At 63.1% G+C, this 47268-nt stretch carries 41 protein-coding genes and 1 riboswitch (1 of these 42 running past the window's edge); of the genes, 27 read left to right on the forward strand and 14 right to left on the reverse strand.

Annotated features, from left to right (window positions below):
• Positions 1-166, reverse strand: partial view of a Gfo/Idh/MocA family protein gene (locus tag NKJ67_RS14415; RefSeq protein WP_128307382.1) — the beginning only. It extends 983 nt beyond the left edge of the window; the window shows 166 of its 1149 coding nt (coding positions 1-166); its start codon is at positions 164-166; the stop codon falls past the left edge of the window.
• A 259-nt stretch (positions 167-425) separates the two neighbouring features.
• Positions 426-1187, reverse strand: coding sequence for a DeoR/GlpR family DNA-binding transcription regulator (locus NKJ67_RS14420; RefSeq protein WP_127319228.1), 762 nt, complete (start codon positions 1185-1187; stop codon positions 426-428).
• A 162-nt stretch (positions 1188-1349) separates the two neighbouring features.
• Between NKJ67_RS14420 and NKJ67_RS14425 the strand changes: the two genes are divergently transcribed.
• From NKJ67_RS14425 to NKJ67_RS14480, 12 genes are all read left to right on the forward strand, one after another.
• Positions 1350-2150, forward strand: coding sequence for a beta/alpha barrel domain-containing protein (locus NKJ67_RS14425; RefSeq protein ID WP_127255183.1), 801 nt, complete (start codon positions 1350-1352; stop codon positions 2148-2150).
• Between the two features lie 3 nt (positions 2151-2153).
• Positions 2154-3104, forward strand: coding sequence for a PfkB family carbohydrate kinase (locus NKJ67_RS14430; protein WP_352581736.1), 951 nt, complete (start codon positions 2154-2156; stop codon positions 3102-3104).
• Positions 3105-3191: 87 nt separating this feature from the next.
• Complete coding sequence (locus NKJ67_RS14435; RefSeq protein ID WP_352581737.1) at positions 3192-4337, forward strand: ABC transporter ATP-binding protein; 1146 nt, start codon at positions 3192-3194, stop codon at positions 4335-4337.
• A gap of 108 nt (positions 4338-4445) precedes the next feature.
• Positions 4446-5693 carry an ABC transporter substrate-binding protein gene (locus tag NKJ67_RS14440; protein ID WP_127266568.1) on the forward strand — a complete coding sequence of 416 codons (1248 nt, stop codon included), beginning with the start codon at positions 4446-4448 and terminating at the stop codon, positions 5691-5693.
• Positions 5694-5829: 136 nt separating this feature from the next.
• Positions 5830-6726, forward strand: coding sequence for a carbohydrate ABC transporter permease (locus NKJ67_RS14445; protein WP_352581738.1), 897 nt, complete (start codon positions 5830-5832; stop codon positions 6724-6726).
• Positions 6727-6731: 5 nt separating this feature from the next.
• Entirely contained in the window at positions 6732-7574 is an 843-nt protein-coding gene (locus tag NKJ67_RS14450) for a carbohydrate ABC transporter permease (RefSeq protein WP_023808790.1), read from the forward strand.
• Positions 7575-7685: 111 nt separating this feature from the next.
• On the forward strand, positions 7686-8459 hold the full coding sequence (locus NKJ67_RS14455; protein WP_352581766.1) for a sugar phosphate isomerase/epimerase family protein: 774 nt from the start codon (positions 7686-7688) through the stop codon (positions 8457-8459).
• A gap of 11 nt (positions 8460-8470) precedes the next feature.
• Positions 8471-9547, forward strand: coding sequence for a Gfo/Idh/MocA family protein (locus tag NKJ67_RS14460; protein WP_127319216.1), 1077 nt, complete (start codon positions 8471-8473; stop codon positions 9545-9547).
• The gene (locus NKJ67_RS14465; RefSeq protein ID WP_127319214.1) at positions 9547-10365 is read left to right on the forward strand and encodes a sugar phosphate isomerase/epimerase family protein; all 819 of its coding nucleotides are present in this window, start codon (positions 9547-9549) and stop codon (positions 10363-10365) included. Before NKJ67_RS14460 ends, NKJ67_RS14465 begins: the two co-directional genes overlap by 1 nt.
• On the forward strand, positions 10365-11198 hold the full coding sequence (locus NKJ67_RS14470; protein WP_352581739.1) for an alpha/beta fold hydrolase: 834 nt from the start codon (positions 10365-10367) through the stop codon (positions 11196-11198). Before NKJ67_RS14465 ends, NKJ67_RS14470 begins: the two co-directional genes overlap by 1 nt.
• The gene (locus tag NKJ67_RS14475; RefSeq protein WP_128289613.1) at positions 11195-11917 is read left to right on the forward strand and encodes a ribulose-phosphate 3-epimerase; all 723 of its coding nucleotides are present in this window, start codon (positions 11195-11197) and stop codon (positions 11915-11917) included. Before NKJ67_RS14470 ends, NKJ67_RS14475 begins: the two co-directional genes overlap by 4 nt.
• Positions 11914-12942 (forward strand): ROK family protein, encoded by a 1029-nt coding sequence (locus NKJ67_RS14480; protein WP_352581740.1) that lies wholly within the window; start codon positions 11914-11916, stop codon positions 12940-12942. The genes NKJ67_RS14475 and NKJ67_RS14480 overlap by 4 nt, the downstream gene beginning before the upstream one ends.
• Positions 12943-13011: 69 nt before the next feature.
• Here the strand turns inward: NKJ67_RS14480 and NKJ67_RS14485 are convergent, their stop codons facing one another.
• Positions 13012-14340 (reverse strand): dicarboxylate/amino acid:cation symporter, encoded by a 1329-nt coding sequence (locus NKJ67_RS14485; protein WP_127327056.1) that lies wholly within the window; start codon positions 14338-14340, stop codon positions 13012-13014.
• Between the two features lie 167 nt (positions 14341-14507).
• Here NKJ67_RS14485 and NKJ67_RS14490 point away from each other — a divergent pair, with 167 nt between their 5' ends.
• Genes NKJ67_RS14490 through NKJ67_RS14500 form a run of 3 tightly spaced genes read left to right on the forward strand, consistent with a single transcriptional unit; the run spans position 14508 to position 18278 of the window.
• Complete coding sequence (locus tag NKJ67_RS14490) at positions 14508-16466, forward strand: sensor histidine kinase (protein WP_352581767.1); 1959 nt, start codon at positions 14508-14510, stop codon at positions 16464-16466.
• A complete protein-coding gene (locus NKJ67_RS14495) occupies positions 16463-17866 on the forward strand; it encodes a sigma-54-dependent transcriptional regulator (RefSeq protein WP_352581741.1) in 1404 nt (467 codons plus the stop codon). Before NKJ67_RS14490 ends, NKJ67_RS14495 begins: the two co-directional genes overlap by 4 nt.
• Positions 17850-18278 carry a GNAT family N-acetyltransferase gene (locus NKJ67_RS14500; protein ID WP_352581742.1) on the forward strand — a complete coding sequence of 143 codons (429 nt, stop codon included), beginning with the start codon at positions 17850-17852 and terminating at the stop codon, positions 18276-18278. Before NKJ67_RS14495 ends, NKJ67_RS14500 begins: the two co-directional genes overlap by 17 nt.
• Positions 18279-18363: 85 nt before the next feature.
• Here the strand turns inward: NKJ67_RS14500 and NKJ67_RS14505 are convergent, their stop codons facing one another.
• The 3 genes from NKJ67_RS14505 to NKJ67_RS14515 all read right to left on the reverse strand — a co-directional run bounded on the left by NKJ67_RS14505 (position 18364) and on the right by NKJ67_RS14515 (position 22658).
• On the reverse strand, positions 18364-20088 hold the full coding sequence (locus tag NKJ67_RS14505; RefSeq protein WP_352581743.1) for a Na/Pi cotransporter family protein: 1725 nt from the start codon (positions 20086-20088) through the stop codon (positions 18364-18366).
• Between the two features lie 77 nt (positions 20089-20165).
• A complete protein-coding gene (gene pstS, locus NKJ67_RS14510) occupies positions 20166-21170 on the reverse strand; it encodes a phosphate ABC transporter substrate-binding protein PstS (RefSeq protein ID WP_352581744.1) in 1005 nt (334 codons plus the stop codon).
• A 372-nt stretch (positions 21171-21542) separates the two neighbouring features.
• Positions 21543-22658 (reverse strand): anhydro-N-acetylmuramic acid kinase, encoded by a 1116-nt coding sequence (locus NKJ67_RS14515; protein ID WP_352581745.1) that lies wholly within the window; start codon positions 22656-22658, stop codon positions 21543-21545.
• A gap of 369 nt (positions 22659-23027) precedes the next feature.
• On the opposite strand from NKJ67_RS14515, the gene NKJ67_RS14520 reads away from it, so the two are divergent.
• From NKJ67_RS14520 to cuyB, 4 genes are all read left to right on the forward strand, one after another.
• Positions 23028-23720: an SDR family NAD(P)-dependent oxidoreductase gene (locus NKJ67_RS14520; protein WP_352581746.1), complete on the forward strand. Its 693-nt coding sequence runs from the start codon at positions 23028-23030 to the stop codon at positions 23718-23720.
• Positions 23721-23904: 184 nt separating this feature from the next.
• The gene (locus NKJ67_RS14525) at positions 23905-24744 is read left to right on the forward strand and encodes a substrate-binding periplasmic protein (protein WP_256747261.1); all 840 of its coding nucleotides are present in this window, start codon (positions 23905-23907) and stop codon (positions 24742-24744) included.
• Between the two features lies 1 nt (position 24745).
• On the forward strand, positions 24746-26107 hold the full coding sequence (locus NKJ67_RS14530; protein WP_352581747.1) for a dicarboxylate/amino acid:cation symporter: 1362 nt from the start codon (positions 24746-24748) through the stop codon (positions 26105-26107).
• Entirely contained in the window at positions 26104-26901 is a 798-nt protein-coding gene (gene cuyB, locus NKJ67_RS14535; protein ID WP_128288128.1) for a cysteate racemase, read from the forward strand. Before NKJ67_RS14530 ends, cuyB begins: the two co-directional genes overlap by 4 nt.
• Positions 26902-26937: 36 nt before the next feature.
• Here the strand turns inward: cuyB and fhuB are convergent, their stop codons facing one another.
• The 5 genes from fhuB to NKJ67_RS14560 form a co-directional block, all read right to left on the reverse strand.
• Positions 26938-28944, reverse strand: a complete 2007-nt coding sequence (gene fhuB / locus NKJ67_RS14540; RefSeq protein WP_352581748.1) for a Fe(3+)-hydroxamate ABC transporter permease FhuB — start codon at positions 28942-28944, stop codon at positions 26938-26940.
• A complete protein-coding gene (locus tag NKJ67_RS14545; RefSeq protein WP_128288127.1) occupies positions 28937-29815 on the reverse strand; it encodes an iron-siderophore ABC transporter substrate-binding protein in 879 nt (292 codons plus the stop codon). Before NKJ67_RS14545 ends, fhuB begins: the two co-directional genes overlap by 8 nt.
• A gap of 34 nt (positions 29816-29849) precedes the next feature.
• Positions 29850-32045, reverse strand: a complete 2196-nt coding sequence (locus tag NKJ67_RS14550) for a TonB-dependent siderophore receptor (RefSeq protein ID WP_352581749.1) — start codon at positions 32043-32045, stop codon at positions 29850-29852.
• A gap of 135 nt (positions 32046-32180) precedes the next feature.
• Positions 32181-33065, reverse strand: a complete 885-nt coding sequence (locus NKJ67_RS14555; protein WP_352581750.1) for a helix-turn-helix domain-containing protein — start codon at positions 33063-33065, stop codon at positions 32181-32183.
• Positions 33066-33192: 127 nt separating this feature from the next.
• Positions 33193-34548 (reverse strand): glutamine synthetase family protein, encoded by a 1356-nt coding sequence (locus NKJ67_RS14560; protein ID WP_352581751.1) that lies wholly within the window; start codon positions 34546-34548, stop codon positions 33193-33195.
• 211 nt (positions 34549-34759) lie between these two features.
• Here NKJ67_RS14560 and NKJ67_RS14565 point away from each other — a divergent pair, with 211 nt between their 5' ends.
• Positions 34760-35266 carry a hypothetical protein gene (locus NKJ67_RS14565; RefSeq protein ID WP_352581752.1) on the forward strand — a complete coding sequence of 169 codons (507 nt, stop codon included), beginning with the start codon at positions 34760-34762 and terminating at the stop codon, positions 35264-35266.
• A gap of 84 nt (positions 35267-35350) precedes the next feature.
• Here the strand turns inward: NKJ67_RS14565 and NKJ67_RS14570 are convergent, their stop codons facing one another.
• Positions 35351-36049: a GntR family transcriptional regulator gene (locus NKJ67_RS14570; protein ID WP_292678723.1), complete on the reverse strand. Its 699-nt coding sequence runs from the start codon at positions 36047-36049 to the stop codon at positions 35351-35353.
• A 386-nt stretch (positions 36050-36435) separates the two neighbouring features.
• On the opposite strand from NKJ67_RS14570, the gene ftsZ reads away from it, so the two are divergent.
• From ftsZ to NKJ67_RS14605, 7 genes are all read left to right on the forward strand, one after another.
• Entirely contained in the window at positions 36436-37470 is a 1035-nt protein-coding gene (gene ftsZ, locus NKJ67_RS14575; protein ID WP_127270104.1) for a cell division protein FtsZ, read from the forward strand.
• A gap of 218 nt (positions 37471-37688) precedes the next feature.
• Positions 37689-38255, forward strand: a complete 567-nt coding sequence (locus NKJ67_RS14580; RefSeq protein WP_352581753.1) for an SWIM zinc finger family protein — start codon at positions 37689-37691, stop codon at positions 38253-38255.
• Positions 38185-39075, forward strand: coding sequence for an SWIM zinc finger family protein (locus NKJ67_RS14585; RefSeq protein ID WP_352581754.1), 891 nt, complete (start codon positions 38185-38187; stop codon positions 39073-39075). Before NKJ67_RS14580 ends, NKJ67_RS14585 begins: the two co-directional genes overlap by 71 nt.
• Positions 39072-40499, forward strand: a complete 1428-nt coding sequence (locus NKJ67_RS14590) for a DUF5691 domain-containing protein (RefSeq protein WP_352581755.1) — start codon at positions 39072-39074, stop codon at positions 40497-40499. The genes NKJ67_RS14585 and NKJ67_RS14590 overlap by 4 nt, the downstream gene beginning before the upstream one ends.
• Before the next feature lie 31 nt (positions 40500-40530).
• Positions 40531-41610, forward strand: coding sequence for an ATP-binding protein (locus tag NKJ67_RS14595; protein WP_027036087.1), 1080 nt, complete (start codon positions 40531-40533; stop codon positions 41608-41610).
• A gap of 4 nt (positions 41611-41614) precedes the next feature.
• A complete protein-coding gene (locus NKJ67_RS14600) occupies positions 41615-43864 on the forward strand; it encodes a DUF5682 family protein (protein WP_352581756.1) in 2250 nt (749 codons plus the stop codon).
• Positions 43857-45083, forward strand: a complete 1227-nt coding sequence (locus NKJ67_RS14605) for a VWA domain-containing protein (RefSeq protein ID WP_502905215.1) — start codon at positions 43857-43859, stop codon at positions 45081-45083. Before NKJ67_RS14600 ends, NKJ67_RS14605 begins: the two co-directional genes overlap by 8 nt.
• Positions 45084-45143: 60 nt before the next feature.
• On the opposite strand, the gene fba is transcribed toward NKJ67_RS14605, so the two are convergent.
• Positions 45144-46208 (reverse strand): class II fructose-bisphosphate aldolase, encoded by a 1065-nt coding sequence (gene fba / locus NKJ67_RS14610; protein ID WP_013532928.1) that lies wholly within the window; start codon positions 46206-46208, stop codon positions 45144-45146.
• Between the two features lie 162 nt (positions 46209-46370).
• Positions 46371-46844, reverse strand: a complete 474-nt coding sequence (locus tag NKJ67_RS14615; protein WP_352581758.1) for a 6,7-dimethyl-8-ribityllumazine synthase — start codon at positions 46842-46844, stop codon at positions 46371-46373.
• A gap of 77 nt (positions 46845-46921) precedes the next feature.
• A riboswitch (FMN riboswitch) is annotated at positions 46922-47066 on the reverse strand.
• Positions 47067-47268: the final 202 nt, after the last annotated feature.

The raw sequence follows: 47268 nt of genomic DNA on the forward strand, positions 1-47268 counted from the left end.
GGATGCCATATTCCTTCGCCCGCACCGCCGCCATGTCGGCCGAAATATCGGCACAGGCGCGCAATTCGATCCCGCCAAAAAGCCCGGCGTTGCGCAGGTAAGTCATCGAGATGTTGCCGCATCCGATGACGCCGATCCCGAGTTTGGTCTTTGATGTCCCGTGCATTCTCGGTCCTGCCTCCCAATGCGCTCATGGCCTGCCGGATCCGCCCAGCCGTTAGGCGGATCGCATTCGCAAAAGGCTATACAACATTTTAAATATTGACGCGCGTAAAATTTTTATACAACATGCGAAAATGCTGGTGCGATATCGGGAGGCTGCCAGTCCTGGGAGGAGAAAATGACCGAAAGAACGGCCGTCGATGCGGATCCCGTGGCTCATGCGCGCATCGGATATTTCCGCCGCGGCCAAGACCGCGACGGGGTCAGGCATAGATCACCTTGGCCCCGGTCCTATCAAGCTGGCTGCGTATCGGGTCGGACAGGCCATCGTCGGTGATCACGACATCGACGCTCGACAGCGAAAAGGCCTTGGACGTTCCGCTGACGCCCCATTTGCTCGAATCCGCAAGGAGGACAACGCGCCGGGCCATGCGCACGAGGTTTCGCTTCGTTCGCGCCATGTCTTCGTTCACGTCGACCACATCCAGTGACGAGTCAATCGCATGCGCTCCAACAAAGACCTGATGCGCTACCAAGCCGCCGAGAGCCGTGTCGGCATCGGTGATCAGTGTGCTCACCGTGTCTGGATAGACCCGGCCGCCGATCATGTGAACGTCGAGCCCGGGCCGATGCATCAGATGCTGCACGATATTCATCGCCGTGGCCGCGACCACGACATTGCTGAGCGGCGGTAACAGCATGGCAACCTGCATCAATGTCGAGCCGCCGTCGAAGATGACCGATTGGTTGTCCTCGAACAGTTCTACCGCTGCCCGGGCGATGCGTTTCTTTGCATCGAGGTTGGTTTGCATCCGCCGGGCGAACGCGGCCGTGGTCGAATCCGTGGTCCGGGTCACCGCGCCTCCGCGGGTCTTGGTCAGCAGTCCCTTACGGTCCAGTATCTCGAGGTCGGAGCGCACCGTGACTTCCGATACGCCAAAATCGTCTGACAGGTCCTTGATGCGGACCTGTCCGCTACGTTGCACTTCACCCAGGATCGATTGGCGTCTCTGCTCTGACAACATTGCCCTGTCCTTGCCTCCATCCGCCAAGCAATCACCCTGGCCTCGGTTCACTCTACCAAAAATATGCGAATTCGAAAGCTTTCGAAAGATTGCATTTGTCTTTTCTTTCGCAAACACTGGGTGCAGGATTTTGAAATCAATCGATTGGAGAATTTTGGACTCATGAGCCTCGGAACCAAGGTGCGCCTGGCGCGCCTCTTCTCACATCCATCGGGGAATCTTTTTGGCGGCGCGGTCGACCACTTTGTCGGCTATGGCGACGTGCGCAAAGGAGGTCTTGCCGATCTGCCGGGCGCCCTTGCACGCGTCATGGTAGGCAAACCCGACTACGTCAGCATCCAGCCCGGCACCGCGCGCCATCTGTGGCCGCAATACGCGGGCAAGGCTTGCCTGGTGATCCAGGCCGGCTGCTTCACCCCGGACGATCGCATCAGTGAACTGATTGCAACGCCCGAGGATGCGGTGCGCGCTGGCGCCGATGCGTTGGCCGTGGCCATTCCGGTGCGCGGCGCGACCGAGGGCAAATACATACGCTGGCTGACCGATTCGGTGAACGCGGCGGCCCGTTACGGCATGCCGGTGGTGGCGCATATCTACCCTCGCGATTTCACCGACGGGGCAAAAATCGTCTTCACCCCCGACGAGATCGCCTATGCGGCACGCATCGGCTACGAGTCCGGCGTCGATGTGATCAAGATCGGTTACACGGGCGATTTCGAGTCGTTCCGAGAGACCGTTCGGACCTGCCCGGTGCCGGTTGTGATCGCCGGCGGTCCGAAGACCGACACGCTGCTCGGCGCCCTTCAGCAGACGGCGGACGCCATCCGTGCCGGCGCGCGCGGTGCCGTGGTGGGCCGCAATCTCTGGGGGCACGGCGATCCGGAAAAGGCAGCGATCGCCTTTCGGGGCGTCATCCATGACGGCCTTTCGGCGCAAGACGCCCTGGCGAAGGCGGGTGCCTGAACCATGCCCGCCGTCCCTTCAATCCTCGGCTTCGGAGCTATTGCGATCGACGACATCGTCTATGTCGATCAGCCGTTGTCGGCGGGCAAGGGGAAGGTTCTGCAAAGTGCCCGAGCTTTCGGGGGAAATGTCGCGACGGCACTTGCCGCCGTCGCGCGGCTCGGCGGAAGCGCCGGGTTCGTCGGATGGCTGGGCAGTGCCGCCGACGACGCCGTGTTGTGCGATCTCGTTGCGAGCGGCGTTGAAACCGCGTTTGCGCCGCGCCACCCGCACGCGCGCCCGGTGCGCTCGCGGATCACCGTCGGTTCGGATGGGGAGCGATTCATCGCGTATGACGACGAAGCGATGCTGGGCACCGCGCCGGACTTTCCGGACGAGGTTCTCAGCCGCGCGACAGTCCTGATCGTCGACAGTTACGGGATCGGGTCGCTGGATGTCGTGGCTCGGGCTCGCGATCTCGGCCTTGCGATCCTCGGCGATGTCGAATGGAGCCACGGCCCGGCCACCGAGAGACTGATCGGGCTCTGCGACCATCTCATTCTTCCGCTCGGCTTCGCGCGGACCGCCACCGGCCGCCAGTCGCCGGCCGAGATACTCGACGCATTGTGGTTGCCGTCGCGGTCCGCCGTGGTTCTGACGGATGGCGGCAGGGGCGTCTTCTATCGCGGACGCGACGAGACAGGGCTCTGGCACCTGCCTCCGCACCGGGTTGCCGTCGTCGACTCGACCGGCGCCGGTGACTGCTTTCATGGCGCCTATGCCGTTGCATTGACGCGCGGGATCGACACCGCAGGCCGGGTCGCATTCGCGGCCGCGGCGGCGGCCCTTTCGATAACGGGGCGGGGCGGGCGCGAGGCGCTTCCGACCGACGACCAGGTCAAGCAACTCCTGGCATCGACGAACGCGCCGCCGGCAGTCGAACTGAAATATGCGCGGCTCGATACCGGAACATAGCCCGAACTATCCAAGGAATATTTCGCAGGTGACGTAAGCCGAGGACAATCATAAAAATCAGTGGCTTAGACTTGTGGAGGGAGGAATATGGCAGAAGTCGTTCTTGAGAATATCTGCAAGACATACGGGAACAATTTTCACGCAATCGACCAATTGAACCTGTCGGTTAAGGACGGTGAGTTCTTGATTCTCGTCGGGCCGTCCGGCTGTGGCAAATCCACCGCGTTGCGGATGATCGCGGGATTGGAGGACGTCACCAGCGGCAGCCTTCGGATCGGCGGTGTCGACGTCGTCGACATGCCGCCCAAGGACCGCGACATCGCGATGGTCTTCCAGAGCTACGCCCTCTACCCGCATATGACGGTGTTCGAAAACATCGGCTTTTCGATGCGGCTGGCAGGCAAGCCGAAGGCCGAGCGCAAAAAGCGCGTGGACGAGATCGCCAAAACCCTTCAACTGACGTCTCTGCTGGACAGCAAACCCGCGAACCTTTCAGGCGGGCAGCGTCAAAGGGTTGCCATGGGCCGCGCCATGGTGCGCGAGCCGGCAGCCTTTCTCATGGACGAACCGCTTTCCAATCTGGATGCGAAACTGCGTGTTCAAATGCGCGCCGAAATCACCAGTCTGCAAAAGCAGCTCGGCGTAACGACCATATATGTGACCCACGACCAAACCGAAGCCATGACGATGGGCGACAGGGTCGCGGTGTTGAAAGGCGGCGTGCTGCAGCAGGTCGACACACCCAAGAGACTCTATGAATCGCCGGTGAACGCCTTCGTTGCCGGCTTCATCGGGTCTCCTTCGATGAACCTTTTCGAGGCGACCCTGACGGGCGACGAACTGATGTCCGGCGCCCTGGCCATCCGGCTGCAGGATGCAGCCTTCGTGCGCAGGCCGGGCTTGAAGTCGTATGCGGGGCGCAAGGTCGTGTTCGGCATACGACCGGAGGATCTCTATGACAGCAGCCTCGAATCCGGCCGCAAGTATCAGACGATACCGGCAAAGGTGACCTCGATCGAAGAACTTGGATCCGAACAAATCGTCCATCTCGACATCGACGCGGTCCGGGTGGACTCCGGCGACCCTGACGCGGTGCAGGATTTCGGCCTGGCGTCGAATGCGGTGGCGAAATTCGAACCGGTCAGCACAGTCCGTTCCGGCTCGGAAATCAGGTTGGCCCTGGATGATACCAAGCTCCATTACTTCGACCCGGAGACGCATCTGGCAATCTGAGTATCACCGAAGACCCGCGGGTGAGGGTGAGGCGCCTGCGTAAGAAGACTTCTGAATAACCAGACAATCGGCCGCATTGTGCGGGCGAATATAAAGAAGGAGGAGAGAATGACGTTTCGTATTAAACCCGCGATGCTGAAAATAGCCGCGGCCGCATGGTTGCTCGGCGCAACCGGCGCCATGGCGGATACGACGCTGGAATTCACCCAATGGTGGGAGCCCGAATTGCCGGCCGGCTCGCTCAGGGCAATCATGGATGACTTCGAGGCCGCAAATCCCGGAATCAAAGTGACGCTGGTCAGCGGCCCCTACGCGACCACGCGAGACCAGATCTCGGTTGGTGCTGCAACCGGAACGCTCAGCGACGTCGTCGGTCTCGACGGTGCCTGGGTGAACAATCTGAATGCGCAGAGCGCACTCGCCGACATGAATCCGATGATGGATGCGAGCGGTTTCGACAAGAGCCAGGTCGCGGACATCGTCAAGGTGGACGGCAAGGCGGTGATGTTTCCCGTGGCTTCCTTCGTCTATCCGGTCTTCGTGAATTTGGACCTTGCTGCCCAGGCAGGCGTGACCAAGCTGCCGTCGACCCGTGCGGAGTTTCTCGAAGCCGCCAAGAAGATGACGATCGCCGACAAGAATCAGTATGGCTGGGTGCTGCCCCTCTCGCTGCAAACGCCATCCGGCGTTCAGAACGACATGATGTCGTGGGTTTGGGCTTCGGGTCAGTCGATGATGGCGAACGGCAAGCCGGACCTTGAGGGCAAACCGGTGGTGGATATGCTCACCTTCGTCAAATCTCTCAACGACGCCGGAACCATCTCGCCCGGCATCGCCACCAAGACCGAGCAGGAAAAGGTCGAGGAGTTCGTCAACAACCGCGTCGGGATGATGATCGACTCGCTCGCGCATGTGAACCTCATCCGCAAGCGCAATCCCAAGCTGAACTTCGACCTCATTCCGGTCCCGGTCGTGGAAAACTATACCGGCAAGCGCGGCCTTCCCTATGCCTCCTGGGGCATCGGCATCTCTGCTGCCTCGAAACATCAGGAAGAGGCCTGGAAACTCGTCCAATATGTGATGAGTGAAAAGGTGAACGCCAAGCTCGTGTCGCTTGCAAACGCCTTCCCGGGCAACGTCAACGCCAAGCCCGATTTCGTGACCTCGGACAAGGCTTTCGGCAAGGCTTTTGAAATCTTCAAGACCGGTTATCTCGCCAATGAGTTCACGGGCCTGCCGGTGGCAGAAGACCTGATGACCCAGTTCGACGTGCAAGCCCAAAAGATGCTCGCCGGCGAGCAGTCTCCGGAACAAGCAGCCGCCGCCGCTCAGAAGGGCTGGATGGCGAAATTCTGATCGGCCTGTTCCCGTTTGCTGACTTCGACCGGGTGGCCTGACTTCGGGCAGGCCACCCGGCAACAACGGATAGGCAATTTGAGTGGACCTGTTTTGAAGCTTACCTTCTCTTGAAGGCGTATCCCAAGGTTGGCACATGACCCGGCAAAAGCGCTCCCACCACAAGCTCAAACGAGCGGTCGCACCCTACCTCTATCTGTCGCCCTCGCTGCTCATAATCGGGCTTCTGATGCTGCTGCCGATGGTGACGGTGATTGGCTACTCGTTCCAGAACAGCGCGGTGCTGCGTCGTGACCCATCCTTTGCCGGACTGAAACACTACCAGGCGATCTTCGACGACCCCGTGTTCTGGGCTTCGCTGTGGCACACGCTCTACTTCACATGCATGAGTGTCATTTTCCACATGACCATCGGCATGGCCTTCGCGCTCATGCTGAACAGCGACCGCATCAATCCGACGCTGCGCAATATCCTGCGCGTGCTCTATATACTGCCTTGGCTGTTCACCGCGGTGATTATCGCCGTGATCTGGCGCCTGCTGCTTGAGCCGAACGGTGTCGTGAATAGCATTCTCATGCAAATCGGCATCATCCGTTCCAAGGTCGAATGGTTTTCCTCGCCTGAGACCGCGCTGCACGCGGTCACCTTTGCCAACATCTGGGCGGGCTATCCGCTCTTCATGGTCAGCCTGCTCGCGGGTTTGCAGGGCATTCCCAAGGATTTTTACGAGGCTGCCGATATCGACGGGGCGAAAGCCTACCAGAAGCTGATCTTCATCACCATTCCGCAGCTGATGCCGATCATCATCAGCATCTCGCTGCTTGACTTCATCTGGACCATGCAGGTCTTCCCGTTAATCTGGATAACGACGGGCGGTGGCCCGATCTACTCGACCGAGGTCCTCAGCACCTACACGTACAAGCTGGCGTTTTCGAGCTACAACCTGTCGCAGGCTTCGGCGAGCGCTGTGGTCATCCTGCTGATCTCTCTCGGCCTGACGCTGTTCTATATTCGCTATCAGAAGGCTCGGTAGTCACCATGAGGAAAAGGCATACGCCGAAAGACAGGCTGATCACCGTCGCGCTCCATGTAGCGCTTGCAGCGGGGCTCTTTTTCGCGGCATTTCCGATCTACTGGATGCTGAGCAGCTCGTTCAAATCGAATACCGAAATCTTTGCCCTGCCACCAACCATCCTGCCAAAGGCCTTCACGCTGGAAGCGTATGCAGCCATCCTTGGCGACCCGGTAAAGCTGCGCTTCTTCTTCAACAGCTATTTCGTGGCGGGAGCGGTGACTGTGCTGACGGTGCTGATCGCCCTGCTGGCGGCCTACGGGTTCAGCCGCTTCAACTTCCGCGGCAAGGGCAGCCTCAACACAATCATCATCAGCACGCAGACGATTCCGCCGATCACACTTTTGATCCCCTTCTTCGGGCTCGTCGTCTCATACGGCATCTTCGACACCTACGTCGCACTGATCCTGACTTATCTGGTGTTTACGCTGCCCTACGCGATCCTGCTGATGACGGGATATCTGAACACCTTGCCCCGCGATCTCGATGAAGCCGTAGCCGTCGATGGCGGCACCAGTTGGACAGCGCTTTGGCGGGTGATCGTCCCGATTTCACTGCCTGGTATCGTGGCGACGTCGGTCTACACCTTCCTGTTGTGCTGGAACGAATTTCTCTTTGCGCTGACACTGACGAAGTCGACGTCCATGCGCACCGTCCCGATCGGCATCCAACTGTTGATGGGGCAGCACGCCTTCGAATGGAACCAGATGATGGCAATGAGTGTGCTCGGCTCGCTACCGCTCTTGCTCATCTACCTCGTTGCCCAGAGGTACTTCCTCGCCGGCATGACCGCGGGCTCGGTCAAGTAGGACGTCCATCCCACGGCGACGCAGGGTGGCATCAAGCAATAGGCGATACCAAGGAATGAAAGGACGAACGTGAAAGAGCTCAAAGTCGGCTGCCAGACCTTCACCTGGGAAATGCTGGGAGACCGGTTTACCGGCGGCCCCGACGATCTGCTGAAGGCGATCGCCGATGGTGGCTATGCCGGCATCGAGATCACCGACACCATGATCGGACATTATGGCGACAAGCCGGAGGAGTTCGCCGCCGCGCTGAAGGCGTCGGGGCTGACGCTGGTTTCCTTCGCCTTTGGCTCGAACAGTGGTTTTACGCTGAAGGAGGAGATCGGCGCCGACCTCGAAACCGCCAAGCGCTGGATCGATTTCGCCGGCGCCTTCCCCGGCGCGCTGGTGTCGATGGGCTCTGCAACGGCGGTGTCCGACGGCCCGCGCGAGGACAAGTTCGCCATCGCGGCCGAGGTCTACAACAAGGCCGGCGAGATCGGACGCAAGGCCGGCGTCCAGGTTGCGGTGCATCCAAGCTCGCACCACAACACGCTGCTATTCGACCGCGCCGATTACGACACGATCTTTGCCTTGCTCGACCCCGACCTGGTCGACTGGGTGCCGGATACCGGCCATATCCTGCGCGGCCACAAGGACATGTCCGATACGCTGCGCACCTACCGCGACCGCATCCGCTACATCCACCTCAAGGACGTCGATGCCAACGGTACCTGGGCCATGCTCGGCAAAGGCGTCTGCGACACCCCGGCGGTCATCGAGATCGCCAACACCGCACCGCGCTTCAACGGCTGGCTGGTGCTGGAGGAAGAATCCGAAACGGCCGCCGCCGATCCTGCCGGCGCGGTCAAGACCAACCGCCAGACTATGCGCAGCTACGGCGCCTGAAGAACGAGACGATGATCAAGAAACAGGACAGACGCCTCAGGGTCGGCGTGCTCGGCTGCGGCCCCATCGCGCAGTTCGCGCATCTGGAATCCTGCGTCAAGGCCGGCAATGCCGACCTCTACGCCATCTGCGACGCGGCACCCGATCTGCTTGCGCGCATGGGCGCCACTTACGAACCGCAGAAAATGTATTCCGACTATGAGGCAATGCTCGCCGATCCCGAGCTGGAAGCGGTGATCGTCGCCACGTCGGACGCCTATCATGTGCCGATGTCGATCAGGGCGCTCAACGCCGGCAAGCATGTTCTCTGTGAAAAGCCGATCGGCACCTCGGTCGAGGAGGGCGAGGCGCTGGCCGAAGCGGTCAGGCGCTCGGGCAAGATCCTGCAGGTCGGCCACATGAAGCGCTTCGATCCGGCACTGGAGGCCGCGCGCGACTTCGTTCGCGACGAGATCGGCGAAGTGCTGGCGCTGAAGGCCTGGTACTGCGATTCCACCCATCGCTACACCAACACCGATGCCGTGCAGCCGCTGCCCGTCACCAGCAGGCTAGCCAGGAAGCCAGCAGGAAATCCCAAGGCCGATCTCAGGCAATACTTCATGCTGGCCCATGGCTCGCATCTCGTCGACACGGCGCGTTTCCTGTGCGGCGATATCGTCGCCGTGCGCGCCCGCCTCAATGAGAAATTCGGCGCCTATTGCTGGTTCGTCGAAACCGAGTTCGCCAGCGGCGCGCTCGGCCATCTCGACCTGACGGTTGCCGTGCGCATGGACTGGCACGAAGGTTTTCAGCTCTATGGCGAGAACGGCTCCGTTATCGCCAGGACATTCAACCCTTGGTACTTCCGCGCCAGCGAGGTGGAGATATTTCACGAGAAGACCGCCACGGCCCACAAGCCGCTCGGCGCCGATGGCCATTTCTTCCGCCGCCAGCTGGAAGGTCTTGCCGACACAGTCCTGAACGGCACGCCGATGCGTGGCGCCAATGTCGAGGACGGCATCGCCTCGATCCGCGCCATGGTCGCCATCGCGCGTTCGGTGGTATCAGGCGAGCGAGTCGAACTCGCCTCGGTGTCGGGGGCGGTGTGATGCGTCTCGGCATTTTCGCCAAGACCTTTGCCGGCACCGATCCGGCCGCCGTGCTGGCTGCGGTGCGGCAAGCTGGCTATGAGACGACGCAGTTCAATCTGGCCTGTGCCGGCCTGCCGTCGATGCCGGATGCTGTGCCGGCGGACGCCATCGCCTCCGTCCGTGCCGCCGCGCAGTCGAACGGCGTTTCACTCGCAGCACTGTCGGGCACCTACAACATGGCGCATCCCGACAAAGCCGTGCGCGACGACGGCCTCAGGCGCCTCGCCGTTGTCATCGAGGCTGCTGCTGCCCTCGGCATCCCGCTGGTCACGCTCTGCACCGGCTCGCGCAACGCCGCCGATCAGTGGGCCTATCATCCCGACAATGCCGATCCGGCCGCCTGGTCCGACATGGCCGCCGAGATGGCGAAGGCGCTGGCGCTGGCCGAAGGTGCCGGTGTCGATCTCGGCATCGAGCCTGAGCAGGCCAACATCGTCACCTCGGCCAGGGATGCGACCCGGCTGATCGCCGAGATGGGATCGAAGCATCTGAAGATCGTGCTCGATCCGGCAAACCTGTTCGAACACGCCACGCCCGGCGAGGCGCGCGCTATCGTTGCCGCCGCGATCGACGAGGCCGCCGGCCACATCGCCATGGCGCATGCCAAGGACCGTCATGGTGACGGTCGCTTTGCCACATCAGGACAAGGCATTGTCGATTTTCCTGATTTTGTTGCACGGCTAAAGGCAGCGGGCTTCGACGGACCGCTTGTCACCCACGGCCTGTCCGCCGACGAAGCCCCCGATGTCGCCGCCTTTCTGCGAAGGCTCCTCTGATGGGCGCCGCCCCGACGATCCTGCTTCGCGACGATGCAGCGCTTCGTGTCTTCGACACGGGGCAGGGCAGGCTTCCCGTCGTCTTCCAGCATGGCCTCGGCGGTGACGCAGCGCAGGTCGCGCAGAACTTTCCCGATGGTCCTTCATACCGTCGGCTGACCGTCGAATGCCGCGCGCAGGGCGGTTCCGGCGCCGGTAGCAAGCGCCCGTTTTCGATCGCGATGTTCGCCGATGATGTGCTGGCCGCCGCGGATGCGGCCGGCCTCGACCGCTTCGTCGCCGGCGGCATCTCGATGGGTGCGGCCATTGCCTTGCAGCTTGCCGCCCGGCACCCGGACCGGGTCGCCGGTCTCGTGCTTGTGCGCCCTGCCTGGGCTTTCGATGCGGCGCCGCAAAACATGCGCCCTTACGTGGAAGTGGCGGAGCTCATCCGCAGCCGTCCTTTATCGCAGGCGCGAGATATCTTCGCGGCGTCCGCGACGGCCGCCCGCTTTCGCACCGAAGCGCCGGACAATCTTGCTTCCCTGCTCGGCTTCTTCGCGCGCGAAAACGCGCCCGTCTTCGCCGAGGTGATGCAGGCGATCGCAGAGGATGGACCTGGCGTGACGCGGGCAGCCGCCGCCAGCCTTGCGTTCCCTACGCTCGTCATCGGCAGCGGCATCGATCTCGTCCATCCGCTGGCCGCCGCCCGCAGCCTCGCCGACGCCATCCCCAATGCGATCTTTGCCGAGGTGATGCCGAAGGCCACCGACAAGGAGTGCCATTTCGCCGAAATTCGCGCCGCCATCGCGGACTTTCTCGACATGAATTTCAACAACCAGGACCAGTCATGATCTCGAAACCTCTCTCAGGCCCGGCCGCCATCGCCGCATTGCCGCGCGACCGGATGATCGCCGAATTCTCGCTCTGGTCGGCCAATCTCGCCAATTTCGAAAACGACTTGAAGCGCATCGAGCCCTATGTCGATCTTCATCATATCGATGTGGCGGACGGTCATTTCGCACCGTCCTTCCTGTTCTTCCCCGATCTCGTCGCCCGCATTGCGGGGCTGACGGCGAAACCCATCCATGTCCACCTGATGGTCGATGAAGCAATCGTCGAGGCGCAGACGCGCCAGTTCATCGAAGCCGGCGCCGACATGATCAGCGTCCATGCCGAGAATGGCGAAGCCGGATTGCGCGCCGTGCGGCTGGCGCGGGAGCTCGGCGCCGAGGCCGGCGTCGTACTCAGGCTGGAGACGCCTGTGGAAGCAGTGACGGCCTTCGTCCCGGAAGCCGCCTTCGTGACGCTTCTTGGAACCGCAATCGGCGTCAAGGGACAGAGCCTGTCGGACAAGGCCTGCGACAGGCTGGGCGCTGCCCGCGCCATCCTGAGAGAGGCCGGCCGCGAGGCGCAAGTGGTTCTGGCGGCCGATGGCGGCATCCGCCACGAGACCGTGCCGTTGCTGCGTGCCGCCGGGGCCGAAACCGTGGTTCTCGGTTCGCTCGCCTTCGGTGACAAGGACCTCGCCGGCCGCATCGGCTGGCTGCACGGCTTGAAGGTCGCGGCATGACATCAGAAGCCGCCCTTGCGATCGATCTTGGCGGGACGGAGCTTCGCGCCGCCCTGGTCGACCGCGACGGCAAGATCCTGGCATTCGCGGCGGTGCCGACGCAGGCGCAGGCCGGTCCCGATGTGGTGATCGGCCAGATCGAGGCGTTGGCGGCGACAGTCCATGCCGAGGCCCCGGCACTTTCGATCGTCGGCGTCGGCGTCGGTGCACCGGGGCCGCTCGATCCGCTGGCCGGCATCGCCGTCGGCCCGCCGACGCTCGCCGGCTGGCTGGACGTGCCGCTTGCCGACATCCTGGAACGGCGGCTCGGCCTGCCGGTGCGGCTGGAGAACGACGCCAATGCCGCGGCGCTCGGCGAATGGCGCTTCGGCGCCGGCCATGGCGCTCGCTCGCTGGTCTTTGTCACGGTTTCGACCGGCATCGGCGGCGGTGTCGTCGTCGACGGGCGCATCCTGCATGGCCGCCGTGGCCTTGCCGCCGAGATCGGTCACATGACCATCACCAATGAAGGCGAGCGCTGCGTATGCGGTGTCGTTGGCTGCTTCGAGGCCATCGCCTCGGGAACGGCACTTGGCCGCCGCGCCAGCGCCGCCACGGCAGCCGGAGACGGCTCTACCTTGCGACGCTTGTCAGCGGACGCGGAGGTGACCGGCCGCCACGTCGTCGAGGCGGCACGGCTGCAGGACGCTCTTGCCTCGGCCTTGCTGGAGGAGGAAGCGCGCTGGCTGGGCGTTGGCTTCACCAATCTCCTGCATCTCTATTCGCCCGATGTGCTGGTCGTCGGAGGCGGCATCGCCAATGGGCTCGACCTGATGCTGCCGACCATCGAGGCGACCATCAGGCAACGGGCTATGCGCGCCTATCGCGACGTGCCGGTCGTTCAGGCCCAGCTTGGCCGCCATGCCGGGCTCGTCGGCGCCGCCAGCCTTGTGCTGTTCGACGACGGGGGCACTTTGGCAGCCCGCATGCCTGTCGGCCCAAGCACGTTTCCGGACACGCCGCTGAGCAAGACCGGCACGGTCTGACGTTGCGACCTGCATGACAAAGGCCAGAGGCAGCACGCCTCCGGCCTTTTACGCATTGACCGCGCGTCATTACTCGGCGGGAACAACGTCCGCCGGCAGGCTATCGTCGGCCGTGCCCGCCAGCGCTCTGGCCAGCTTGGCCTCGTCGAGTTCGCCTTCCCAGCGAGCCACCACCAGCGTGGCGACAGCATTGCCGACGAAGTTGGTCAACGCCCGGCACTCCGACATGAAGCGGTCGACGCCGAGGATCAGCGCCATGCCGGCGACCGGCACCGCCGGAACCACCGAAAGCGTCGCCGCAAGGGTGATGAAGCCGGCCCCGGTGATGCCGGCGGCACCCTTGGAGGAAAGCATGGCCACCAGCAGCAGCAGGATCTGGTCACCCATAGACAGGTGGATGTTGGTCGCCTGTGCGATGAACAGCGCCGCCAGCGTCATGTAGATGTTGGTGCCGTCGAGGTTGAAGGAATAGCCGGTTGGGATGACCAGGCCGACGACCGAGCGCTTGGCGCCGGCCTTCTCCATCTTTTCCATCAGCGAGGGCAGGGCGGCTTCCGATGAGGAGGTGCCCAGCACCAAAAGCAGCTCTTCCTTGATATAGCGGATCAGCGACAGGATGGAGAACCCGTTGTAGCGGCAGACCGCGCCAAGCACGACGAACACGAACAGGAACGACGTCACGTAGAAGGTGCCGACCAGCATAGCGAGATTGATCACCGCGCCGATGCCGTATTTGCCGATGGTGAAGGCCATCGCGCCGAAGGCACCAATGGGGGCCGCCTTCATCAGCACGCTGACCAGCTTGAAGATCGGTGTCGTCAGCGCCTGCAGGAAATTGAGCACGGGCGTGCCCTTGTCGCCGACCAACGCCAGCGCGATGCCGAACAGCACCGAGAAGAACAGCACCTGCAGGATGTCGCCGTCGGCGAAGGCGCCGACGATGGTCGACGGGATGATGTTCATCAGGAAGCCGGTGACCGACTGGTCGTGCGCCTTGGCGGCGTAATTGCTGATGGTCGAGGCGTCGAGCGTCGCCGGGTCGATGTTGAAGCCGGCGCCCGGCTGCACGACATTGGCGACGACAAGGCCGATGATCAGAGCCAGCGTCGAAAAGGTGAGAAAATAGAGCATCGCCTTGCCGGCGACACGTCCGACCTTCTGCAGGTCGCTCATGCCGGCAATGCCCGTCGTCACGGTCAGGAAAATGACCGGGGCGATGATCATCTTGACCAGCTTGATAAAGGCGTCGCCGAGCGGCTTCATGCTCTCGCCGACCGACGGATAGAAATGGCCGAGCAGGATGCCGACGGTGATCGCGACGAGCACCTGCACGTAGAGTTGGGCATAGAAAGGCTTGCGCTGCGCGGCAAGCGCGCCTGATTGGTCTGCGATGTGCATCGAACTCTCCCTGGCCGGATGGGGCGGAGCGCCCTGCGTGACTTCTCCCATCGCGGCGCTCCGGTCGCACGCCGCTGCCAGGGAGTTTTGCAAGCGCTGTGCCAGTTCGCGGAAAGGCCGGAACCACGGGATTTCCGCCTTTGTCTGACGTCATGCGGCCAAAGCCTGTGCGGATTTCCGCACAGGCAGTGTTTGCCTGGGCGGATTTTCGCATTACACTGGCCGAAAGGCCGCGAGCAAAGGGGAGAGGGCAGACGCCGCAAGCAGGCACCGATAGCGGATCCCCCGGATTTGCCGGCCGTGGATTGCTGCGCGAGGCCGTGGCGCGGCTGCGCGATGGCCGCTGGGTTGCCGTGGTCGTCGCTCTTGCCTTTCTGGCCGGCGCGATCGCCATTGCCGGGCGCATCGCCTCCGGCCAGGCGGCCGATAATCTGCGCGAGACGGCACTCGCCGCACTGCCGCTGGCGGCGGGAACCCTGACCGGCGAAATCGAAAAGCAGCGCCTGGTTCCACTGGTGTTGGCCAGAGACGATGCGGTGCGCGGCGCTCTGCGCCGGGCCGGAAAAATGAAAGAAAAGGCCCTCAACGACAAGCTCAAGTCGATTGCCGGCGATGCCTCGGCATCCGCCATCTACATCATCGATACGGCAGGCATCGCCATATCAGCCAGCAATGCCGACGAACCGGCGAGCTTTGTCGGCATCGATTACAATTTTCGGCACTATTTCCAGGAAGCGATGAGCAAGGGTGCTGCCAGCCAATATGGCCTCGGCACAATCAGCGGCAGACCGGGGCTGTACCTTGCCAGCCGCGTCGACGATGGCGGCAAGCCGCTTGGCGTTGCGGTGCTGAAGGTCGAACTCGACGGCGTCGAAGCCAATTGGCGTTCCAGCGGTTTCCTTGTGTTCATCACTGATGAACGCGGCGTGGTGCTGGCTACCAGCCAGCCCGACTGGCGGTTCCGTGCGCTGGCGCCACTGTCGGCCGAGGACACCGCCGCAGCCCACGAGCAGCTCCAATTGGCCGATGCAGGCTTCGAGCCGCTGCCGATCCGGCGCGGCGCTGGTGACGGCCTGGCGACGATCGACAACGCGGGAAAACCGCGCCAGTTCGTCGAGGTGGTGCAGGATTTGCCCGCTGCTGTTCCTGGCTGGCGTCTCTGGCTGCTCACTCCCGCCGACGCTGCTCTTTCATCGGCCGCCAACACGGCGCGCCTGACCACGCTGCTTGGGCTTCTGCTGATGGGCTTGCTTGCCTTCGTGCTTACCCGCCGCCAGCGCGCACGACGGCTGAGGCAGGAGGCGCTGGCGCGGATGAATGCCGAACTGGAGAGCCGAGTCAGCACGCGAACGGCCGAGTTGACCCGCTCCAACACCGCACTTGCCGGTGAAATCGCCGAGCGCGAGAATGCTGAAGCCAAGGTGCGCCGGCTGCGCGACGACCTCGCCCAGGCCAACCGGCTTTCCATCCTCGGCCAAATCGCCGCCGGCGTGGCGCACGAGATCAACCAGCCGGTCGCCGCTATCCGCACCTATGCCGAGAATGCGGGCCGCTTTCTCGAAACCGGCAAAACCGAACCGGCCAGCGGCAATCTGACGTCGATCGTGTCGATGACCGAACGCATCGGCGCGATCACCGGCACCTTGCGCACTTTCGCCCGGCGGCCGGGTGTCGCCGCTTCGCCGCTGCCGGTGCGCGAGGCAATTGATGGCGCGCTGTCGCTGCTGTCGGGCCGCATCCGTGATTCCGGCGTGACCATCGTCAAGCCGCGCGGCAATGCCTCGCCGGTGGTCATGGCCAGCCGCATCCGGCTGGAACAGATCCTGGTCAATCTGTTGCAGAATGCGCTGGACGCTATGAAGGACCAGCCCGATCCCCGCATAGAGATCCAACTTGCCGAGCACGACGACAGGGTGCTGATTTCGGTGCGCGACAACGGCCCAGGTCTCGGCCCGGAAGCAGCCGGCAATCTGTTCATGCCGTTCCAGACCACCAAGGAGAAGGGGCTTGGCCTCGGGCTGGTGATCTCGCAGGAGATCGCCCAGGAATTGGGCGGCACGCTGCGGCTCGATCCCGGCAATGGCATCGGCGCATCCTTCACCATCGATTTGAGGCGAATTGAATGATTGAGGGATCAGGGCTGGTGGCGCTCGTCGACGACGATGCGGACCTGCTGCACGCCACAACGCAATTGCTCGAGCTTGCCGGCTTCGCTGTGGTCGCGCGCGACGCCGCCGAGGCAGCGCTTGCCGTTGTCGACAGGACCTTTGAAGGCGTGGTGGTCAGCGACATCCGCATGCCGGGCATGAACGGGCTGCAGCTGTTCGATCGCATCAAGGCGATCGACCCGGACATACCCGTGATCCTGGTCACCGGCCATGGCGACGTTGATCTCGCAGTGGCCGCGCTCAAGGACGGTGTCTACGATTTCATCTCGAAACCCTATGCCGGCGACCGCCTTGTCGAGGCGCTGAAACGGGCGAGTGAGAAGCGACGGCTGGTGATGGAGAACCGGCGGCTGCGCGAAGCCGCGGCCCTCGCCACTGACGGCCTGCCGCTGATCGGCGAGGCTCCTGCCATCAAGCGACTGCGCGAGACCTTGCGCCAGATTGCCGACATGAACGTCGATGTGCTGGTCGAGGGAGAAACGGGAACCGGCAAGGAAGTGGTGGCGGACCTCCTGCACAGATGGGGGCGACGGCGCGCAAAACCCTTCGTGGCACTGAATTGCGGTGCGCTGCCGGAGACGGTCATCGAGAGCGAGTTGTTTGGCCATGAGGCGGGCGCGTTCACCGGCGCGCAGCGGCGGCGGATCGGCAGCATCGAGCATTCCAGCGGCGGCACGCTGTTTCTCGACGAGATCGAATCCATGCCGCCGGCGCTCCAGGTCAAGCTGCTGCGCGTGCTCGAAACGCGCAGCCTCACTCCACTTGGCTCGAACGACATCAGGCGCATCGATCTCAGGGTCGTCGCCGCGACCAAGGTCGATCTGGGGCGGTCGGACCAACGCGGTGATTTTCGCGAGGATCTGTATTTTCGCCTTAACGTGGTGACGCTGCGCATCCCGCCGCTGCGCGAGCGTCGCGGCGATATCCCGATGCTGTTTGGGCATTTCCTCGGCAAGGCGGCAGAACGGTTCGGCCGGCCTGTCACGAAGATGAACGCTGCGGTCAGCGATCATCTCCAGTCGCATGACTGGCCAGGCAATGTGCGCGAGCTTGCCCATTTTGCCGACCGTGTTGCGCTCGGCCTCGGTCCGGAAGATGAGAGGAGGGCGGTCTCCGCGCATTCGCCGGAGCCTACGGCAGCATTGCCCGAACGGGTCGGCCAATACGAAGCACAGCTCATCCGCGACGCGCTGCGCGACCATGGTGGCGAGGTGCGCAGCGCCATCGATGCGCTCGGCGTACCGCGCAAGACCTTTTATGACAAGCTCAAGCGCTACGGCATTGCCGCATCAGAGTTTCGCAATGGCGGCGACGCCGACACGCAACCATCTCGGAAAAGCGATGAACACGACGCTTGAAACGACGGCAAATCCCTTGCCGGAAGAACTCGCCTTTCTCGGTGAACGGCTGACGGCGTTCAACGACGGCGATGTCGGCGCATCCGAAAGGAAGGCGCTTGTGGTGTTTGTGCGCGACGAGGATGGCGCGGTCGTCGCCGGCATTTCCGGCTACACCGCTTGGGGCTGGCTTTATGTGCAATGGCTCTGGGTCGATGAGCGGCTGCGCGGCCAGCACATGGCCGGCAAGATGCTGGATGCGGCCGAACGGGAAGCCATGGCACGCGGTTGCAACAACGCCTGGATCGACACCTTCAATCCAAACGCGGCGAAGGTCTATCAGCGCCAGGGTTATCAGCCCTTTGGAACACTTGCCGGTTTCCCTATCGGCCGCAGCCGCATCTTTCTACAGAAGAGGCTGGCGTTGGCCTGACCCATCCCGGCGGAACCGGGATGGACTGTCTTCCTGCCTGACCCGCAATCCGAACGAAGGTTTGAGGTTATGGTCCGGCGGACCGTTACTCGGCCGGAACCAGGCCTTGGTCTCCCATCGGAATTGCTCTGGTTTCCTTGCGTGCCGACGCACGGGCGAGCACGCTTTGGCGGTTGACGGATCTGCGTTCGGCATCGATGCGGTGGATCAGGATCTCCGCACGCTCGATCGACCCGAGCAGGGCCAGGATCGTGCCGCGTTCGGCGGCACCCGCATTCGGCCCGAGTGCCAGCGTGCGGGCTCGCAACTCCTCGACCTCCGGCAGATCGACATGGCCGGCCGGCATCTGCGGATGCGAGATGCCGTAAGTCGGCAAGATCTCGCGCAATGAGACATCGAGCTTGCTCAGCGCGACGTCGACGATAGCTTGCGCCGGGTTGCTGAACTTCTCGCGCCTGACGCGGCGCGCCACCTGGTGCATCGATTCCGTCAGGGCGGCCGTGAAGTCGGCCTCCTCGATCAGGCTGGCGATCAGATCGAGCTGTTCGTAAGGCAAATCCTCTTTCATCAGCGCGGCCGTGTAGGAACGAATGTCGCGGCTGAGGATGTCGGTCGCCAGATAGTGCTCGCCCGGATCCGACGGCGCGCTCTTGGAAGAGCGCGCGATGTCGAGGAACATGGCGCCGGCCTCCAGATGGCGGGCAGTCTCCTGCTGCACGGCGGGAACAGCCTTGGCAAAATCGCTGGCCAATTTGCGGTCGAGGAACTTTGGCGTCGAGTAATCTTCCGCGTCTTCCGCATCCGTGCGGCCGACACGTGACAGAACCCGTTCGAACACACCGATGAACGGGAACAGCAGCAATGTGTTGAAGACGTTGAAGAAGGTCGAGTAGAGGCCGACTGCGACCGGCACCAGGGGGAAAGTCTCCTTGCCGTCGATGATCACCGGAACGGCCGGATCGCCGCCGAAGAACTGCATGGCCCATCCCAGCACCTGGATGGAGACGAAGAACAGCGGGATGGTGATGCACACGCCGATGATGTTGAACGATATGTGCGCATAGGCGGTCCGCTTGGCATTCTTCGAGAGATTGAGCGAAGCCATCCAGGATGTGATCGTGGTGCCGAGATCGGCGCCGAGCGAGAATGCGACGGCGGTCGTCCAGTCGAGAATGCCCGCCGCGCCAAGGCCCATGACGATGCCGATCGTCGCCGAGGACGAGTGGATCATGGCGGTCACGCCGGCGGCGATGAACACGCATTTGAGAAGGTTGAGGTAGGAGTCGGCGGTCAGGGTCTGCAGCAGCGCCATGACTTCGGGCAGGTTGCGCAGCGGGCGCAGGCCGCCGGTCATCAAATTGAGGCCGTAGAAGATCAGCGCAAAACCCATGCAGGCGAGCGCGATGTTCTTCACTTTTTCGCTTTTGGCGAAGCAATAGACCAGCGAAAACACGCCGGCCAGGATCAGTCCGAGCGGACCGAGCGGCAGCGCGATCAGCCCGTTGCCGAGCGTGGTGCCGATGTTGGCGCCCATGATCACGCTGATCGCCGGCCGCAAGGCGATGACACCGGCATTGACCAGCCCGACGACCATGACGCTCATCGCCGTCGACGACTGGATGACGCCGGTGATCAGCGTTCCCGCCAGCACGCCCTTGATCGGCGTGCCGGCTGCCTTGGCGAGAAAGTCGCGCATCCGGTTGACCGACAGCGCCTGGATGCCGTTTGCCATGAAGTCCAGACCGAGCATGAAGATGCCCAACCCGCCGATCACCGGCACGAGGATGTCCTTGAAGATATCTATGTCCATTTCAGGCAGTCCCCAACAAGTCGCCACGACGACGCGGTATGAAGTTCAGTTGCTGCGCAAGGCAGCTTTCGTTCGGGTCAGTTTCCAACCGGCAATTGCCTGGCCCAATACTGTTCGATCTGGCCAACGAGCGCTTTCGGCAGCGGCACATAGCCGAGTGCGGTGGCGTCGCCGGCACCTTGCGCGAAGGCGAGCCGGAAAAGATCATGCACGCGGCGATAGCGATGTTCCGAACGCCCCGAGACCTGAACGACCGCGAACACCGCCGTGCTGATCGGATAGGCGGCGTCTCCGCTGCGATTGGCGAGCGAGGCGAAGAAGTCGGTCGTTTCGCCCCAGACGATCGAGGCTGCTGCTGCTTGCACGCCCTCGGGCTCCGGCGTGACGAACTTGCCGGATTTGTTCTGAACTGCTGCGAAGGGAAGGCCGGCGCGAAGAACCTGGCCGTATTCGGCGTAGGCAATCGCCCCCTTGCTCGCAGCCACGGCACGAAGAAGCGCTTGCGTACCTTCCGCGCCTGTCCCGAGCGGCCAGTCGATCAGAGTGTCGGCTCCAAGCTTCGTCTTCCAGTCTTCGCTTGTCGATGACAGAAACTCGGTGAAGACATAGGTTGAGCCCGAACCGTCCTGCCGGTGGATGACGCTGATGGCGAGATCGGGAAGGGCTATGTCGGGATTGAGCACCCTTATCGCAGGATCGGACCAGGACTTTATCTTGCCCAGATAGATGTCGGCGATCACCGGGCCGGAGAGGCGCAGACCTTGCTCCGGCAGGCCATCGAGATTGGCGACCACCGCGATCCCGCCCATGACGATCGGAAATTGCTGCTGGCCGTTCCTGGCGAGATCATCAGCCTGCACGGGAACATCCGTGGCGGCGAAATCCAGTTCGGGCTGCGCAAGCCGCATCAGGCCGGCAAGGGATCCGACCGGTTCATAATCGACGGTCCAGTCCAGCGTGAAGAAGTCGCCGCCGTCGGCGCGTGCAGCCTTGTATGTCGTTGCCCACTTGCCGATGATCGGCGCGGCCAGTGTCGACCCCGCACCGCGAATGGGCTCAGCCCGCGCAGCGGATCCGATCATGGCCCCGATGATTGCAAGGGCGAGCGCAGCTGCCGCCCCCGAAATCGTCGGCCGTGCACCGCGCAATAAGGCTAAACCTGCTGACAACATAAATTGAATCCCAACTATACTGCCGCCGCTATGTGGGCGCGTATCAATGGCCATACGCCCGCGAAATGAGGCGTCAGCTGAAAACAAGATCGCTCTTGTCTTGTATTAATTCTTCTTAACGGTTGGATGACAGTGGGTCCCGGCGGAAAAGCTTCTCGACTATTCCGAAGACCTTTCGACTGCAAAACCTGAACAGAGAGCCGCATCGCGTGAAAGTCGGCGGGAAAGGTCATCCTCAAACACTGAGATAGAGACCATCCCGCTTCCGGGATGGAAGAGGCTCTAACCGGCGAGTTTTCCGCCCTGCATCGGCCGCGGTGCGCCGGTCGTGCTCGGAAAGCTGATTGGCAGGCCGCGCAGCACGCGCACCGCGAGGAAGGCAAAACACTCCGCCTCGACCGCATCGCCGCTCCAGCCGAGGCTCTCGGCCTGCACCACTTCGACGCCGGCACGGCTGGTCAGCATCGCCATCATGGTCGGGTTGTGGCGGCCGCCGCCGCTGACCACCAGTTTTTTCGGACGGCTTGGTAAGAGGTCGAGTGCCTTGCCGACGGCTCCAGCGGTAAAGGCGGTCAGCAGTGCCGCGCCATCCTCCGCATCCAGCCCGTCCGCCATGGCGGCGCCGAAGTCGAAACGGTCCAGCGATTTGGGATAGGGCTTGGTGAGATAGGGGTGCTGCAGCAGCTTGGCCAGCCGCGCCTCGTCCACCTTGCCCGCACCGCCGAGCGCGCCGTCGCGGTCCATCTCGCCGAGCCCTTTCGACTTGATGAAATCGTTCAGCGGTGCGTTGGCCGGTCCGGTGTCGAAGGCAACGACATTGTCGATGCCATCCCACCAGGTGATGTTGGCGACGCCGCCGAGATTGAGTACGGCCACCTCGCCATTGGCGCCGGCGCCGCGCATCAACGCCGTGTGATAGACCGCGGCCAGCGGCGCGCCTTGCCCCCCGGCGCGCATGTCGGCCGAGCGGAAATCGTAAGCGACCTTGGTACCCAATATGGTATGCATCAGCTCACCATCGCCGAGTTGCCTTGTCTGGCCCAGCCGTCCAACCTGCGGCGCGCGATGCAGAACGGTCTGGCCGTGAAAACCGACGACGCCGATATCGGCCATCGTCATGCCATAGCCTTCGACCAATTCCTTGACGGCTGCTGACTGGGCACGCGTCAGGGCTTCCTCCGCAGTGTGGAAGATCGCCGGCTCCGGCCCGACAAAGTTCCACGCCCGCGCCTCCGTCAGCGTCTCTTCCAGCAGGGAGCGGATCGACGGAGGATAGGGCATCAGCCGGTAGGTGCCGAAATCCTCGATACGTTCGCCGTCGGTCTTGATCAGCGCGACGTCGATGTTGCCGTCCAGCACCGTGCCGGTCATCAGGCCGACGGCCCAGATTGGTTCCATAATCGTTTCCTTATCGAACATGATCTTTCCGGAAACCGTTTCCCACTTTTCGGGACCATGCTCCAGTCCCATTAATGAGGTCGCCGACCGCTTGACGAAGCAAAACGGTTCCTCTGTCGAAATCACGTGTCGGATGGATCCGGTTGGTGAGCAAGGTTCAAGCCTTGCCCCTGTGGAGGCGGGGGTCGCGGTACCGAGGCGGACCTATCCTCGTAGCGCCACTGGCGATACTGGACCGCGCAACGCCGGTTTGCGGCCGTCTGGCTCAACAACCGCAGCGATGCCACCTCTTGCCTGCCGGCCGCGAAGGCGCGACCTTGCCTGATCTGGCGAAACGCTTCCGCCGAAATCCGCAAGGAGAGAAAAATCATGACCTCATCCGATGTGGCCGTTATTGCAGGCGCGGGCGCTGGTCTGAGCGCCTCGCTTGCGCGCCTTCTCACCCGCGAAGGCATTCGCGTGGTTCTGGCCGCTCGCAACGTCGAGAAGCTCAGCGCTCTGATCGACGAAACCGGTGCTCTGGCCGTTGAGACGGATGTTGCCGACGCTGCGTCCGTCGCCAGCCTGTTCGACACCGCCGACAAGGCCGGCCCGCTGGCGCTCGTGGTGTTCAACGCCAGCGCACGCACACGCGGCCCGATCGCCGAGCTCGATGCGGAAGCGGTCAAACAGGCATTGCTGGTCGGCGCCTATGGCGGCTTCCTGGTCGGCCAGCAGGCGGCGCGCCGGCTGCTTGTCCGGGGATCCGGTTCGATCCTGTTCACCGGCGCCACTGCCAGTGTGAAGGGCTTTCCCGGCTCGGCCGGCTTTGCCATGCCGAAATTCGGCCTGCGCGGCCTGGCGCAGTCCATGGCCCGCGAACTCGCCCCGCAGAACATCCACGTCGCCCATTTCATTCTCGACGGCCAGATCGCGCCGCCCGGACAGGCAGCCGATCCCGACCTACAGGACCGCCGCCTGTCGCCGGATGCCATCGCCGAGGCCTATCTCGCGGTCCATCGCCAGCATCGCAGCGCCTGGAGCTCGGAGCTTGAGTTACGGCCTTGGGTCGAGACGTTTTGACAATCCAGACGATCGCCCGGCGGGAAGCAACGCGATCCTTCCGCTTTGCTATATATTAGGCAATGCTGATATTTTGTGGCGCTAAGCTGCTTGTCCAATACATAAAAAGGCTCAGTGTAATATACACGTTTGTTTAACGCGGGTTGTGCATGTTGCAGCTTTCCCGGGTTAATTGAGAACGCGCATGTCGGTTACACGTCGTACACTGCTTGCGGCCGGGAGCGGCGGGTTGCTGATCTCGCAAGCCCGCGCAGCCAGCACTCCGGGACAGCAGGCGGAGAACGCCCCTCAACCTATCGCGAGCGGCGATGCATTGCGCATCGCAATGCCGGCCTTCGCTTCCAATCCGTTCTTTCCGGCCGACGAATCGGGGGACCATGGCATAGACATGGAGCTGGCCCACGGCATCGCCGCGGCGCTTGGCGTCGAGCCGGTATTCGACCGATCCGCCGCAACGTTCGACGATATCGTCAGTCAGGTCAGTTCCGGACAGGCCGACATGGCGATTGGCAAGCTCAGCCGGACGCTTCAGCGCGGCCGGTCGATCATCTATTCCCGCCCCTACGCCATGCTGCGGCAAGGGCTGATCGCCAACCGCCTCAACCTGGCGCGTATCGCGCAAGGCAAACCGGCCGAACAGATAGTCCGTGATTTCTCAGGCGATCTTGGCGTGATCGAGGGCTCTTCATTCGCCACCTATGCGGCCACGACCTTCCCGCATGCGCAAATCCACCGCCTGGCAAGCTGGGATCTGATCATCGATGCGATCCGAAACGGGACGATCGACATGGCCTATCGCGATGATTTCGAGATCAAGAAGCTGATGGTCGACGATCCGTCGATGACGGTTGTCGCGCGCTCGATCACGCTGACCGACAAGGTCGATACGATCGCAGTCGGCGTGCGGCCCGACAATCCGCACCTCGCGGCCTTTGTCGATCTCTATCTCGATCTCGCGCGGGGTCAGCAGATTCTCAACACGGATGAGATCATCGCCCGTTATCGCCTGGGGAGCAAAGCCTGACATGGCCATCTCCGAGGTAGCCGGACCCCTGCCTTTCGACTGGCGCCTCGCAGCAAGGCGTATCCTGCGATCTCCGGTGACGACGATTGTGATGATTGCTGCAGGGATAATGTGCGGCCTCTACTATCCAGACTTTGCCCATGCGATCAGCCCTGTCGCACAGCTCTACCTGAATTTCCTCAAGATGGTCGTCCTGCCCTATTTGGTCTCGTCGGTCATCTTCTCCATCACGGCAATGGTCCAGGACCCGAAATCGGTCCGCTACCTCGGCAAGGTGGGCATGGCCGTGCTGGCCGTATCGTTCCTGAGCGTGCTGGTGAGCGGTACCTTGTCGTTGATCCTGCAGCCAGGCCAGATCGAGAATCCGCAGTCGCGCATCGAGCTTGGCGAGTTCATCAATTCGCAAGGCAGCGTGTCCACCGATCTCGCCTTCCCGTTCCAGCCGCCGCCCTCCAATGGCGACCCCAATGGCGGGCACTCGATCCTGCTCGACCTGGTGCCGAACAACGTCTTCAACGCGCTGGCCTCGGGCCAGACCATCCAGGTTTTGCTGTTCTGCCTGCTTTTTGGGCTCGCGATGGGAAAGATTCCCCAGCCTTCGTCCATGAGCCTGACCCAGGCGCTCAACGCGGTCTACCGGGCCTGCACGGTGCTCACCAACTGGTTCATCTGGGGGTTGCCCTTTGCAACTTTCATCCTGATCGCGGACCAGACCGCGTCGACCGGAACCAAGCCGCTCACGCTGATGGGCGGTTACCTGCTGGTTATGGGTCTTTCCTGCCTCATATTCGTTGCCGGGGCCTTTGCCATTATCGCCATCCGGTCGCGACGAAGCTACTGGACCACGATCAAGACCTGCCAGCCGCTTCTCATGGTGGCCATCACCACACGCTCTACGGTCGCTTCGCTGCCATGGGTCATCAACCTGTTGAGCGAGCGCCTGCGGTTCAGCCTGGTGGTGGTCGAACTGCTCGTGCCGCTGCAGGCGGCATTGCTGCGTACAGGCCCAGCGCTGCTCTACACCTCGGGTGCGCTGTTCATCGCCCAGCTTTACGGCCACCAGCTTGCAGTCTCGGACCTCGTGCTCGTCGGCATCATCTCAGCGCTTCTCGCGCTCACCACCGGCGGTATGGGCAGCCTGCTCATCCTGTCCCAGATGTCCATCGTCTGCGGCTACCTGAAGCTTCCCTTCGAGGCGGCGTTCGTCCTGTTCGTCGCGGTGGATGCAGCCGTCGACACGTTCATGACGCTGGCCAGCGTTTGCACCGTCGCGGCGAGCACGGCAATGATCGCTCCCAGCCACAGGGAGACGACGCAGCCTGACGCCGCCTCGGACCAGCTCGAAGCCGAGCCTGTCAGATGATCGACGACAGCATCCGTCCCCAGCTCGGCATTATCGGCGGTCTTGGGCCGCTTGCTTCGGCTGATTTCTACTTCAAGCTGACCCGGATGACCCAGGCGCTCAGAGACAACGAACATGTGCCTGCCGTGATCCTCAGTGTCCCGCAGCTGCCCGACAGGACCGAAGCGATCCTTGCCGGCCATGACGGGCCGCTGGCGCCTTTGAAAGCCGCGGTCGCGACGCTCAATGCGCTCGGCGTCGCCCGCATCGCGATGCCGTGCAACACCGCCCACCATTGGTACGGCCAACTGGCGGCGAATTCGCGCGCGGAAATCATCCATATCGGAGATGCTGTGGTGACGGAGACGCGTCGCAGCCTGGATCAGGGCCGGGTTGCTGTTCTCGCCACCCAAGGCACGCTGGTCTCCGGCTTCTATCAGGACAGGATGTCGGCAGCGGGATTTGAGCTCTGCCTTCCCGCGAACACCGAGTTTCAGGCCTGCGTCGACAGCGCGATCAGCCTCGTCAAGGCGGGTTCGATCGCGGATGCGGCGGTTGAAACCGAGCGCGCGCTCGACATCGCGCAAGCGGCCGGCGCCGATGCAGCCCTCCTCGGCTGCACCGAACTGTCGGTGGTGGCCGCCAGCCTCAACGATATCAATGGATTGGTCGTCATCGACAGCAATGCGGCCTTGGCGCGAGCCTGTCTGACACGGCTGGGCTTCGGTGCCCAGGAAGCCCGCGGCCTGCCGACCGTATCGCGGCTGCCGGAACATGACCGATCGATGCGCGCCAGCTTGGCCGCACTGGCCTAGCCCTATGGATAGAACCTCATAGCATTTCGGAACCCGTCAGCCCTGGCGCGGCACGCCCTTGGCAAGCAGGTAGACGAGATACGGCCCGCCAAGCAGCGAAGCGAACAGGCCGGCGGGCAGTTCGTAGGGAAAGGCCGCCATGCGCGACAGCCAGTCCGAGACGATCATCAGCAGGGCGCCCAGAAGCATCGCTCCGGCGAGATGGACGCGGGCGCGGGAAAAGCCGACCAGACGGGCAAGGTGTGGCGCGATCAGGCCGACGAAGCTCAACGGTCCGACGACCATGGCGGCCAGCGCGGTCAGCAGCGCGGCAACGACGATCAGCATCAATCGTCCGCCGGCGACCGGCACGCCCAGCCCGCGTGCGCTGTCGGACCCGAGCGGCAGGATGTCCAGCCAGCGCGCGGCGAGGAACAGCGGCAGCGTCAGCGGCAACAGACAGGCGAGTGCTAGCCCTGCATCGAGCGCCGACGCCTGGCCGGTCGAGCCGCTCAGCCAGCGCAACAGAATGTAGGACTGCGCGTTGCCCATGGCGATCGTCGCGGTGATCGCAGCGCTGCACAGCGCGCTCATGGCGATCCCGGCAAGCAGCAGCCGCTCGGCACCGAACTTTGCTCGTGCGGCAAGGGCCAGCATGGCAATCAAGGCCACCAGTGAGCCCAGGGCTGAGCCGGCGAGCTGCCAGCCGAGATCGGCCGTGGCGCTGACCATCAGCACGGCTGTCAGGCCGGCACCGGCGCCGGTGCCGATGCCAAGCACTTCGGGGCTTGCCAGCGGGTTGCCGGTGACCCGCTGGATGACGACGCCGGCGGCCGCGAGCATGGCGCCGGCGGCGGCCGCCACGCCGATCCGCGGCGCACGCCACGCGGCGAGATCGGTTAACAGGTCTCCCCCAGCAATAGACCAGCCGTCCGGGCCGCGCCCGACGACAAGCGCCACGATGGCAGCGACAAGCGCCAGCCCAAACAGAAGCAGGATGATGAGCCGGGGCCGGCTGGCCTTGCGCGGTGCTGCCCCCTTGGAGCCGAGATGCGGCCATTCGAGAAGGCGCAGCCGCGGCAACAGCCACAGCAGCAGCGGACCGCCGAGCAGGGCGGTGCCGGCGCCGGTCGGAATGCGTTCGCCACCGGAACCGGCGGCCAGCTGTACCAGCCCGTCCGTCAGCCACAGCAGCACGGCGCCGATCAGCGGCGCGGTGATCAGTTTTTGGCGCAGTGTGCGGGCGCCCGAAAGCGTGGCCAGCGCCGGCGCTGCAAGACCAACGAACCCGATGACGCCAACCTCTGCCGCAACTGACGTCGCCATCCACACGGCAAGCGCGATGATGAGAAAGCGGCTTGAGTGACGGGCGACGCCCAGGCCGCGTGCCGAGGCATCGTCGAGACCAAGAATGGTCAGCGGCCGCAGCAGCATCAATGCGGCAACCGCGCCGGCCACCAGCCTGACCGTCAGCGCGATGGTCGGCTCCCAGTCCTGCTGGACCAGCGATCCGCCGCCCCAGATGAACAGCGAAAACAGGTAATCACCATTGGCGAGGATCAGCGCTGCGCTGACGGAACTGGCGGTCAGCGCCACCATCATCCCGGCGAGCATGACCGACACCGGCTCCAGCCCGCGCCGCCAGGTCAATGCCAGCACCAGCAGCACCGCGGCGATGCCACCGGCGAAGGCGACCAGGCCCTGCGACCGCTCCATCAGCAGCGGTGCGTAAAGCGAGGCGATCGTCATGGCCAGTTGCGCACCAGCCGAAATACCGAGCGTCGACGGTTCGGCCAGCGGGTTGCGCAGCACATGCTGCAACAGCAGGCCGGACAGGCCGAGCACGGCGCCGGCCAGCACCGCCACGGCGGCGCGCGGCAACGTGCTGTAGAGCAGGATGACACGATCGAGATCAATGCCGTCGCCCGGCGGCGCGGCCGGCCACTGCATGCCGACCCGCCATGCGAACAGGAGCGCTGCCACAGCCGCGAGGAGGCCCCACAGGGCGATTGGCAACAGCGCGGCACTCGTCGCGGCGTGATCGCTTTTAGTGCGCTCAGCCATGGGCCTGCCCGGCAAGGGCGGCCGTCGCCAGACGCGCGAAGCGGCGTGCCGATGGCAGGCAGCCAAAGTGGTTGACCGGCTCCAGGACGGCAACGCGGTTCTGACGCACCGCCGGCAGAGCGTTCCACAAGGCATTTGTCGGAAGCGAACGCCCGACATCCGCCGGCAGTGGCGAAACGATCAGGATCGACGCCTCGGGCACGCGCGCCAGCGCCTCCAGTCCGACGGGTGCCGCCGCGCTGTAGCTCGTCTCGTCGGTCCATGCATTGACCAGGCCGAGACGCGTCAGCACATCGCCGAACATGGAGTCGCGGCCAAAGGCGCGAAAATGCCTGCTATCGCCTAGGCTGATGACGAAGACCGGGCGCCCGGAAGCGCGCGGCAAGGTGCCGCGCAGCCGCGCGATTTCATCAGCGGTCTCATCGGCGTAGCGCTCCGCCTCGGCCTGCCGTCCCAGCTTTTCGCCCAGGGCCAGTGTCGCTGCCTCGGCGAGCACATAAGGCGGCACGCCGGCCTCGTAGACCGTTTGCGCAAACACCGGCGCGATACGTTCGAGCATCGGGCGCTGGTATTCGTAGAAATTGGAGATCACGATGACATCAGGCGCGACGATGCGCAGCAGCTCGTAATTGGGCGCGCCGCGCAGCCCGAGATCGGTCACCGATTGGGGCACTCTCGGCTCGACCGCGATCTTGCGGAACTGGATCAGTTCGGTCGCCGCCACCGGCTCGATGCCGAGTGCCAGCGACGTCTCCAGCATGCCCCAGTCGATCGCGGCAACCCGCATCGCCGCCGCCCTGGCGGCGACCGGTGGCAGCAATGCCGCGGCCGCCAGCGCAAGCACCTGCCGTCTGTTGGGCAGATGGATCATCACTGGCTTGTTTGGCAAGCTGTAACCAAGTCGACTACCAAGTCGTATGCGCCTTCAGCTTGAACGAGCGGCCTTCGCCATAGGAACAGGTCAGCGTCGTCTGGCAGCTCGACACATAGGTCTTGTCGAAGAGGTTGGTGATGTTGAGATCGATCCCCCAATTCTCCTTCTCGTAGCCGAGTTTCAGATCGGCCAGCGTGACCGCCGGCACTTTGGCCGTGTTCTCATTGTCGGCCCACGAAGAGCCAACATAACGCAGGCCACCGCCGACCGAGATGCCGTCATACCAATCGCCACGGAACGTGTAGTCGATCGACGCGGAAGCCATAATCTCGGGGACGATGAAGGGTGTCTTGCCGATGAGCGCCGGGTTGGCGTCCTTGGTGATGTCGATGTCGTAGGCCGTGAATGCACCCGTGACCCGGAAATCGTCGGTCACGTTCACTTTGCCTTCGAGTTCAACACCGCGAGAGCGCACTTCACCGGTCTGCATCTGCGTGAACAGAGTGACATTGGAAGGGACGTTCTGGCGCGTCAGGTCAAACAGCGACAGGGTGAACAGGCCATCGACAAAGGTCGGTACGTATTTCACGCCGACTTCGTATTGCGTGCCTTCTTCCGGCTTGAACAGATTGCCCAATGCGTCGGTGCCGATGATCGGGTTGAAGAAGGTGGCGATGCTGGCATAGGGGGTAACGCCGTTGTCAAATTCGTAGGCCAGTCCTGCTCGCCCGGAGAAATCTCCGACAGTCTGGCTCTGTGAACTGGAGCTGCTGCTGTAGTAGGTCGGACGATTGTCGGCGTCGAGCCAGCCACGGTCGTAGCGGCCGTTCAGCGTCACCAGCCAGCCATCGCCGAAGCGCAACTGGTCCTGGGCATAGAAGCCGAGCTGCTTCTGCGTCAGGTCCTGGTTCAGATAGCTGACGCGGGGCGTCAGCGGCGAACCGTAGACGGGGTCGAACGCGTCGATTGGCGGAGTAAGCCCAAATTCCGCCGACGACTGCACCTGGTCGATGTTGTAATATTTGTAGTCGATGCCGGCCAGCAGCGTGTGTTCGACTGGCCCGGTCTCCACCTTGCCCTCGATCTGCAGGTCCGACAGGAATGTCATCGCGTCGGTGTCATGGTCGAAATTGATGCGATCCAGCGCAGTGGGGCTCGCTGCAGGATTCGTATCTCGGGACCAGCCGTTGGGATAGACGCTGACTTCGTTGATGGAAGCGGCACTAAATCGAGTGTTGGAGCGCACCGTCCAGTCATTGTCGAATGTGTGTTCGAACTCGTAGCCTATCGAGCCCTGTTCCCGCTTGTAGAGATCGACGCTCGGCTCGGTGAAATTCGCATCCGGGTCGATGCGGCCATAATTCACGCCGTCCACAATGTGGTCCGTCACCGTCCCGCTATAGGGCAGGAAGCTGCCGCCATTGTGGTTTTCGTCGATGTGGCTGTAATTGGCCAGGATGGTCAGCGTGGTTGCTTCGTCCGGCTTCCACGTAATACTTGGCGAGATGAAGCCGCGCCAGCCATTTTGCAGGTCGCTGTAGGTATCGCCGCCGGCGACCTTGCCCGTCATCCGGTAGCTGACCGCGCCATCCTTGGCCACGTCGCCAATGTCGAAGCCGAGATAGACATTGCCTGCGTCGTTGACGCCGGTCTCGACATAGCGCGTGCGTTCGAAGTCCGGCCGCTTGCTGACATAGTTGACCAGGCCACCGGGATTACTGCCGCCGTAGAGTACGGAGGCCGGTCCCTTCAGCACCTCAATGCGCTCAAGCCCGAAACTGTCTACGTAGAAGCCGCCGAAGCCGTAGCTGAACAGCTGCAGCCCATCCATGTAGGTGCCGGTGGCCGTCGCCTGGAAACCACGGATGTACAGCCAGTTGGTGTCGCTGTCGGGGCCGAAGGGCTGCGCGAAGACGCCGGCCGTATAGCGCAAGGCCTCATCAGCCTTCTGCGCGCCCTGGTCGTCGATTTCTTGACGGCCGACCACCGACACGGATTGCGGGATGTCCTTGATGTCGGTCGCCGTCTTGGAGCCGGTCCTGCTTTTTTTGGCGACGACGCCTTTAACCGGTCCGGCCGCGCCGTCGCCGGCCTCGCCCTCGACCACCACCGGTTCAAGCTGGGTGCTGGTTTGCACCGACTGCGCGAACGCGGCCATTGGCGGGATCATCGCGGCTGCGGCGACGCTGGCCGCCAGAAGCGCCTTCATCCGGTAAGTTCTGCTCATCAGGAAAGTCCCCGCCTGTCGACATTAGATACTTGATCATTTATCTCAACTTATCTGCGGGTCATTGGACGGAATTGGGCAGTTTGTCCATTCTTGTCCAAACGAGGGACATCACGGTGTGATGTTGCGGAAATGTCACTGGCGACTGGTGCTCCTCATCCAGGCGCCGGGCGTCAATCCGACAATCGACTTGAACACACGCGTCAGATGAGCCTGGTCGAAAAACCCCGTTGCCTCGGCGATGTCGCCAAGTGAAGCGGCGTCGCGCGCCATCATCGCCTTGGCCCTGTCGACCCGCGCCTGCATTTGCCAGCGATGCGGCGGCACGCCCGTCGCCGCCTTGAAGGCATGGCTCATCGCGGTTTCGGACAGGCCGGTCAGCGCGGCGAGATCGGCAAGCCGGATCCTGTCCAGGCAATGCGCGTCGATGTAGTCGGTGACGAGGCGCAGCTTGCGGCGCGAGAGCGGCGACCGTCGCCTGGCGGTATCAGGCTGGTCTATCTGGAACAGGCTTGCGAACAAGGCATTGAGCAAGCCCTCGCCATAGAGATCATGCAGAGGCCGGTCGTTGACGCATTCGGCGGCAATCATGCCGGCAAGCATGGCGATCCGGTCGTCGCGAAACTGGAAGCGCGACATCCGCAAGGCCTCGTGGTCAAGGCTGCGGCCGAAGCGGCGCGTCAGCGCTGCGGCGTCGAAATGCAGGTCGAGATGCCGGATCCGCCGTAGCCCCTCGACCCGGCCGCGGATCGGCACGCCGGCCGGTATGTAGGCCATGGAAAAAGCCTGGTCGTGGCGGCGCAATTCGCCCTTGGCGCCTTCGACGAAGAAAGCGCCGTCGCCATCCACATCGAGCGCGACGAACAGCCGGGGGTCGGGAGAGACGTAATAGCCTTCGGCCTTGTCACCGCATGAGACATCCCAGAGGTCGGCGACCACGCCGTCCCAGACATGCCATTTCAGATCGCCAATGACTGAAAAGCCCTCAATCCGGCTTTCCATGCGCGCAACGAAGGTCAAGTCCTGTGATCCCAACCATAACATGATAAAAACCATCATGTTTATGCCCGGTTAGCGACCCCACCGCAAGTGCTTTGCGGCTGCTCGAAAAATCGGCCGGAACCAATGCCGCTGGGGCCGTCAGGCCTCAAACACTTTCGAGGTATGTCTCGATTTCGAAATCGCTGACATTGAGCGCGAACGTGTTCAATTCCTGGCGTTTACAGGCAACGAAGGAGTCGCGCAGGATGGCTGGAAAAATCTCCGCCACATGCGTCCCGCTCTCGAAGGCGGCGATCGCGGATGCCCAGTCCGGCGGCAGCTTTGCCGGCGGGAGTCCCTGGCCGTCGGTGCCGATCGGATCGCCTGGCGATATTTGTCTTTCAATGCCCGTCAGTGCGGCGCCCAATATGGCCGCTAGCACCAGATAGGGATTGGCGTCGGCTCCCGAAACGCGATGCTCGATGCGGCGCGCACCGGTTGGCCCGCCGGGAATGCGGATCGCCACCATACGGTTCTCATAACCCCAGGCGACTGCGGTCGGCGCGTAGGATCTCGGGCGCAGCCTGCGGTAGGAGTTGAAGTGCGGCGCGAACACCAGCGTGCTTTCGGCCATTGCCGCAAGCAGGCCGCCGACCGCATGGCGCATGGTCTCAGAACCCTGGTCGGTGCCGTCATCGAAGACGTTGCGCCCTTCGCCGTCGATCAGGCTGAAATGAACGTGAAAGCCGTTGCCTGCGCGGTCGCCATAGGGCTTAGCCATGAAGCAGGCGGCAAAGCCGTGCTTGCGGGCAATGCCCTTCACCGTGCGCTTGAACAGCACCGCATCGTCAGCCGCCCGCAAGGCGTCCGCGACATGGTTCAGATTGATTTCGAACTGACCGACGCCGTTTTCGGCGATGGCCGTGTCGACGGGAATGCCTTGCGTCCGGCAGGCCTCGTAGACGTCATGGATGAAGGATTCGAAGTCGTCGATCTCGTCGATCGACAGCGCCGCGTCGGAATCGAGACGGCGTCCGGTCACCGGCGAGACCGGTCCGACCGGCCGTTGCGATTGCGGATCGACGAGGTAGAATTCGAGTTCCGTTGCCGCGACCGGGGTCAGGCCCAAGGCCTTGTAGCGATCGAGGATGCGGGCCAGCGCCCGTCGCGGGTCGCCGAGATAGGGCGCGCCGCTTTCGTCGGCCAGCCAGAGCGGGACAAGCGCTGTCGGATGCGCCGTCCAGGCCACCGGCAGAATGCCGCGCCCCGTCCACTGGCACAGTCCGTCGGCATCGCCGGTCGAGAATACCAGCGTGTTGCCTTCGATGTCCTCGCCCCACACATCGAGCCCGATCAGCGAAAAAGGCATGCGCAGCTTGCCTTCCAGCGCCTTTCTTGCCTGCTCGACGGGAATGCGCTTGCCGCGCATGATGCCGTTGAGGTCGCACACCGCGGCTCTCAGGCTCTGGATGTCGGTCCTGCTTTCAAGCCAGTTCAAAACGTCCGCAATTGCATCGCTCAATTTATGACCTCTGGTTTTCGAAGGTGCCGCAACCTGACCGGCTGCACTGTCCCTGATAAAAATAGCTTGTGAGTTTTAGGAAAACAAACTTGGCTGTCGCCAAGCGCTTTTCCTTATTTTTTCAAGTCACTAGCTGGGATGTCGGGAGGCATTTCAAAACCAATTGCGCGATCTGCGATCGCAACATAGAGGCAAGAGGTCGGAAAGCCAAGTGGCATTCAGGCTGTGGGTCAGTTTGAAATTCAACCTTCAAACAATCCCCTCGGAGTGTCATATTGTTGGCATGGGGCCGCTGACAGGCTGGGGTCAGAGCGGGCGAGGTGTGGCGATTGTGACTGATAACCACCCGAAGCGCCCGCGCCGCCAAGGCGAAAGCAGGAAAGATGAAGAACGGCGTTCTATTATCCGCTCACTGGTTGAGCTAGATCGGCCGGTTGCAGAGCTTGAAAAGCTTTTGGCGCCGCTTCCCTGGGACTATCCAACTGCGCTGGTCACGCTGACCTACGATCACATTCGAAGCGTTCTCTTGCGCTTTCTAGCCGGGAACCTCGAGGCGAAGGACGTCGAGGAATGGGCCGATCTTGTTGAAATGCGAGATGATATCGAGTTCGCAGAAGACCGGACGAAAGAGGTAGTCCATATGCTGTCCACGCCGCAAATCCACTTTCCTATCGACGGCCAGCTTGCGCGGCTTCTGCTATCGCCAATTTCGCACTGACCGACTACCGGCATTCGACGTTCTGGGTTCGCCACCGAGACAACATGGCTGGGCCTTCGATCGAACAATTGTCGCCCGGCGATTCTAGCTTCTCATCTTCGAAAATCTCGCCTGCTGCAGGATGTGCGAGGCGCCTTCGTCGATGTCGCGCACGATGGCGGCGCGGGCGCGCTCGCCATCCTGAGCCTCGATCGCCGCTACGACTTCCTCGTGAAAGTCAATGTCGAGAATGGAGGCGAGATCATCCTCGAACCCCGTGGCGAGGTTCCTGAGAAACGGGCCGACCTGCATCCATACGGTCTCGATCAGGAAGATCATCTGCTCGTTGCCGCAATGGCGATAGATCGAGAATTTGAAGTCGTGGTTCTTGCGCAGATAATCGTCGATATCGCCCTTGCGGGCCGCCAATGTCAGTTCGGTGGCGTGGCGTCGGATCGTGCGCAGATTGTTGCCGTTGATGCGTGTTGTCGCCAGCTCCGTCGCCGAACCTTCGAGGATAGTCCGCACCGCGGTCAATTGCGAAAACCGGTCGGCCGATATTGCCGGCACTTCGACGCTGCCGTTCGGCATTGGGCTGAGCGCCCGCAGCGCTTGCAGCCGCATGAAGGCGCTGCGCACCGGCATGTCGCTGGTGCCGAGTTCCCTTGCGAGTTTTCGCAATGTCAGCTTCTGGCCCGGCGTGAACTGGCCGGACATCAGCGCCCGCACAAGCTCAAGATAGACTTTTTCATGCAAGGGAACGGTGTCGACGGCGGTCAACCCGAATTGTGTTTTGTCGGCCATTGGCGGGGCGCTGCTTCATCGGTTCAGAAATCTGTGCGGCCGGCTGGTTTCGCCGCTGGGGATTCTGCGTGGCCGAGCCCGGCGAGAACGCCGAAGTCAGCGACTTATCAAGCAGATGATAGACGCTTCGATCGTTGCGCGGCAAGCGACGCGTCGCGCCAAGGCTCACGGCTTGATTGTCAGGCACACGGCGTCTCTGCCACGCTGTGCAAAACGGTCATCACAAATCTTGACCTCGCATGCACTTGCACCTCTGGCCGCTGTCTGGCTTTTTGGGCTACCCATCGCAACGGAGTGATTCGCATCATGCCGCTCGATGCAATCTGCCCAAAAGCAGTCTGCGGGTGGGTCGTGAAGCGCGCGCAATTGGCGAAGGAGACACAGGCATGGCCGAGTTCAAGAAGCCCGAAATCTCCGAGATGAGACCCAAGATCACCGTGATCGGCGTTGGCGGCGGCGGTGGCAATGCCGTCAACAACATGATCGCCGAGCAGCTTCAGGGCACTGAATTCATCGCCGCCAACACCGACGCCCAGGCGCTGACCATGTCGAAGGCGACGCGGCTGATCCAGCTTGGCGCCCACGTCACCGAAGGATTGGGCGCCGGATCGCTTCCCGAGATCGGCCGAGCCGCGGCCGAGGAATCGCTCGACGAGATCATGGACCATCTGGCCGGCACGCATATGTGTTTCGTCACCGCCGGCATGGGCGGCGGCACGGGAACCGGTGCGGCTCCGATCATCGCCCAGGCGGCGCGCAAGGCCGGCATCCTGACGGTGGGCGTCGTCACCAAGCCTTTCGCCTTCGAGGGCCGGCGCCGCATGCAGATGGCCGAAGAGGGCATCGAGCGGCTGCGCGAGAGCGCCGACACGGTGATCGTCATCCCGAACCAGAACCTGTTTCGGATCGCCGATGCCAAGACCACCTTCGCCGATGCGTTCGTGATTGCCGACCGGGTGCTCTATGCCGGCGTCAGCTGCATCACCGATCTCATCGTCAAGGAAGGCTTGATCAATCTCGACTTCGCCGATGTCAAATCGGTGATGCGCGATATGGGCCGCGCCATGATGGGCACCGGTGAGGCCTCCGGCGAGGGTCGGGCAATGAAGGCGGCCGAAGCCGCGATCGCCAACCCGCTGCTCGACGAAGTGTCGATGAAAGGCGCCAAGGGCGTTCTGGTCTCGATATCGGGCGGCAGGGACATGACCCTGTTCGAGGTCGACGAGGCCGCCACCCGCATTCGCGAAGAGGTCTACGAGGATGCCGACATCATCGTTGGCGCCATCTTCGACAAGGGCATGGAAGGCCGCTTCAGGGTCTCGGTGGTGGCGACGGGTCTCGACCGTGCGTTTGGGGTGGAGGATGCCGAAGCCGGCATCGCCCGCGACCACGCCGGTCAGCCGGCACGCACGCTTCAATAGGTCGTATCGCGCGTTTGTTCTCGCCAGGAGATAATTTCTCGGGGAGACATCGCTGAATAGCAATTGCATTGCCGACGGATCAGATTGACTGGCGCAACTATTGTGTTCAGCTGTATCGATCTCGGTGCCGCTGCTGCTACAAGAATCCGTCATAGACGGCCATCTATACTGGCTACCCGTATCGTTCGAGCGACGAGAGGCGCGGCTTGGAATTCGACTTGAAAACCATCGAAGCGCTTGCGCCCGATCAGGCGTCGTTGAGCGCCGCGTCCAGGTTGACCAGGCAATCGAACTGGCCACGGCTCGAAAAGAGCGATCAACTGGGGCTCCTCTGGGGGGAATGCCAGGGTTCCGGCTCCAATCCCTACCGTGTGGTCGTCGACACCGGCGACCATGGCTACAAATGCACCTGTCCGTCGCGGAAATTTCCCTGCAAGCACACTTTGGCGCTGATGTGGATTGCAGCCACCACGCCGGCCAGTTTTGCCGCCGCAGGCTCGGCCCCGGAATGGGTGAATGATTGGCTCGGCCGCCGCAGGAAGGTCTCGCCGCAGCCGGCGGCGCAAGCGCCCGGTGCGGGAGGCAAGAGCATTGGCGAGGCCTCGCGCGACGACGAAAGCGCTGATGTCGAGGACGCCGCTGCGGTCGAGCGCCGCGAGGCAGCGCAGCGCAAGCGGACGCTGGATACGCAATCCGCGGTGTCGGCGGCGTTGGATGAGCTGGATCAATGGATCGCTGACCAGTTGCGGCTTGGCCTGGCCGGGTTTTGTCGACAACAGCAGTGACCGTTGCCGCCGGATTGCGGCACGGCTGGTCGACATGAAGGCGACAGCGCTTGCCGGCCGCATCGACGAGATTCCGTCACAGCTGATGGGTCTGCGCAGCGAGGAGCGCCCGGACGCGGCGATCCGCGAACTCGGCAAGCTCGTGCTGGTGGCCAAGGCCTGGCGATCGACACCAGGCGACGCCGAACTGAGGCGGCTCGTATCGACGTCCGAAAGCCGTGAGCAGGTTCTGGCCAATCCCGATGCCAAACAGGTCGAAAGCGTTTGGGAGGTGCTTGGCGAGAAGATCGAGTCGCGCCGTGACGGTCTCGTCAGCCATTCGACCTGGCTGCTCGACCTGAAGAGCGCGAGCCCGCAATTTGCCCTCTTGCTCGACTATTTTCCGGCCTCGGCCGGTCGCCGGTCGAACGCCTTCACACCGGGCGACCGGTTCGATGCCAGGCTGGTCTTTTACCCGGCACGCCAGCCGCTGCGGGCCTTGGTGGCGGACCGCAAGGGCGACGTCCCGACAGGTGAGTGGCCCGATTTCGGCTTTCACACAGCCGATCCGCTCGCGGCGCATGCTGCTCACCAGAACGCAGCCCCTTGGCTCACCGATTGTCCTGTCATGCTGCCGCCCGGCGCGATCCTGCTGGACGATCGGGGCGCTGCCTGGTGGCAAGCCGCCGGCGATCCGCATGGTATCGCCTTGCCGATTGCCGACACCGTCAATCCAACGCTGCTTGGGCTGGACCTTATGGCAACGGCAGCACTTTGGAATGGCAGCCGGCTTGACCTGCTGGCGGCGCAAAGCGGTTTCGGGAGGCTTGACTTGTCGTGAACGAGATCGAGCAGACCGGCCTGGCGGCCATGCGCGACTGCTGGATCACCGGCGGGACCACCTTCGACCTGGCTCCGGGCGCGTGGAAGGAGATCGCCGGCGGTGCCAGCCCCGACGAGCGCGAACGCCGGCTGCTGGCGATCGCCGCACAAGCTCTCGACACCGCCTTGCGGCCAGCCGCGCCAAAGATGCTGAAACGCCGCCCGCAATTGCCCGAACTCGCCTTGCCGATGCTGCCGGAACGGCTGCGGCCGCTATTGCGAGCCGCGCTCAAGCATGCCGCCGACACAAGAAGCAAGTCGCGTGTGGTCACGCTCGTCGCCAGCCGCGGCTTCGTGCTGCATCCGATGGACTGGATGCCAGCCGCGTCGGATCAGAGCAGTCCGGACGTCTATGCACCCTGGGTCGACTGGCAGGCAGGCGCGGACGGCGAAAAACCTGCAAGCCAGGAGCATCTGACGGTGGAAAACTGGGATGACTTCTATCCCGCCGCACGCCGCACCGCGCTCGCCGATATGCGCCGCACCGCACCGGCTTCGGCTCGGCAACTGATCGAAACCAAGGCCTCCGGAGAGCCGGCGGAGATCAGGATTGCACTCGTCGACCTGTTGCGCTTCGGCCTGGGCGCCGATGACGTGCCATTCCTGAAGAGCCTCTCCGCCGATCGTTCCGGCAAGCTGCGCGAGCTCGCTGGCCGGTTGCTGGCAAGATTGGGAGAGCACGGCTCGCCAGGCGATGGCGGGCCGGAAGATCCGACGGCCGAACTCGCTGCCTTCATCGCTGAAGGCAAATCCGGCTTCATCCGCCGCCGCACCACCTACACGCCGGCAAAACTCAAATCGCCGGCGCAGGAAAGACGTCGCGCCGAACTGTTCGAGACCTGTAACCTGGTCGACCTCGCCACGCGCTTCGGCACCACCGAATCCGAGTTTATCGGGGCGTGGCAATTCGGCGCCGAGAGCAATGCCGATATCCTTGTTGCCCGAATGGTCGCCGCGTCGGGCAGCGACGCCGCGGTGACGCACATGGCGGATATGCTTGTCGCCGGAGGTGGCAAGCCCGCACTCTTCGTCCTCCACCTCATTGCGCGTCTGGACAGCCGCAGGAAGCGTGTCCTGGTCAGGTCGATCCTGAAAGACACGCAACATCTCGGCGCGCTCAATCTGGCCGAGGGCCTCGAAGCAAGCTGGCTGGAATGGGCCGACCTGACAAACGGCCAGATGCTCCCGGCGCTTCGCTCCGCTGTTGCCGGAAACGATGACGCTGTGAGGCGAGGCGTCGACCAGCTTCTGGAAACTATGGGCTTTCTCGCCACGGCGGCGACGGCGGAGAAATTGATCGGAGACGTTGTTGCGGCCGGTATGGCGCCGGCGGCGCCGTCTCTGGGTCTTCTGCGGCTCAACGCGTCACTGGCCGAGCATTGAACCAACATATGATCAATCCGGAGAACAGCAAATGAACGCAGCCATCCGTCTTCCGGTCGAGCAGGCCTATGCCGCCGAATTGCAGGCGCTCTCGCGCAATGACGACCGGCAAAGGCCTGCCGGATGGAGCCTTTCACCAAAGGCGGTCCTTACCTACCTGCTTGGCGGAAAGGCTGACGACGGGACAGTGATAACGCCCAAATATGTCGGCCGCCGCCGGCTGATGGAAACCGCGGTCGCGACGCTCGCCACCGATCGCGCGCTGTTGCTGCTGGGTGTCCCCGGCACGGCCAAATCCTGGGTGTCGGAACATCTCGCCGCCGCCATCATGGGCGATTCGACCCTGATCGTGCAGTGCACGGCCGGCACCGACGAGAACCAGATCCGCTATGGCTGGAACTACGCACAGCTTCTGGCAAAGGGCCCAAGCCAGGATGCGCTGGTGCCGACGCCGCTCTACCGCGCCATGCAGGACGGCAAGCTTTGCCGCCTCGAGGAGCTGACGCGCATGGGCTCCGATGTGCAGGACACGCTGATCACCGTGCTGTCCGAAAAGATGATGCCGATCCCGGAACTCAACACCTCGATCTACGCGCAGCGCGGCTTCAACATCATCGCCACCGCCAACAACCGCGACAAGGGCGTCAACGAGTTGTCGTCAGCGTTGAAGCGCCGCTTCAATGTCGTCGTGTTGCCCTTGCCCGAAGACATGGCGGAGGAAGTGGCAATCGTCTCCAAGCGGGTCGGAGAGATGGCCGGCGGTCTCGACCTGCCGGTGCCGAAGAATGTCGGTGAGGAGATCGCGCGAGTGCTGACCATTTTTCGCGAGTTGCGCTCCGGCGCTACAGCCGACGGCAAGGTGACGTTGAAGACGCCGTCCGGTTCGCTGTCCACGGCCGAAGCCATTGCCACCATGGTCGGCGGCCTCAGCCAGGCGGCCTGGTTCGACAGCGGCAAGCTCGGCGCCGAAGGCCTTGCCGCCAGCCTCGTCGGCGCGATCGTCAAGGATCCGGTGCAGGACAAATTGGTGCTGGAAGAATATCTGGAAACCGTGCTCAAGAAGCGGCCAGACTATGCCGGCTACTACGCGGCCTTGAACGCGGCAATCTGACGCCATGGCGCTCAGCGACGTTTCCTATTTCGGCATACGCCATCACGGGCCCGGCTCCGCCGACAGCCTGGTGCAGGCGTTGCAGGAGTTGAAACCGGTCGCCGTGCTGATCGAAGGACCGGCCGACGCCAGCCCGCTGTTGCCGTTGCTCGCCCGCCCCGAAATGCAGCCGCCGGTGGCGCTGCTCTGCTATCCCGAAGACGATCCGGCCTCGACAAGCTTCTGGCCCTTCGCCGAATTCTCGCCGGAGTATCAGGCGACGCTCTGGGCCGTCACCAACAATGCGGCAGTGCGCTTCATCGATTTGCCGTCGTCAGCCCGCACTGCGCCGATTGAGGCCGTGGGGGAAACCGAGAGCGATGGAACGGAAGCCAACGTCGAGGCTGACTTGGCGCCGCATCTGCGGGACCCGATCGGAACGCTGGCACAAGCTGCCGGCTATGAGGATGGCGAAAGCTGGTGGTCTGATATCATCGAGCAGAACCCGCAGCCGGGTCCAATCTTCGCGGCAATAGCCGACGCGATGACGACGCTGCGGGACGGCGAAGGTCCGCTTGCGGCGTTTGAGGCGAAACGCGAAGCGCATATGCGGCTTGAAATCGCCGCCGCGCGAAAGGAATTCGATGGGCCGATCGCTATCGTTTGCGGTGCCTTCCATGTGCCGGCACTGCAGGCGACGCGACCGCTGAAGGAAGACCAGGCGCTACTCAAGGGGCTCGCCCGCCGCAAAAGCATGATGACCTGGGCGCCATGGACGGGGCCGCGCCTGGCGCTGGGCTTCGGTTATGGCGCCGGCGTTGTCGCGCCCGGCTGGTGCAAGCATCTGTGGCAGACGCGCGGGCAAGGCGACTCCTCGGTCCTGTGGCTGGCGAAGATCGCGGCGGTCCTGAGGGCGAAGGGGCACATGGTCTCGACCGCCTCGCTGATCGAAGCCGAACGGCTGGCCCGCACGCTGGCTGTGATCCGTGAGCGGCCAAAGCCCGGTTTCGAGGAATTGCGTGACGCCGCGATCGCCGCCCTGTTCAACGGGGAAGCGCTGCTGTGGGCGCTGGTCGAAGCCGAATTGCTGCTGGGCGCCGATGTCGGTGAAATTCCGCCAGACACGCCGCTGGCGCCGCTGATCGAGGACCTGCAACGCAACCAGAAAGCAGCGCGGCTGAAGCCCGAGGCGCTGGAGCGCGAATTATCGGTCGATCTGCGCAGCGAGAGCGGGCTGTTTCGGTCGACCTTGCTGCACCGGCTGTCCGTGCTTGGCGTGCATTGGGGCAAACTCACCGACAGCGGCCGTAGCCGCGGCACCTTTCGCGAGCGTTGGACGCTGTCGTGGGAACCTGAATATGCCGTTCGACTGGTGGAGAACCTGGTCTACGGACCAACCATCGAAAAGGCGGCCAATGGCAGGCTGATCCAGATGATCGGCGCGGCAACGTCTCTTGATGCGATGGCCGCACTGGTCCAGGGCGCCATCACGGCAAACCTGTCGGAAGCGTCGATCGCCGGTCTCGCGGCCTTGGAGGACCGGGCAGCCCGCAGCAGCGAATGCCTGGAAATCCTGACATCGGTGCCGCCGCTCGCCGACATCATCCGCTATGGCGAGGCTCGCAAAACGGAAACCGCCCGTCTGTCCGGTCTGCTGGAGCGGCTGATCGTCGAAGGCGGGATCGCGCTCGCCTATGCCGCCCGCGACCTCGATGCCCAGGCATCCACGACGCTGGTCGGCGCCATGCGCAAGGCCGACGAAGCGATCAGTCTGGTTGAGCCTGAACAGGACGTGCTGGACGCCTGGCGCAATGGGCTGGCTGCGGTGCTCGATGGATCGCGCTCGACGGCGCTGGTGGCAGGCTGTGCCGCGCATCTGCTCTACGAAGCCGGCCATCTGTCAGCCGACGCGGCAACCGGTCTGATCGCACGACGTCTGTCTCCAGGAACGCCGGTCACCGAGGCTGCAGGGTTCTTCGAGGGTTTCTTCAGCACTGCCGGCCAACGGCTGATCTACGACGAGGGCCTGCGCGGTGCGGTGGATGCCTGGCTCGCATCCCTCGACGAAGACGCCTTCATTGCCCATCTGCCGTTGCTGCGCCGGGTCTTTTCGCATCTGGACTCGATGGAGCGGCGGCGGTTGATCGAAGCGGTGCTCGGCCGCGCCGCACGCCTGCCCGCCGGACTGACGCCGACTCCGGATGGCGACGAAGCGTGGCGCCGCCATCTTGAACGGCTCGGACCCTTGCTGACGGGCGGGAGCGGCAATGGATGACGAGGCCGAAATGAGCGAACCAATCCACGCCGGCGACGGACGGGAGCGCCGCTGGCGCCTGGCGATCGGGGCCGATGAGGAAACCTCGTCAGCGCTGTCCGACACCGACAAGCGGCTTTCCGCGGCGCTCGATGCGCTTTACGGCGATGGTGCCGGCGATGCGGCTGCCGATCCGCGCAAGCGGCGCGGCGGCCTCGGCCGCTCGGCGCCAAGGGTGGCACAGTGGATGGGCGATATCAGATCGTTCTTTCCCGCACAGGTCGTCCAGATCGTCCAGAAGGATGCCTTCGAACGGTTCAACCTGAAGCAGATGCTGATGGAGCCGGAATTCCTCAAGGCGATCGAGGCCGACGTCAATCTCGTCGCCGACCTGATTTCGCTGCGCTCGGTCATGCCGGCCAAGACCAAGGACATTGCGCGTACGATCATCGCCGATATCGTCGCCAAGCTGATGCAGCGGCTGGAGCAGAAGACAGCCGAGGCGATACGCGGCGCGGTCGACCGGTCGCAGCGCACCAACCGCCCACGCCAGCGCGACATCGACTGGCCGCGTACGATCTCAGCCAACCTTCGCCATTACCAGCCCGAACACAAAACCATCGTGCCGGAGAAGCTGGTCGGCTTCATGCGCAAACAGCGAAGGCTGGTCGACCTGGATGAGGTGGTGCTGTGCGTCGACCAGTCGGGCTCGATGGCAAGCTCGGTGATCTACGCGTCCATCTTCGCCGCGGTGATGGCTTCCCTGCCGGTCGTGCGGACCAAGCTTGTCTGCTTCGACACGGCCATCGTCGATTTGACCGAGGAGCTCAGCGATCCTGTCGAAGTCCTGTTCGGCGTGCAGCTGGGCGGCGGCACCGACATCAACCAGGCCGTGGCCTATTGCGCGGACCGCATCGAACGGCCGACCAAGTCACATATGGTGCTGATCACCGACCTTTATGAGGGCGGCAACGGGCAGGAATTGCTGCAGCGGCTTGCTGCACTCGTTCGCTCCGGCGTCAACGTCGTGGTGCTCCTGGCGCTGACCGACCAGGGCAGGCCGGGTTATGACCCGAAGATGGCAGGCTCGGTGGCCGCCCTCGGCATTCCGGTCTTTGCCTGCACGCCGGATCTGTTTCCAGACATGATGGCGGCGGCATTGCGTCGGGAAGATATCGGCTCATGGGCGGCCGGCGCCGATATCAAGCTGGTTCGCGCCGAGGCCGAGACTCCGGAATGAAACACCCGTCGCCAGAGCTGCCAGGATGCTTCTGGCAGCTCTGGGATAAATCGCTGGAGCTCAGCCGAACTTCGGGTCGAGGCTGCCCGACTTATAGCGCTTGGCCATTTCGGCGACCGGCAGCGGCTTGATCTTCTGCGCGTTGCCGGCGGTGCCGAACTGTTCGAAGCGCTCCTTGCAGAGCTTGCGCATGGCGGCCATGGCCGGTGTCAAATATTTGCGTGGATCGAACTCGCTCGGGTTCTCGGTCAGCACCTTGCGGATGGCGCCTGTCAGCGCCATGCGGTTGTCGGTGTCGATGTTGATCTTGCGCACGCCGTGCTTGATGCCGCGCTGGATTTCCTCGACCGGCACGCCCCAGGTCGGCTTCATCTGGCCGCCATATTTGTTGATGATCTCCTGCAGGTCCTCGGGCACCGAGGACGAGCCGTGCATGACCAGATGCATGTTCGGCAGCCGGCGGTGGATCTCCTCAATGACGTTCATGGCCAGCACCGCGCCGTCGGGCTTGCGCGAGAATTTGTAGGCGCCATGGCTGGTGCCCATGGCAACCGCCAGCGCATCGACATGGGTGTCCTTGACGAACTCGACCGCCTGTTCCGGATCGGTCAAAAGCTGGTCGTGGCTGATGGCGCCTTCGACGCCGTGGCCGTCTTCCTGCTCGCCGCCGCCGCTCTCCAGCGAGCCGAGCACGCCGATCTCGCCTTCGACGGACACGCCGCCCCAATGCGCCATGTCGACGACGCGCTTGGTGATGCCGGAATTGTAGGCGTAGTCGGCCGGCGTCTTGCCGTCTTCCTTCAGCGACCCGTCCATCATGACCGAGGTGAAGCCGTACTGGATAGCGGTGACGCAGGTGGCTTCGTTGTTGCCATGGTCGAGATGCATGCAGACCGGAATGTCGGGATGGATTTCGACCAGCGCGTCGATCAGCTTGGCCAGCACCACGTCATTGGCATAGGCGCGGGCGCCGCGGCTGGCCTGCAGGATGACCGGCGACTTGGTCTCCTCGGCGGCCTCCATGATGGCGAGGCCCTGTTCCATATTGTTCATGTTGAAAGCGGGCACGCCGTAGCCGTATTCGGCGGCGTGGTCGAGCAATTGTCTCAGTGTTATGCGAGCCACCCAATAGTCTCCCGTATCTGGTTTCAAGCGCAACGTCGCGGGCCGGCCGGTTGCCGGTCGGCCCTTGATGCTTCTGGCGGGATTTCAACGGAACCGCAACCTTCAGAACTCTTCTCGATCGCAATTCTTGTTGCAGGGCTGAAATCCGGCCGTTTTGGTGACTTAAGCCGCGATCAACTCCCGCGCCGCCAGGAGTTGCACGCAGGCGTTCGCCGCTTCCTTGCCCTTGACCGTGAAGTGCTCGAAGAAGAAGCGGTGGTGCTCGGCGCTGTCGTGGTAGTTGTGTGGGGTGAGCACTGCCGACAGCACCGGCACGCCAGTCGACAGCTGCACGTTCATCATGCCGTCGATGACAGCACTTGCGACGAACTCATGCCGGTAGATGCCGCCATTGACGACAAAGGCGGTGCCGAGGATCGCGGCATAGCGGCCGGTCCCGGCCAGGGTCTTGGCATGCAGGGGAATTTCATAGGCTCCCGGCACGTCGAAGATGTCGACAGTGAAGCGTTCGCCTGCGAGAGAGGCCAGTTCAGCTTCGAAGGCCTGCACGCACTGGTCGACGATATCGGCATGCCAGCGCGCGCGGATAACGGCGATGCGAGTTATTTCGTAGTCTTTATGGGAATGCTGATTCATGGGTCCATCCTTCCGTTTCGAACCAGAATCAGGACGCACGATACGGATTAAGCCCGCGAAGAGCGGGCCGGCTTCCGTTTCGTTCTCTTCCATCCGGACTCTAACCGTCGGCTCCGGAATCACACCGGATCTGCTGACCTTTCCGAAACCGGAAAGCGCTCGCGGGCTTGGGTCGAAACCTTTACCGCCGGTGGGGACTTTCACCCCGCCCTGAGAACATTAACGGCTTTGTATGAAAGGGCAGGGCGCTGCTGTCAACCGGGGAGACCTATCAGGGCAATCGCTCCAGAACCAATGAGAGGTTCCGACTTGTGGCGGAGACCACCAATTGCCGAGTCGGCGCTGCCCCTTGTATCTGCACGAGATGATTATGTGCGATGGAAGCGATTGAGCCTCGGGCCGGATGGCCATCCGGCCCGAGGCT

The organism is Mesorhizobium sp. M0088 (genome assembly GCF_040322895.1).
Classification (GTDB): Bacteria; Pseudomonadota; Alphaproteobacteria; order Rhizobiales; family Rhizobiaceae; genus Mesorhizobium.

Coding starts and splice junctions, on each gene's coding strand:
- NKJ67_RS14420 (WP_127319228.1), bottom strand. CDS start 1,187: ATGTTGTCAGAGCAGAGACGCCAATCGATCCTGGGTGAAGTGCAACGT.
- NKJ67_RS14425 (WP_127255183.1), top strand. CDS start 1,350: ATGAGCCTCGGAACCAAGGTGCGCCTGGCGCGCCTCTTCTCACATCCA.
- NKJ67_RS14430 (WP_352581736.1), top strand. CDS start 2,154: ATGCCCGCCGTCCCTTCAATCCTCGGCTTCGGAGCTATTGCGATCGAC.
- NKJ67_RS14435 (WP_352581737.1), top strand. CDS start 3,192: ATGGCAGAAGTCGTTCTTGAGAATATCTGCAAGACATACGGGAACAAT.
- NKJ67_RS14440 (WP_127266568.1), top strand. CDS start 4,446: ATGACGTTTCGTATTAAACCCGCGATGCTGAAAATAGCCGCGGCCGCA.
- NKJ67_RS14445 (WP_352581738.1), top strand. CDS start 5,830: ATGACCCGGCAAAAGCGCTCCCACCACAAGCTCAAACGAGCGGTCGCA.
- NKJ67_RS14450 (WP_023808790.1), top strand. CDS start 6,732: ATGAGGAAAAGGCATACGCCGAAAGACAGGCTGATCACCGTCGCGCTC.
- NKJ67_RS14455 (WP_352581766.1), top strand. CDS start 7,686: ATGCTGGGAGACCGGTTTACCGGCGGCCCCGACGATCTGCTGAAGGCG.
- NKJ67_RS14460 (WP_127319216.1), top strand. CDS start 8,471: ATGATCAAGAAACAGGACAGACGCCTCAGGGTCGGCGTGCTCGGCTGC.
- NKJ67_RS14465 (WP_127319214.1), top strand. CDS start 9,547: ATGCGTCTCGGCATTTTCGCCAAGACCTTTGCCGGCACCGATCCGGCC.
- NKJ67_RS14470 (WP_352581739.1), top strand. CDS start 10,365: ATGGGCGCCGCCCCGACGATCCTGCTTCGCGACGATGCAGCGCTTCGT.
- NKJ67_RS14475 (WP_128289613.1), top strand. CDS start 11,195: ATGATCTCGAAACCTCTCTCAGGCCCGGCCGCCATCGCCGCATTGCCG.
- NKJ67_RS14480 (WP_352581740.1), top strand. CDS start 11,914: ATGACATCAGAAGCCGCCCTTGCGATCGATCTTGGCGGGACGGAGCTT.
- NKJ67_RS14485 (WP_127327056.1), bottom strand. CDS start 14,340: ATGCACATCGCAGACCAATCAGGCGCGCTTGCCGCGCAGCGCAAGCCT.
- NKJ67_RS14495 (WP_352581741.1), top strand. CDS start 16,463: ATGATTGAGGGATCAGGGCTGGTGGCGCTCGTCGACGACGATGCGGAC.
- NKJ67_RS14500 (WP_352581742.1), top strand. CDS start 17,850: ATGAACACGACGCTTGAAACGACGGCAAATCCCTTGCCGGAAGAACTC.
- NKJ67_RS14505 (WP_352581743.1), bottom strand. CDS start 20,088: ATGGACATAGATATCTTCAAGGACATCCTCGTGCCGGTGATCGGCGGG.
- pstS (WP_352581744.1), bottom strand. CDS start 21,170: ATGATCGGATCCGCTGCGCGGGCTGAGCCCATTCGCGGTGCGGGGTCG.
- NKJ67_RS14515 (WP_352581745.1), bottom strand. CDS start 22,658: ATGGAACCAATCTGGGCCGTCGGCCTGATGACCGGCACGGTGCTGGAC.
- NKJ67_RS14520 (WP_352581746.1), top strand. CDS start 23,028: ATGACCTCATCCGATGTGGCCGTTATTGCAGGCGCGGGCGCTGGTCTG.
- NKJ67_RS14525 (WP_256747261.1), top strand. CDS start 23,905: ATGTCGGTTACACGTCGTACACTGCTTGCGGCCGGGAGCGGCGGGTTG.
- NKJ67_RS14530 (WP_352581747.1), top strand. CDS start 24,746: ATGGCCATCTCCGAGGTAGCCGGACCCCTGCCTTTCGACTGGCGCCTC.
- cuyB (WP_128288128.1), top strand. CDS start 26,104: ATGATCGACGACAGCATCCGTCCCCAGCTCGGCATTATCGGCGGTCTT.
- fhuB (WP_352581748.1), bottom strand. CDS start 28,944: ATGGCTGAGCGCACTAAAAGCGATCACGCCGCGACGAGTGCCGCGCTG.
- NKJ67_RS14545 (WP_128288127.1), bottom strand. CDS start 29,815: ATGATCCATCTGCCCAACAGACGGCAGGTGCTTGCGCTGGCGGCCGCG.
- NKJ67_RS14550 (WP_352581749.1), bottom strand. CDS start 32,045: ATGAGCAGAACTTACCGGATGAAGGCGCTTCTGGCGGCCAGCGTCGCC.
- NKJ67_RS14570 (WP_292678723.1), bottom strand. CDS start 36,049: ATGGCCGACAAAACACAATTCGGGTTGACCGCCGTCGACACCGTTCCC.
- ftsZ (WP_127270104.1), top strand. CDS start 36,436: ATGGCCGAGTTCAAGAAGCCCGAAATCTCCGAGATGAGACCCAAGATC.
- NKJ67_RS14585 (WP_352581754.1), top strand. CDS start 38,185: ATGAGCTGGATCAATGGATCGCTGACCAGTTGCGGCTTGGCCTGGCCG.
- NKJ67_RS14595 (WP_027036087.1), top strand. CDS start 40,531: ATGAACGCAGCCATCCGTCTTCCGGTCGAGCAGGCCTATGCCGCCGAA.
- NKJ67_RS14600 (WP_352581756.1), top strand. CDS start 41,615: ATGGCGCTCAGCGACGTTTCCTATTTCGGCATACGCCATCACGGGCCC.
- NKJ67_RS14605 (WP_502905215.1), top strand. CDS start 43,857: ATGGATGACGAGGCCGAAATGAGCGAACCAATCCACGCCGGCGACGGA.
- NKJ67_RS14615 (WP_352581758.1), bottom strand. CDS start 46,844: ATGAATCAGCATTCCCATAAAGACTACGAAATAACTCGCATCGCCGTT.